Annotated in this window: 46 protein-coding genes, 1 tRNA gene, 2 rRNA genes and 1 pseudogene (1 of these 50 cut by a window edge); 40 read left to right on the forward strand and 10 right to left on the reverse strand. The window is 48.9% G+C overall.

Annotated elements, in window-relative coordinates; all coding sequences use genetic code 11:
- The 4 genes from FCN51_RS24160 to FCN51_RS24175 all read left to right on the forward strand — a co-directional run.
- Positions 1–2,672: ribosomal RNA gene (locus FCN51_RS24160) — 23S ribosomal RNA — on the forward strand (it extends 71 nt beyond the left edge of the window).
- Between the two features lie 108 nt (positions 2,673–2,780).
- A 5S ribosomal RNA gene (rrf, locus tag FCN51_RS24165) occupies positions 2,781–2,896 on the forward strand.
- Between the two features lie 55 nt (positions 2,897–2,951).
- Positions 2,952–3,028, forward strand: a tRNA-Met gene (locus FCN51_RS24170).
- A 214-nt stretch (positions 3,029–3,242) separates the two neighbouring features.
- The gene (locus FCN51_RS24175) at positions 3,243–3,554 is read left to right on the forward strand and encodes a hypothetical protein (RefSeq protein WP_310256253.1); all 312 of its coding nucleotides are present in this window, start codon (positions 3,243–3,245) and stop codon (positions 3,552–3,554) included.
- A 66-nt stretch (positions 3,555–3,620) separates the two neighbouring features.
- On the opposite strand, the pseudogene FCN51_RS24180 reads toward FCN51_RS24175, so the two are convergent.
- Both FCN51_RS24180 and FCN51_RS24185 read right to left on the reverse strand, forming a co-directional pair.
- Positions 3,621–4,967: pseudogene (locus FCN51_RS24180) on the reverse strand (recombinase family protein); the annotation flags it as partial.
- Positions 4,968–5,164: 197 nt separating this feature from the next.
- Positions 5,165–6,289 carry a hypothetical protein gene (locus FCN51_RS24185; protein WP_310256256.1) on the reverse strand — a complete coding sequence of 375 codons (1,125 nt, stop codon included), beginning with the start codon at positions 6,287–6,289 and terminating at the stop codon, positions 5,165–5,167.
- 2,114 nt (positions 6,290–8,403) lie between these two features.
- Here FCN51_RS24185 and FCN51_RS24190 point away from each other — a divergent pair.
- The 5 genes from FCN51_RS24190 to FCN51_RS24210 all read left to right on the forward strand — a co-directional run bounded on the left by FCN51_RS24190 (position 8,404) and on the right by FCN51_RS24210 (position 14,682).
- Positions 8,404–9,042 carry a hypothetical protein gene (locus tag FCN51_RS24190; RefSeq protein ID WP_310256258.1) on the forward strand — a complete coding sequence of 213 codons (639 nt, stop codon included), beginning with the start codon at positions 8,404–8,406 and terminating at the stop codon, positions 9,040–9,042.
- On the forward strand, positions 9,039–9,701 hold the full coding sequence (locus tag FCN51_RS24195) for a hypothetical protein (protein ID WP_124297849.1): 663 nt from the start codon (positions 9,039–9,041) through the stop codon (positions 9,699–9,701). The genes FCN51_RS24190 and FCN51_RS24195 overlap by 4 nt, the downstream gene beginning before the upstream one ends.
- A 305-nt stretch (positions 9,702–10,006) precedes the next feature.
- Positions 10,007–10,213, forward strand: a complete 207-nt coding sequence (locus FCN51_RS24200) for a hypothetical protein (RefSeq protein WP_236661281.1) — start codon at positions 10,007–10,009, stop codon at positions 10,211–10,213.
- 645 nt (positions 10,214–10,858) lie between these two features.
- Positions 10,859–14,122 (forward strand): endonuclease toxin domain-containing protein, encoded by a 3,264-nt coding sequence (locus FCN51_RS24205; RefSeq protein ID WP_236661282.1) that lies wholly within the window; start codon positions 10,859–10,861, stop codon positions 14,120–14,122.
- Positions 14,123–14,124: 2 nt separating this feature from the next.
- On the forward strand, positions 14,125–14,682 hold the full coding sequence (locus tag FCN51_RS24210; protein WP_160257063.1) for a contact-dependent growth inhibition system immunity protein: 558 nt from the start codon (positions 14,125–14,127) through the stop codon (positions 14,680–14,682).
- Positions 14,683–14,818: 136 nt separating this feature from the next.
- Here FCN51_RS24210 and FCN51_RS24215 read toward each other — a convergent pair whose 3' ends face one another.
- The gene (locus FCN51_RS24215; RefSeq protein ID WP_310256263.1) at positions 14,819–15,457 is read right to left on the reverse strand and encodes an SGNH hydrolase domain-containing protein; all 639 of its coding nucleotides are present in this window, start codon (positions 15,455–15,457) and stop codon (positions 14,819–14,821) included.
- A 3-nt stretch (positions 15,458–15,460) separates the two neighbouring features.
- Entirely contained in the window at positions 15,461–16,792 is a 1,332-nt protein-coding gene (locus FCN51_RS24220; RefSeq protein WP_236661284.1) for an acyltransferase family protein, read from the reverse strand.
- A 546-nt stretch (positions 16,793–17,338) separates the two neighbouring features.
- On the opposite strand from FCN51_RS24220, the gene FCN51_RS24225 reads away from it, so the two are divergent.
- Positions 17,339–18,169: a sulfotransferase family protein gene (locus FCN51_RS24225; protein WP_160257064.1), complete on the forward strand. Its 831-nt coding sequence runs from the start codon at positions 17,339–17,341 to the stop codon at positions 18,167–18,169.
- Here the strand turns inward: FCN51_RS24225 and FCN51_RS24230 are convergent.
- Positions 18,159–19,121, reverse strand: a complete 963-nt coding sequence (locus FCN51_RS24230; RefSeq protein WP_160257065.1) for a helix-turn-helix transcriptional regulator — start codon at positions 19,119–19,121, stop codon at positions 18,159–18,161. The two genes, FCN51_RS24225 and FCN51_RS24230, sit on opposite strands and share 11 nt — an antisense overlap.
- A 417-nt stretch (positions 19,122–19,538) precedes the next feature.
- On the opposite strand from FCN51_RS24230, the gene FCN51_RS24235 reads away from it, so the two are divergent.
- The 3 genes from FCN51_RS24235 (at position 19,539) to FCN51_RS24245 (ending at position 20,621) form a co-directional block, all read left to right on the forward strand.
- On the forward strand, positions 19,539–19,757 hold the full coding sequence (locus FCN51_RS24235; RefSeq protein ID WP_076027003.1) for a hypothetical protein: 219 nt from the start codon (positions 19,539–19,541) through the stop codon (positions 19,755–19,757).
- 110 nt (positions 19,758–19,867) lie between these two features.
- Positions 19,868–20,401, forward strand: a complete 534-nt coding sequence (locus FCN51_RS24240) for a hypothetical protein (protein WP_160257066.1) — start codon at positions 19,868–19,870, stop codon at positions 20,399–20,401.
- The gene (locus FCN51_RS24245) at positions 20,382–20,621 is read left to right on the forward strand and encodes a hypothetical protein (RefSeq protein ID WP_160257067.1); all 240 of its coding nucleotides are present in this window, start codon (positions 20,382–20,384) and stop codon (positions 20,619–20,621) included. The genes FCN51_RS24240 and FCN51_RS24245 overlap by 20 nt, the downstream gene beginning before the upstream one ends.
- 130 nt (positions 20,622–20,751) lie before the next feature.
- On the opposite strand, the gene FCN51_RS24250 is transcribed toward FCN51_RS24245, so the two are convergent.
- Both FCN51_RS24250 and FCN51_RS24255 read right to left on the reverse strand, forming a co-directional pair.
- The gene (locus tag FCN51_RS24250; RefSeq protein WP_003627225.1) at positions 20,752–20,988 is read right to left on the reverse strand and encodes an exodeoxyribonuclease VII small subunit; all 237 of its coding nucleotides are present in this window, start codon (positions 20,986–20,988) and stop codon (positions 20,752–20,754) included.
- Positions 20,989–20,990: 2 nt separating this feature from the next.
- Positions 20,991–22,916 (reverse strand): exodeoxyribonuclease VII large subunit, encoded by a 1,926-nt coding sequence (locus FCN51_RS24255; RefSeq protein ID WP_160257068.1) that lies wholly within the window; start codon positions 22,914–22,916, stop codon positions 20,991–20,993.
- A gap of 415 nt (positions 22,917–23,331) precedes the next feature.
- On the opposite strand from FCN51_RS24255, the gene FCN51_RS24260 reads away from it, so the two are divergent.
- From FCN51_RS24260 to tnpC, 4 genes are all read left to right on the forward strand, one after another.
- Positions 23,332–24,294 carry a nuclease-related domain-containing protein gene (locus tag FCN51_RS24260; RefSeq protein WP_236661285.1) on the forward strand — a complete coding sequence of 321 codons (963 nt, stop codon included), beginning with the start codon at positions 23,332–23,334 and terminating at the stop codon, positions 24,292–24,294.
- A gap of 377 nt (positions 24,295–24,671) precedes the next feature.
- Complete coding sequence (gene tnpA / locus FCN51_RS24265) at positions 24,672–25,031, forward strand: IS66-like element accessory protein TnpA (protein WP_012812356.1); 360 nt, start codon at positions 24,672–24,674, stop codon at positions 25,029–25,031.
- Positions 25,028–25,375, forward strand: a complete 348-nt coding sequence (tnpB, locus tag FCN51_RS24270; protein ID WP_012812355.1) for an IS66 family insertion sequence element accessory protein TnpB — start codon at positions 25,028–25,030, stop codon at positions 25,373–25,375. The genes tnpA and tnpB overlap by 4 nt, the downstream gene beginning before the upstream one ends.
- 63 nt (positions 25,376–25,438) lie before the next feature.
- On the forward strand, positions 25,439–27,049 hold the full coding sequence (gene tnpC / locus FCN51_RS24275; RefSeq protein ID WP_006115450.1) for an IS66 family transposase: 1,611 nt from the start codon (positions 25,439–25,441) through the stop codon (positions 27,047–27,049).
- A gap of 750 nt (positions 27,050–27,799) precedes the next feature.
- On the opposite strand, the gene FCN51_RS24280 is transcribed toward tnpC, so the two are convergent.
- Entirely contained in the window at positions 27,800–28,447 is a 648-nt protein-coding gene (locus FCN51_RS24280) for a LexA family transcriptional regulator (protein ID WP_201762576.1), read from the reverse strand.
- A gap of 185 nt (positions 28,448–28,632) precedes the next feature.
- Between FCN51_RS24280 and FCN51_RS24285 the strand changes: the two genes are divergently transcribed.
- The 8 genes from FCN51_RS24285 (at position 28,633) to FCN51_RS24320 (ending at position 33,073) form a co-directional block, all read left to right on the forward strand.
- Positions 28,633–28,869: a hypothetical protein gene (locus tag FCN51_RS24285; RefSeq protein WP_050920488.1), complete on the forward strand. Its 237-nt coding sequence runs from the start codon at positions 28,633–28,635 to the stop codon at positions 28,867–28,869.
- 23 nt (positions 28,870–28,892) lie between these two features.
- Complete coding sequence (locus tag FCN51_RS24290) at positions 28,893–29,039, forward strand: hypothetical protein (RefSeq protein WP_160257071.1); 147 nt, start codon at positions 28,893–28,895, stop codon at positions 29,037–29,039.
- Complete coding sequence (locus tag FCN51_RS24295; RefSeq protein ID WP_003627043.1) at positions 29,032–29,319, forward strand: hypothetical protein; 288 nt, start codon at positions 29,032–29,034, stop codon at positions 29,317–29,319. Before FCN51_RS24290 ends, FCN51_RS24295 begins: the two co-directional genes overlap by 8 nt.
- Positions 29,320–29,390: 71 nt before the next feature.
- Positions 29,391–29,897 (forward strand): hypothetical protein, encoded by a 507-nt coding sequence (locus FCN51_RS24300; RefSeq protein WP_160257072.1) that lies wholly within the window; start codon positions 29,391–29,393, stop codon positions 29,895–29,897.
- Positions 29,898–30,010: 113 nt separating this feature from the next.
- Complete coding sequence (locus FCN51_RS24305) at positions 30,011–30,757, forward strand: class I SAM-dependent methyltransferase (RefSeq protein WP_081273866.1); 747 nt, start codon at positions 30,011–30,013, stop codon at positions 30,755–30,757.
- 131 nt (positions 30,758–30,888) lie between these two features.
- Complete coding sequence (locus FCN51_RS24310; RefSeq protein ID WP_160257073.1) at positions 30,889–31,692, forward strand: hypothetical protein; 804 nt, start codon at positions 30,889–30,891, stop codon at positions 31,690–31,692.
- Positions 31,693–31,748: 56 nt separating this feature from the next.
- The gene (locus FCN51_RS24315; protein WP_160257074.1) at positions 31,749–32,663 is read left to right on the forward strand and encodes a hypothetical protein; all 915 of its coding nucleotides are present in this window, start codon (positions 31,749–31,751) and stop codon (positions 32,661–32,663) included.
- Positions 32,660–33,073 carry a hypothetical protein gene (locus FCN51_RS24320; protein ID WP_160257075.1) on the forward strand — a complete coding sequence of 138 codons (414 nt, stop codon included), beginning with the start codon at positions 32,660–32,662 and terminating at the stop codon, positions 33,071–33,073. Before FCN51_RS24315 ends, FCN51_RS24320 begins: the two co-directional genes overlap by 4 nt.
- Here FCN51_RS24320 and FCN51_RS24325 read toward each other — a convergent pair.
- A protein-coding gene (locus FCN51_RS24325) for an IS5 family transposase (protein ID WP_148425110.1) occupies positions 33,057–33,814 on the reverse strand; the annotation gives its coding sequence in 2 pieces (ribosomal slippage) (positions 33,057–33,493 and positions 33,493–33,814; 759 coding nt in all). The genes FCN51_RS24320 and FCN51_RS24325 overlap by 17 nt on opposite strands.
- Before the next feature lie 516 nt (positions 33,815–34,330).
- Between FCN51_RS24325 and FCN51_RS24330 the strand changes: the two genes are divergently transcribed.
- From FCN51_RS24330 to FCN51_RS24395, 14 genes are all read left to right on the forward strand, one after another.
- Positions 34,331–34,801: a hypothetical protein gene (locus tag FCN51_RS24330; protein WP_004449954.1), complete on the forward strand. Its 471-nt coding sequence runs from the start codon at positions 34,331–34,333 to the stop codon at positions 34,799–34,801.
- An 18-nt stretch (positions 34,802–34,819) separates the two neighbouring features.
- A complete protein-coding gene (locus FCN51_RS24335; RefSeq protein ID WP_160257076.1) occupies positions 34,820–36,055 on the forward strand; it encodes a TolC family protein in 1,236 nt (411 codons plus the stop codon).
- The gene (locus FCN51_RS24340; protein ID WP_039891523.1) at positions 36,052–37,206 is read left to right on the forward strand and encodes an efflux RND transporter periplasmic adaptor subunit; all 1,155 of its coding nucleotides are present in this window, start codon (positions 36,052–36,054) and stop codon (positions 37,204–37,206) included. Before FCN51_RS24335 ends, FCN51_RS24340 begins: the two co-directional genes overlap by 4 nt.
- Positions 37,206–40,280 (forward strand): efflux RND transporter permease subunit, encoded by a 3,075-nt coding sequence (locus FCN51_RS24345; protein ID WP_160257077.1) that lies wholly within the window; start codon positions 37,206–37,208, stop codon positions 40,278–40,280. The genes FCN51_RS24340 and FCN51_RS24345 overlap by 1 nt, the downstream gene beginning before the upstream one ends.
- Positions 40,280–40,951, forward strand: a complete 672-nt coding sequence (locus FCN51_RS24350) for a response regulator transcription factor (RefSeq protein WP_160257078.1) — start codon at positions 40,280–40,282, stop codon at positions 40,949–40,951. The genes FCN51_RS24345 and FCN51_RS24350 overlap by 1 nt, the downstream gene beginning before the upstream one ends.
- A complete protein-coding gene (locus FCN51_RS24355) occupies positions 40,948–42,300 on the forward strand; it encodes a sensor histidine kinase (RefSeq protein WP_006115456.1) in 1,353 nt (450 codons plus the stop codon). The genes FCN51_RS24350 and FCN51_RS24355 overlap by 4 nt, the downstream gene beginning before the upstream one ends.
- A 56-nt stretch (positions 42,301–42,356) precedes the next feature.
- Positions 42,357–43,061 (forward strand): VIT1/CCC1 transporter family protein, encoded by a 705-nt coding sequence (locus FCN51_RS24360; protein ID WP_160257079.1) that lies wholly within the window; start codon positions 42,357–42,359, stop codon positions 43,059–43,061.
- A 202-nt stretch (positions 43,062–43,263) separates the two neighbouring features.
- On the forward strand, positions 43,264–43,389 hold the full coding sequence (locus FCN51_RS24365; protein WP_003626145.1) for a hypothetical protein: 126 nt from the start codon (positions 43,264–43,266) through the stop codon (positions 43,387–43,389).
- Positions 43,390–43,885: 496 nt separating this feature from the next.
- Positions 43,886–44,395, forward strand: a complete 510-nt coding sequence (locus FCN51_RS24370; protein WP_236661286.1) for an RNA polymerase sigma factor — start codon at positions 43,886–43,888, stop codon at positions 44,393–44,395.
- A gap of 136 nt (positions 44,396–44,531) precedes the next feature.
- Positions 44,532–45,497: a FecR family protein gene (locus FCN51_RS24375; protein ID WP_160257080.1), complete on the forward strand. Its 966-nt coding sequence runs from the start codon at positions 44,532–44,534 to the stop codon at positions 45,495–45,497.
- Positions 45,498–46,008: 511 nt separating this feature from the next.
- On the forward strand, positions 46,009–48,537 hold the full coding sequence (locus tag FCN51_RS24380) for a TonB-dependent receptor (RefSeq protein WP_236661287.1): 2,529 nt from the start codon (positions 46,009–46,011) through the stop codon (positions 48,535–48,537).
- Between the two features lie 287 nt (positions 48,538–48,824).
- Positions 48,825–50,378, forward strand: coding sequence for a PepSY-associated TM helix domain-containing protein (locus FCN51_RS24385; protein WP_160257082.1), 1,554 nt, complete (start codon positions 48,825–48,827; stop codon positions 50,376–50,378).
- Entirely contained in the window at positions 50,375–50,725 is a 351-nt protein-coding gene (locus tag FCN51_RS24390; protein ID WP_160257083.1) for a DUF3325 family protein, read from the forward strand. Before FCN51_RS24385 ends, FCN51_RS24390 begins: the two co-directional genes overlap by 4 nt.
- A 298-nt stretch (positions 50,726–51,023) precedes the next feature.
- Positions 51,024–53,366: a TonB-dependent siderophore receptor gene (locus FCN51_RS24395; RefSeq protein ID WP_160257084.1), complete on the forward strand. Its 2,343-nt coding sequence runs from the start codon at positions 51,024–51,026 to the stop codon at positions 53,364–53,366.
- A 49-nt stretch (positions 53,367–53,415) separates the two neighbouring features.
- Here FCN51_RS24395 and FCN51_RS24400 read toward each other — a convergent pair whose 3' ends face one another.
- Entirely contained in the window at positions 53,416–54,348 is a 933-nt protein-coding gene (locus tag FCN51_RS24400) for a LysR family transcriptional regulator (RefSeq protein ID WP_236661288.1), read from the reverse strand.
- Positions 54,349–55,199: 851 nt separating this feature from the next.
- Between FCN51_RS24400 and FCN51_RS24405 the strand changes: the two genes are divergently transcribed.
- Complete coding sequence (locus FCN51_RS24405; protein WP_310256366.1) at positions 55,200–57,572, forward strand: Hint domain-containing protein; 2,373 nt, start codon at positions 55,200–55,202, stop codon at positions 57,570–57,572.
- The last annotated feature ends 99 nt before the right edge of the window (positions 57,573–57,671 follow it).

Genomic DNA, 57,671 nt, shown 5'->3' on the forward strand with positions numbered 1-57,671 from the left:
ATAAGCTGTGGGGAGCCGCGAGCAGGCATTGATCCGCAGATTTCCGAATGGGGCAACCCACCCAGCGATGGGTATCGTGATCTGAATACATAGGGTTACGAGGCGAACCCGGGGAACTGAAACATCTCAGTACCTGGAGGAAAAGACATCAATTGAGATTCTGCTAGTAGTGGCGAGCGAACGCGGAACAGGCCAGTCATTTTTGAAGAAGAAGCAGAACAGTCTGGAAAGGCTGACCATAGTGGGTGACAGTCCCGTATGTGTAGTGTCTTTGGAAATGCTTGAGTAGGGCGGGGCACGTGAAACCCTGTCTGAACATGGGGGGACCACCCTCCAAGCCTAAATACTCCCTAGTGACCGATAGCGAACAAGTACCGTGAGGGAAAGGTGAAAAGCACCCCGACGAGGGGAGTGAAAGAGACCTGAAACCGGATGCCTACAAGCAGTCGGAGCCTCTTATGGGGTGACGGCGTACCTTTTGTATAATGGGTCAGCGAGTTTCTGTTTGCAGCGAGCTTAAGCCGTTAGGTGTAGGCGTAGCGAAAGCGAGTCTGAATAGGGCGCATAGTTGCTGGCAGAAGACCCGAAACCGAGTGATCTAGCCATGGCCAGGCTGAAGGTGCGGTAACACGCACTGGAGGGCCGAACCCACGCCTGTTGAAAAAGTCGGGGATGAGCTGTGGCTAGGGGTGAAAGGCCAATCAAACTCGGAGATAGCTGGTTCTCCGCGAAATCTATTGAGGTAGACCGTCAGGTGGTTACCCCGGGGGGTAGAGCACTGGATGGGCTAGGGGGGCCCAAAGCCTTACCAAACCCAACCAAACTCCGAATACCCGGAAGTATAGCCTGGCAGACAGACAGTGGGTGCTAAGGTCCATTGTCGAGAGGGAAACAGCCCAGACCACCAGCTAAGGCCCCCAAATCGTGGCTAAGTGGGAAAGGATGTGGGGATTCCATAACAACCAGGAGGTTGGCTTAGAAGCAGCCATCCTTTAAAGAAAGCGTAATAGCTCACTGGTCTAATAGAAACCCTGCGCCGAAAATGTAACGGGGCTCAAGCCACGTGCCGAAGCTGTGGGTGCATATCTATGATATGCGCGGTAGCGGAGCGTTCCGTAAGTCAGTGAAGGAGACGGGGTGACCCTCTCTGGAGATATCGGAAGTGCGAATGCTGACATGAGTAGCGACAAACAGTGCGAGAAACACTGTCGCCGAAAGTCCAAGGGTTCCTGCGCAAGGTTAATCCACGCAGGGTTAGTCGGCCCCTAAGGCGAGGGCGAGAGCCGTAGTCGATGGGAAACAGGTGAATATTCCTGTACCTGCCAGAAGTGACGAATGCGATATGTTGTCAGGTCTTAACGGATTGATCTGGCTTTTGGAGCATTCCAGGAAATAGCTCTGGCGTATAGACCGTACCCGAAACCGACACAGGTGGACTGGTAGAGAATACCAAGGCGCTTGAGAGAACGATGCTGAAGGAACTAGGCAAATTGCTCGTGTAACTTCGGGATAAGCGAGACCCGTTGGTGGGCAACCATTGGCGGGTGGCACAGACCAGGGGGTAGCGACTGTTTATTAAAAACACAGGACTCTGCGAAGTCGAAAGACGACGTATAGGGTCTGACGCCTGCCCGGTGCCGGAAGGTTAAGAGGAGGTGTGAGAGCACTGAATTGAAGCCCCGGTAAACGGCGGCCGTAACTATAACGGTCCTAAGGTAGCGAAATTCCTTGTCGGGTAAGTTCCGACCTGCACGAATGGCGTAACGACTTCCCCGCTGTCTCCAGCATCGGCTCAGCGAAATTGAATTCCCCGTGAAGATGCGGGGTATCCGCGGTCAGACGGAAAGACCCTATGAACCTTTACTGCAGCTTTACAGTGGCATCAGAGACATTCTGTGTAGGATAGGTGGGAGGCTTTGAAGCAGGGGCGCCAGTTCCTGTGGAGCCATCCTTGAAATACCACCCTGAATTTTTCTGATGTCTAACCGTGGTCAGTTAGCCTGATCCGGGACCCTGTATGGTGGGCAGTTTGACTGGGGCGGTCGCCTCCCAAAGTGTAACGGAGGCGCGCGATGGTGGGCTCAGGCCGGTCGGAAACCGGCTGTTGAGTGCAATGGCATAAGCCCGCCTGACTGCGAGAGTGACAGCTCGAGCAGAGACGAAAGTCGGCCATAGTGATCCGGTGGTCCCGCGTGGAAGGGCCATCGCTCAACGGATAAAAGGTACTCTAGGGATAACAGGCTGATCTCCCCCAAGAGTCCACATCGACGGGGAGGTTTGGCACCTCGATGTCGGCTCATCACATCCTGGGGCTGGAGCAGGTCCCAAGGGTTCGGCTGTTCGCCGATTAAAGTGGTACGTGAGCTGGGTTTAGAACGTCGTGAGACAGTTCGGTCCCTATCTGCCGTGGATGTTGGAGACTTGAGAGGATTTGTCCCTAGTACGAGAGGACCGGGATGAACATACCTCTGGTGCACCGGTTGTCGCGCCAGCGGCACCGCCGGGTAGCTAAGTATGGAAGGGATAACCGCTGAAAGCATCTAAGCGGGAAACCCACCTCAAAACTAGGTCTCCCTGAGGGTCGTGGTAGACCACCACGTTAATAGGCCAGGTGTGAAAGCGCGGTAACGCGTGCAGCTAACTGGTCCTAATCACCCAATAGGCTCACTCTCTTACTGTCCCCTTAAAAGGACAGCCCGTGCACAGAAATCATCCATATATCGCCTACTTCTTCATAACCAACCGTCCTCCACACACCCCTTACAGGGTGGACTGGATGACCTGGTGGCCATGGCGGGGAGAGATCCACCCGATCCCATCCCGAACTCGGCCGTGAAAACCCCCAGCGCCTATGATACTGTGGCTTAAGCCACGGGAAAGTCGGTCGCCGCCAGGTCTTCCAATCCACCCTACCCAAATCTTACCCATACAAATTTCAACACACTTACAACCGCGGGGTGGAGCAGCCCGGTAGCTCGTCAGGCTCATAACCTGAAGGCCGCAGGTTCAAATCCTGCCCCCGCAACCATCTGAACTTGCGATCTTGGATCAAAGCGTGAATGCATACCAGCGTTCGCGCTTTTTTGCGTTCCAGACGCAATCGTTAGAATGCTGGCGAGATCGCCACGCACGTCAATTCGCATGCCATCATCAGACGGGGTGAGGATAATGGCTTCAATCAGCGAGCGCACAATCTCCGCAGCCTCCTGACGCTGGGTCTCCAGTTCAGAATTGAGAGCTTCATGCAGGCGGAAGATCTGCTCACGATAAACGCCGGCCATCTCCGGGTGAAGCAGGGGAGGCGGGGCTTTGGAACCGGCCAGAAGAGCCTCGAGTTCTGTCCTGCGGGTTTCAAGCTTCAGGCTCTGCTGAGCAAGGCTCTCCTTGCTCACCTGATCTTCCAGATACAGATCGAGAAGCTTCTCCTGTTTGTCCTTTACCTTCGAGAGTTCTGCCTGAACTGCCGTGATGTCGACAGCACCTTGCAGACGCTGGCGGTTCACCTCTTTGGTGAATTCGTCGCAGAACAGTCTGAAAAGTTCCGGGTTCAGTAGACGATGTCGCAGGGCATCCAGTACCCGATCTTCCAGAACATCGCGCCGGATGTTCTGAAGATTGGCGCAGATACCCTTGTTGCGGGCGTTCGAACAGCCAAGCAGGTGTTTCGAGATCATGCTGTAACCCCCCTGACAGCAGCCACACCTCAGCAAGCCCGAGAACAGATATTTTGGACGGCGTCTTGCGCGGAAATGGTCGTGACTGTGACCGGCTCTGATATCCGGGCTGGCTTCAAGGGTTTTCTGGCGGGCCTTGACTGCATCCCACAGATCCTGATCAATAATCCGCAGGTCCGGCACGTCCCGTATGACCCAGGCGGCTTCGGGGTTGAGGCGGGAGACGCGTTTGCCGGTCTTCGGATCCTTGAGGTAATGCAACCGGTTCCACACCAACCTACCGATATATATCTCGTTATTCAGAATACCGGTGCCGCGCGTTCGATTGCCGTTGATCGTGGAAAATCCCCATGCGCCACCGGTCGGGCAGGGGACATGATCCTCATTAAGGGACACGGCAATCTTTTTCGCGGATTTTCCGGCGGCATAGTCCTGAAAAATGCGGCGGACAATCACGGCCTGAGCGTCATTGATGACACGTGCGCCGCGCATGACATTGCCATGTCCGTCTGTTTCTGCGACCACATCATAACCATAGGCATTGCCGCCACCGGACTTGCCCTGTTCCACGCGTCCACGCACACCACGATGGGTCTTCTCCGCCAAATCCTTCAGGAACAGCGCGTTCATGGTGCCTTTGAGACCGATATGAAGAGGGGTGATTTCTCCCTCGGAAAGGGTAAAGACCCGCACACCCATGAACTGAAGGTTTTTAAACAGGGTGGCGACATCGGCCTGATCGCGTGAGAGACGGTCCAGAGCCTCGGTCAGAATGACTGTAAAGTGCCCCTGCTGCGCATCAGCGATCAGGGCCTGAATACCGGAGCGGAACAGAGAGGCGCCAGAGACGGCATGATCCGTATAACCCCGGACGATCGGCCAGCCCTGTTTTTCCGCGTAGGCGCGGCATATCCGGAGTTGATCCTCAATTGAGGCATCCCGCTGATTGTCTGAGGAATAACGGGCGTACAGGGCAACTTTCATCATGGACGGTCTCTCGGGTTCCTGTGAGAGACTGGCCGCAGATGGACTCCCCGAAAAGAGGCGTGTGGTTGCGCAGGCACCAGTCAGATAGCGGCATGTCATGTCAGGGAAAATGGTGAGGCGGCCAACAGATCGATCACTATAAGGGCCGCGTATGCGTGAGGGTCCCTGATGCTCTTTGTGTGAGCACTGCATTACACCGGTTGACTGTGCCCGATCCACAGCGTTGTGGGCAAGATAAATTTCAGACTTTCCGTTCTGATGCGGTTGCGTTCTGGAGTGCATTCGAAGGGAGGCTCGAGAGGACATGGGCGCGTGCAGCCTGCCGCGCCAGACGTGTGACAAGTTCCTGTAATGCCCGTGCCATTTTTTGTGCGGGCGGTGTCTGACATCCCTGTGTCTCCTCCAGGTCCTGAAACGATAGTCTGCTGCTCATGACATATCCCCTTGTGTGCCAATGAGCAGAAACTTTCAGATTCCGGGAAGAGGGTGGAGGCTTAAATGATTTAGCCTTCACCCGTTCCGGTTTCTGGTTTTTTGGTATTGGAATCCCGATAGCTTTGAAGCGCCTTGAGAAGGGGATCGGGCAGAGGTGCAAGAGGCAGGGCGAATGCCCCTGAGGCGCAGGAGCGAGACGCGGCACTTTCCTGCGTCTGATCCATTGTGGTGGGCATTGCTGTCACGGCGTACGCCTCAGGGACATCACTTTCGATCTCGGGTGTTGTCGCCGGATCAAGCAATCTGTTCTGCGCTTTGCGAGAGCCGTGCTGCAGTCCCCAGTTCCGAAACCAGCGGGTGTAAGACAGGGTTCGCCTGGCAATATCGAGATCTTCCGGAGTGTCCATGAAGCTATGTCCGGGACGGTAGTCCCGACCGCTCTGCTCATGTGAACCGGTCCATGCAGAAAGAGGATGAGAGGGAAGATAACGTCCACACCAGATCACGTCCATGGCTGCGAGAAGAGGAAGAACGGAAGCATAGGATGCTTTGAGCGTTTTGAATGTCGCCAGGCTGAGCGTGTGTTTTCGGGATTTTTTACCAGTGTTTTTCTGTGTTGATCCTTCCCGAAACTCACAGGGTGGCACAAGCAGATCTTCGGCGCCGTGCGTCTCGTTCAACGCGTGCAGACAACGTTGCAGCGAGAGGGGAAGCTCGGGATGATATATGTATTGTCGTGCCGCGATGTGGAGCGCCCGGCCCAGAATGCCACGCGGCGTACCGGTTATCAGGGTGCGATCTTGCACGTAATTGCAAAATTCATAGCGCGGTGTGGTCGAACCAGAACGTTCGTAAGCTTCGCGAATTTGACGCTGCAAGTTCCAAATCTGTTCTTCATGAAAAAAGACAGCCAGAGCCTGCGTCATGTCGCCAGAAACAGGTTTGGGCATGCGATCTGTCTGAAGAGAGGGATTTCGGGAGCCTGAGGCCAGAATGAGGTTTTGCAGTTCTGGGCTCAAGGCGTTGGAAAGGGCGTCGATAAAAGCGGCGAAGGTCGCAGTCTGGTGTCCGCGGGGTGGATTCTGGATACGCAAGCGTAACCTGTGCTCCAAAAACATGATCTGCAAGTCTGTCGGAGTGATTTCAGAGCGCGCGCCATGACTTTTTTCCGGATCACATTGATCAGGTGGCATTGCAGCTTGAGGTTAAGAGCCGGATCGTTTTGTTCAAATTCCAAGGTATTCAAGAGGTTTATCCATCATTTTACAAGTAAATATAAGAAGTACCTTGTGTAAAAATATCCAGACACGGAATACACCTGAAGAAATATATTTCTGATTTTATCAGAAAAAATCTTCTATACATGACGTTTACGATAAAACGCCAAAATCGCCAAATCCGAACGATATATGCACGAAGTGGACGAAAACAGGACAAAAACACGATAAATCGCAAAAAGTACCGTTTTTAGCGATTTAGGTGTCGAAATCGGGGTTTTGAGACAAAAAACGCGACAAAACTGCATACACGACATTTTGGTCGCATTTTCGGTCATTGAGTGCGGTAACGGGAGTTTTTGCACAAAAACCCCCGATTTCGACACTTTTGGCTATAGAAATCGGACACTTGCCACAAAATTGACACATTTCCTCGATTTCGACACTTATTGCACAAAAATCCCCGATTTCGACACTTTTTGACATAGAAATCGGGCAGATAGCGTCATACATGCAGAAAAGCGCCGAAAACACGACCAAAAGTGTCGATGCTCGATTTCGACACTTATTGCACAAAAATCCCCGATTTCGACACTTTTTGACATGGAAATCGGGCAGATAGCGTCATACATGGAGACAAAGTCCCGAAAACATGACCAAAAGTGTCGATGCTCGATTTCGACACTTATTGCACAAAAAACTCCGATTTCGACACTTTTTGACATGGAAATCGGGCAGATAGCGTCATACATGCAGAAAAGCGCCGAAAACACGACCAAAATGCAAGAGTTCAAAGGGGGTATGTCAGTGAGGCCATTTTTGCCCCCAAAACACCCCAAAATCGACCTCCAGAACACCCCCTCCAACACGACACTGGTAGAAAGAGAGAGAAGCACCACAAAACAAACATACCATAAAACCCATCAGGATCGCCGTAGAGACGTGGAAGCGCCATTTAAGCTAAGAGGAACCAGAAAAACGCCAAAACCCACTCAGGAGGCAATCCTGATGATTTTCTGTACAAGAGCCTTGCAAAAGAGACGCATATCATCATGAAAAGTGGAAAAAAATGCAGAAAAAAATAAAATTACAAAATAGAATGATGATATGTAATAAAATTTCAATGATTAAAAAAAGTGGCACGATACCGTGTTTTTGGTGCAAGCACCGAAAAACACTTCTACCGATTGCGCGCCTGACGGCACCCAATCGGATCGCGAGACACCCCGCTCGCAGCGCGAAAAGCATTACAAATGAATACCTTATCGCAAAATATGTCGGGCAAGCACTCATCCCAAACAACAAAAAAAACTGCCGAAACACCGAGAATGATCTGTCATAAAAAATGCCCTTCCACTGCACGCGTTGCAAAAACTCTCAAAAAATAATTATCGAAATCGGAATAGGGCCGAAATCGAAACGAAAAATTTTGCATGTCCGGTGATAGAGGGTCTTGTCGATGGCAGAGGCGGGATGTGCGTGTAAAATTAACATTTCCACGGATTTGAGAGAGGCTTCATTTTCGAAATATGCCAGATGACGCAACAACGCGTTCAAATGTGTCGCTGAGAAACATGTATATTCTGCACAACATATCCGGTAAATCTGGTTTTTCAGGACTTGATTTTTAGAAAAAGATCGCAGGACAGGTTTTTCCAAACGGTTGCGGTCGTCTGAATATCCCTTTCCGGGCCGGAAACAGCCGATAAGGTGCACTTTGAGAATTACTGCAAAGCACTTCGTCTATACTTGTGGGCGGGAAAACTTGCGCGTCTGTCTCAACTGTGTTTTTGCGCGTGTTGCGGCGAGCAGATGGCAGCGTAAACGTGCGCATCATGGTGTCAGATATCCAGATTTTCTGGTGGCTTGCTGGTTGCATCGCTCATTACGCACGGTACGTGGACTCTCAGAAGCCTGTGACGCCTGCTCAGGAGAGAGCGTTCCCACGGAACTGTTCTGTCTGAAGCCGCATGTTTTCATAAATGCATCGGGATTTGGAAGTTTACGAGGCTGCTCTGCCTGCCTCCCCAGAAAAGGAAGGCCCCTCAGGGGCCGGTTTCCTTCGTGAACTCCAATTCAGGATTATAGACATGGCGACGCTTTTGACAAAATTCCGTGCTCTCGGGTCAACTTTTTCCCCGTTTTACCCAACGGAGCATGATCTTCAGGTGTATAAACGTCTGACCGAAGAACTGGGGGCCCCACCCAATGCCCATATCTGCCGCTTTCTTGGGGCGGAAGGGCAACATCTTGTCTTTCTGGGAGATAGCGGTACGCGCGAATGGGCTCGCGTGCAGCGTCTTGCAGCGCAGCGCTGGCCCGGTCTGCCTCATCCCGGCCTTGTCGCCAGAGACGGGAAGACCATGGACTCCCTGCCTGAACGCATTGTCTATGACATGCTGCGGGGGCTTTTGCGCCGTCATATGAAGCTGGATGTGCATCAGCCCATCCTCCAGCAGGCTGGTGATTACCGTGCCGACATGACACTGAGAAAAGGCAAGGCCTCTCTCTTCATCGAGGTTGTCGGGTGCTGCGGATCTGATCGTATCACGCGCAACCAGAAGGAACAGGAATGGCTCCAGCGGTTTGATAAGCGCATGGCGTTTTACCGCGCACATGCGATTGCGCCCGTGTGTATCTGGCTGGATCAGTTTGCCCAACCCGGAACGCTGCGGAAGCTGTGCATCAATCTGGTGGATGCAATTGCGCTTGAGGGAGCCCGATCATGAACAACATGACACAGGCTTCCCAGAAGCTTCCGATCTGGAAACAGGGCACCATCCGGCTCATCGACATCGCACCGGGCGTGAGTGGGCGTTTTCGTCTCCGTCAGGGGCTGCCTGTCTCTCTGGCATGGTATGACATCCTCTTTCGTGAAGGACATATCCGCGTGGAAATCAATGGTCAGGTCTGTCACGGTCACCTCGAGGAGGTGCCGGGAGAGACGGGGGGATGCAGCCATGTCATCGATGACCGGCTGTTCAATGCGCTGTTCCCACACGGACAGACACTGCCTCTGTGTCTTGCAGGCTATAACATGGCGTTCCTGCACACCCTGCTCGGGGCGCCGTGGGATGAGCCGCCGTATCTGTTGTGTCTGTATAAAATGTCCCGCATGTTCGATTTGGGCAAAACGGGGGATTATACGCTGGCTGAAATCGCCGAGTATACGGATCCTGAAGTGCATGTTCCGTGGTATGAGAATGAAGCGCTGACACGCGTGGAACTCGGGCGCGTTGTGCTGCGCAAACTTCTTTCGATGTGCCGGCTGAACATGATGGTGGCGCTTTCTGGCGCCAAAGTGCCGCCTCCACCGACGTCAGAACCGTTTGGCAAGATCCGTGGGTGGCAGCAGATGGAAGGCGGGGTCTTTCGGGACTTCGAATAAACGCTCAGGCGAGCATCACGTCTGAGCGGTGAGGGGACTGCAAAGACATGCAGTCCCCTTTTATTTTTGAGACTTTACATGCAGGAGGCGTGAATACCAAAGAATACCCGGAGTATCGGGTTTTGTACCGTGAGGTACTATATTACTTCATGTCTTGAAGAAGCTTTCGAGGAGCATTGCCTCTCTCCCCATAAAAGGAAAAGCGTTGAACGCGTTTGTGTCATCGGGGCTCCCGTGTCACTGCGCGCGAGGCGTGTTTTCGTGTCTTTTGTGAGGATAACTTCTTTTCGAAGAGTATTTTCTCCATGTCAAATCAATTTCTCGTGAAACAGGACCCGCATCTCCTTGCTCATGAAGCTCTGCTGCAGATCCGCGATGCGCTGCTGCCAGCGCTGCAGGGCGTGCGCGATGGGAAAAACCACCATGTGGACGGGATCATCCTGCTGACGGAGCGTCTTGTAAAAGATCTTGATGCTGCCTGTGACGCGCTGGAGGCCGCATCGCGAAGCTGACACACTCCCGGTCTTCTGCCTGTTCTCAGGCAGAAGACTTTTCCGATTGGAGAAAAGGTTGTTATTTCGGAAAAGTTCGGGAAAGTAGTGGTTGTGGTTCTGCGTCATATTGATCTGCCGCAAAAGGCCGGCATTGAAAAGCTGACCGTTCTACTTGGACGGGCCGGATCGGCACGTGACGCCATCTATGCCATCGGAAGGGCAGTCGTTCGTAGTCTGGATTTACGTGACGATCAGTGCGGAGAGCAGAAGGTGACAGCCGCTCAGGTAATAAAATCACCTTCCTCGTGGTTCAATCGGGCCAGTCAGAAGCTTTCGACGCATGAAGCAACGGCACCCCAGTCAAATGGGCCAAAATCGCGAGGCCCACAGATTGGATAGAACACACTTTGCCTAATCAGTGCGATAACGGCGTATGATGCATTTTGCGTTATCTATCGCACGCTCCAGATCCTTATAATTTATGGGGGCAAACGTGGGCACTGGCTCCATGGGCCGGATGTCTACGTCCTCTTCTGGAGGATTGGTTTCCTGACTTTCGATTTTTCTCGGCCGTCCGCGTTTCCTGCCGGGTGTGGTCATTTTAAATGAGAGTGATATAAACCACAGTACTTTAAATTGAAATTGTGGGTTTGCGTTTAAAAGATGAATAACGATTATATTTCTCCGGATATCTTGAAGCATAATGATAATCAAGAGAGTTTTGATTTTTTAGGTGGGATTGGAAATACTCAAGAAAATCATCCTCATTTTCTTGGGAATTTGGATCAGGTCAGTGATACTGAAAAAAATGCATTCGTTGTCACACAGAAGATACTTGACAATGGATGGAACAAAATAGCTTCAACAATTGAGAAGTCGTTTGAGCATATTAACGGTCGTATTCAGGATGATGTGAATAAATACAGTAATTTGCATATTCATGACACTTCTTTAAATTTAGATAAAACGCATGATTTGCAATTCCTTTCGCCAGATAAAGCTCAATTTGTCGAACCCACTCCAACTATCAATCAAGAAGCCATCATGCCTCTGAATGCAATGGTAAGAAGCGTGGGGGGAAGCGGTTACGATGTGTATCAGCCAGCATATTCCAATCCTGCATGGGGAGTTGTTGGTGGGGCAATGGGAATTGCTGGTTTGTTTTTTGGGGGTTCCAACACACCGGGAAGTATTGCGCACAAAGCACGTGAACAATTTCATGATAAATCAGATTATGTTGGCGAACAAATATTAGGACGCCCGCTGACTGCGCAAGAAAGCAATCAATATGGTGATATTGTTTATGGTTGTGTGAAGCATGATACCCAGCATATGGGCCCCTACAATGGCCCCAAGCAGGGTTGGGATGATGCCATGCGACAGATTACGTTCGATTTGGCACATTCTCAGGAAACGACGAAACAATTAAATACAATTTATGAAAATACTTTAAATCAACCCATCAATAATACTGCGTTGCAGAATGATATTAACGCTCTTTCTGGTGAGCAGACATCATTAGCAGATATACGTAATGAGGTAGCCCATTCTCAAGTAGCTCAAAATTATATCCTGAGCGTTGTAAGCGGTGTTCAAGATAGGCAAGCTACAGTTAACACAGATTCTGGTTTTCTGACCTCGACCATGAATGACTTAGGAAATGGCACGAATACCATTACGAATGTACGAAATGGGTTGATTGGCTCTCAAGGGGAAGTAGGCGTTATCAACACGTATGAGCATGGTCTTTATAATGTTGATGCGGATCAGAATACAATCAACTGGGTCCGCGGTCAGCTTTACTCAGGAAAATCGATACAAGACGTACGCAATATCGATGCACATTCTAGCCGTGAGCAAGCGAATTTATTACAGATTGTTCATGACATTCAAGATCGGACAGGAAGTGTTAGTGGAGACGCGACTTATCTACAGCAAAATATGGATCGTTTAGGACAGAAGCAGGAAGTTGTCACAGATGTGCGAAATGGGTTGATTGGCTCTCAAGGGGAAGTGGGCGTTATCAACACATATGAGCATGGTCTTTATAATGTTGATGCAGATCAGAATACGATCAACTGGGTCCGTGGCCAGCTTTACTCAGGAAAATCGATACAAGATGTACGCAATATCGATGCACATTCTGGCCGTGAGCAAGAAACCCTGCTCCAGACACTACGGGATATTCAGTATCGTGCAGCTAGCGAAAGCACAGATGCGGGCTTTTTGACTACCAATATGAATGCGCTGGGGAGCGGGCAGACGACTCTGTCTGATATTCGTAATGGATTGATTTCTCTTCCAAACGAAGACTGGGCAATTAATTACAGTGAGCAGACACTTTTTGGTCATGATGCGGATCAGGCTACAAAGGACTGGGCACGTGCAGAGATGCGCAATGGAAAATCCATGCAGGATTTGCATCAGATAGAAGCACATTCTGACCGCGAGAAAGAAACCCTGCTCCAGACACTACGGGATATTCAGTATCGTGCAGCTAGTGAAAGCACCGATGCGAATTTTTTGACTACTAATATGAATGCGCTTGGGAACGGGCAGACGACTCTGTCTGATATTCGTAATGGATTGATTTCTCTTCCAAACGAAGACTGGGCAATTAATTACAGCGAGCAGACACTTTTTGGTCATGATGCGGATCAGGCCACAAAGGACTGGGCACGTGCAGAGATGCGCGATGGAAAATCCATGCAGGATTTGCATCAGATAGAAGCACACAATCAAGAATCCACAACAGAGCTGCAATCTGCTTATGCATTTGTGAATGGGCAGGCTATAGATAATGCGACTCTTGCTGGTTTTCAGAATGCCATGGGGAACGGTGAAAGCCGAGATGATGTTTTCAAACAAATCGTAAATTCTGCATCAGCTCAGTCTGTGATTGAGGATGTCTACGCTGATTGGGGACAACTCCCACCAGACAGCTCGGCACTCCAAACCGCGCGCACAGCGCTTTATAACCTCTCCTATGCATGGACCACGACCGTCCAGAACCAGACAGCAGCACAACTCGCTACAGAAGCCGCTGCCTATACTCCATCCACGTCTGTGTCATTTCAGGATATCGTTAACAACCTTGCAGCCTCACCAAATCAGGCCATCGGACTTGAAGCAAATCTGTTGACTAATCCGTATCTCGAATCAGGTGCTACTATTGATGAAACCCGCACCCTGATGATTGTTGGCGGAGTGAATTCCTTTGCTGCGTCAATTGATGAAGAGTCCGTTATTGTTGAGATCAAAGATTTACAACAAGATAACTCAAAAGTGTGCGACCCTGTTCAGTTTCGGAGCGCCAAATCAATTGTCACCAATATCAGCAACGCGAACGATATCAAGCCTGCCAATCAAACCTTTGATATTGTAAATGGTAAAAACTGGAGTCAATCTTATAAAGATAACGGAATTCAGTGGAAATCTGCCGGTGGCCGAAATGACGATCAGGGGCTTCCATACGAAGCTTGGGTGCAGAATCAGCTTAACCCGTCACATGATCCGAATGGCGTTGTTTGGCTTCAAGACGAAAAATCGAACTGGCGCACCTTTGATCATTGGGACGAAAAAGACGGTAATGCAATTAGTGATAAAACAATCGACCTGCAATTGCCATGGTATCAAAAAAACCCCACAGCAGTTGCTGCCCGTGTCATGGCGAGCGCTTATAAAATGGCAGGATATGATACAGACCAATCGAAAATTGGCTCCAATTCTTTCGTTTCTTTTCGCCAAAATCAAATTCAAATGTATACGCTCAAAATTGGTGTGCCCTATATTACTGACCCAGCAGAAATGACTCCAGAGCTGCAAAACGAATGGAAGGCCCTCTGCCGTGCCTATCACAGAGCTAACGACATCATTCCTAAACAAACAGGAAAGCCAATTTCAATCCAGATTGATACGGTGAGCTGATCATGACAGTGATAAGAGATAAAAGTTGTAGCATCCGTCGAACGGATAAATGGATTTCCATAGAGTCCGAAGAGGTATGGTATGGGATTTATTTTTCGCGGAGAGGTCATGTCATTCATGCGCCAAGAGACGTCACGCCTGAATGGATCGGACAGAATGTTCGTCTCGCTCTTCAAACCAGTGAGAGTTTCACTCCCATCGATGGAGGTTCTGTTAATGGGGACGCACTGATCGCCATGAAAGCAGCATCCAACGAACGTCGGCTAGCTTTCTGGGATGAAATTACAGCATCGTATGGTTACAAAAGCCGTGACGTGGCTTGGAAAAAATTTGATCTCGTATTTGGATCGTGGTGTTTTGATTTGACAAACGATATCACTTTGAAAAGTTCAAAAAGTTCCCGTGGTGGCGGACACTCGGCGTGGCCTACAAACCGAAATGAGGGTCGTGTTTTTTCTGTTCCGATCGATGCTCCTGACAAGGACATTGGAGAGGCAGTATTGAAAGCCTTTGCCAAGTGTGAAGGGCCAGGAAAATCTACTGAGCCACTGTTTCCTTGATCTCTGCCAAACCAAAATTTCCCAAGCTACAGGCAACTTTGATTGCGTGAGGTTTCCGAGGAATCTTGAGAGTTGTTTCAAACTCCTTGTCTTTCGCAATCAGATCAAACTGTTGGACATTATGAAATTGTGACTGTCAGGGTTTCGAGATGTTTTTCAGGAAACCGGAAAAGTTTTTATAAAGAATTTCAGAACCGTAAACATTCAGATGATCCTTGTCGCGATACAAGGGAATTCCATTTCTGACGGGGGAACAAGAGGTTAATTCTTCCGGACATATTTCTGAGAATGCATCAAACACATAAAGATTTTTGTGGTTTTCCTGAACATCTATCATAGCGTGCATGATGTCATTCAGGGGTTTTGCTTCGTCCTTTCGTTTGATGTCGCACGTCGTATTATTCGATTGGGATGGAGCGCAGTTATATAATGAATCAAATCTGAACATCGGGATGGGAGACATAATGATAACGGAGACATTTTTGGCCTCCAGATATGATGCGATCTTTCCGACTTGCTGCAGCCAGTTCTCGATATCCGGCAAAGGTTTGATCTCGCCGTCTCGGGTTAGAAAAATTCGTCCCAGAACAACGAAATCGCCACTTTTCATGCGTGCAAGAGCTGCATTCCAAAGCTTTTGACGCTCTGGAGAAGAAATACCACCTGAGGCTGGGAAGGGCTCACCAACCGTTTCAACAAGATGAATGCCGTAACCAGACTTCTGTTGCAGTTGGGAAAGTAGTCCCATCAAATGACCTGCGTGACTATCTCCCATGACTCAAAGAGTGGGAAGGTTTTTATTCGCCGGTGGAATTGTACATTTCTCCATCGTGTTACTATGTAGAGGGCGTTTGGGGAGTTCTACAGTACAGTAAAAAAAGTTGGTATGTTTTACAGGAAAATTCTCATATGAATCAGGAAGATAACGAAACCCATTTATAGCAAGAGGATGGGGATTATGAGATTTGTGTAATGTAAATACATACAAAGACGAGAATAAAATGAGAGGCAATGATAATAAATATGAAAATACATTTCCTTTATTTTGTAAAAATGTCTTCAGGCGCTTTTCCAGAATGAAATATGACGATATGGACGTAAAAAATGTCAATAAAAGGAAGTTATAAAGATACGACGTGTTAGATTTCATATACAGATTGAGTAAAGAGAGAATGGGCCAATGCCATAAGTATAACGAATACGATATTTTCCCTAAAAACTGTAATATGTTGCCACTCAGGAAAAGACGTGCCTTGTTTGTATGAGGTAGAAACAGGATCAGTACAGCTGTTGCCGGGGCTGCCAGAAAGCTCCACAGCACATTCTGATATTGCGGTAGAACGGCAGAAAGAATAACGCATAGAAAAGACAGGTAACAAATAACGCTTTTAATATTTTTCTGATCACGATTTTCGAAATGAAGGGACAAGAGGCATGCAATACATCCGATGCCAAACTCCCAAAAACGACCAAAAGGAAGCAGGTAGGCAGCGCCTCCCGTTGTATGTCCTGGCAGGATCATCAAAACGATGGCCGAGACTATTGAAAGTGCGCATATAGCGGTCAATGGGAAAAGTCTGGAAGTCTTTTCGTTAAAAAATCCGGTTATTTTCAAGAGACATGGGTAGAGCAGGTATATCTGCTCTTCTACGCCTAACGACCAGGTATGGGTAAAGGCATTCAGTTTTGTAGAGGGAGAAAAATAATCCTGAGATATTTTCCATAAGTAAAAATTGGAGAAACCGAATAGCGCGAGAAAACCGGTTTGAAGTGAAATCTGTGGCTGGGGATCAATTATCCAGACTGCAGCACTGCAAATGACAATATTCGTTAGCAGTGCTGGTGTGATGCGACGTAGTCGTTTGGCGTAAAAATCATATAGGAGAGAGGGTAAACCTTTCCCGTGCCCATAATTAAATAAGCTTCCGGTAATCACAAATCCTGATATGACGAAGAATATATCTACACCCAGATATCCACCTGGAAGCCATTTGCTGTTCAGATGATTGATGATGACCATGAGGATGGCGATAGCCCGTATCCCATCAATGTCTTTTCTATACGAGAATTTTTTCACGGTTTCTGAAAAAGGTACGCTACAAATATTCATTATTTCTACATGTTAAAATTAAAATATAATAGTTTCGTCCAACTCTTATAAGGGGCGTGTGTCTTAAAACAAGTCTATCTCTCGTAAATATTTAATATATAATCCATTTATTATTGATTGTTGTTCATAATTTACTAAAATATTTTTTATATATAGGGAAATGTTATCTATTTTATGAGTCTATAGTTTATATTTGAATGCTTTTGCAGATCATGAAAATAAATAAAGACTGATATTTGATTGTCCATCTTTCAGTTTAATAAACACGTTCCATAAGCCAAAAAACAAAAATTTCGCAGGCATCTGGTAAAGGAAAAGGCTCGGACTGCCTCGCAGTCAGCACTGACTACTATGCTTATATATTCATTATATTCTTTCATGATCACATAAATGCAAACTTTAATGAACTTCAACGTGTCAAAGTCATGGTTAATGAGACAATAGTCTTTTAAAAATCTTGAATCTTTATTGAGGTTAAATTTTCAGGGGTAATAAAATCCTCCTTTCGGGGAGACTTACACAGACATATTCATCCATTTAAGCGGTATGTCTGATTTGTCATATTCTGTTCACGTCATTTCAGGTCTTCCTAGATCTGGATCGACCCTCTTAGCAGCACTGCTGCGGCAAAATCCTCAGATCATTGCGGCATCTCACAATACGCCCGTAATGCCGATGCTCATCCGGATAATGTCTCTTATGAGTGAAGGAGAATACCGGACAGAATTCAAGAATGGCCAATGGCAGCGGTTGATGCGGGGCATTCTTCAATCTTATCTGAATCCCGATGCCCAGAAACATGTCATGCTAGACATTAATCGGGAGTGGTGTGCGCATGCCGGATTGCTAGGTCATCTTTATCCGAAGGCAAAGATTATCTGCTGTGTGCGTGATCCTGTCTGGATACTTAACTCGTTTGAGCATCTTATCATACGGGATCCTTTGTTGGGATCACGGCTGGTGCCGATTACGCATCGAGGAACGCAGCATGATCGTATTGACTACCTTGCATCGCGTGAAGGGGCCTTCGGTTATGCTTGGCGCTTACTGACTGAAGTATTCTTCGGTCCATTTGCTGATAAAGTTATTATTATAGACTATGACAAGCTAGTCAGGGAACCTGTATTTGTCATGGAACGCCTTACTCAACTTCTGAATATTCAGCCCTTTGCCTACAATTTTGAGCACATTGAAACACCGGATGTCGATGCATTTGATGCTGCACTTGGCACTCCTGGATTGCATTACCTGCGCCAAAGTGTAGCGGCTAGTCGAAAACGATTGATTTTACCGCCTCACATCGTGGAGCGCATGGCACACCAGATGTTTTGGCGAAAACCCGATTTAAATTCCGGTGGCGCCGTGGTTATCGCCTAAGACGAGGTATTCGTCGGAGTTCGGATGGGTTTATACCGAATTGCTTGCGAAATGCTGCCGAAAAATGTCCAGGATTTGCATAACCCATGCGTGTTGCAATGGTCAGTATGGATTCATCATCTTTAACAAGCTGGCGGTAAGCTTCATGCATGCGTTCTTTTTGAAAAAGTGCGTAAATGGTACTACCAAACAGCATTCGAAAATGTCGTTGCAAACGTGAGACGCTCATTCCTGCGTGACGGGCAAGCTGATCCAGACGGGGTGGCGATGCAAGATCTGCAAGCAACATATCACGGGTATCGTTTAATCTGCGTATTTCGCGCTCCGATAACGAGACGTTGGGAGGCGCAATATGACAGACTTGCTCAATGAGCGAGCCCATAAATGACAGACTTTGTCCGAGCATCTGTAACTGGCAGCCTGGTCGTTTAGGGCTTGTGCCCACGCTTCGTAATGCATTTGCAAAAGAGAGAAGTTGCCGTCCACCACGAACCTGATTAAAATAATGACCAGAGCGCAATTTCTGATCAAGACACGTTGCATCCTCAGCTGACAGACTGGCCAGAGTTGTGGGGCTGAGTGTGATTGTTACGCCAGCGCCTGCTCCAGCTGTTTTTGTGAAATCAATACGACATCCAGGACGATATGCAACATAGGCATCATCTGGTTTGCTGAGAGTATCGTAAGTTGTCAGCCCATCCCAACACCGGGTTTCCATATGAGAATTTCCGCCTGTGTAAGCTCCAAAATAGATCAGATCATCATCATGGTAGGCTGAATAACTGAAATTGTGTTTGGTCCGCGCATCCCAATACAGGATATGCAGACCGGTCTGAAGGGCAATCAAGCGCGTATAGGCGTTGAGTCTTATCATAGAAGACTGTGTTGTGTCTGTTTGGCGACTTTCCGGTACATCTGATGAGGCAACGGTTTGCGTGCTTTTTTCTGCCATCGTGATGGCGCCTTCTTTGATGTAGAGATGATAGCTTTATGCTGATAAAAAATATCGTTCACTAACTCAACCAAGTATTCAAATTTAGAGGAAAAATGACAGAAGTTCAGAGTATATCTTGAGAATGGATAGATGACACGTCTCTAGATGTTATCTTGTCCCTTTAGCTACGATGTGGCTTCATTTTTTTACTGCAACATGCAATTTGGCGATGGGTACAGATGACGAAAGCTAGCCCGACCTCAATGTGCGGACAACTTAGTGGCTGCTTTTTATCGCGACCGTGGATATCTATATTTCTTTTATTAAATTTAAATGGCATGCGTTACGTATTTCCCTGCATTGCAATGTATTTATATCTATAGATATTAAAATGCCCAAGTACAAATACTATATCAATTTATGAAGGAGATCATTATGTCGAAATCTGTTTACGTAGAAGCTCGTCCTCGCGGACGTGATGGTGAGCCAATCTCTTATTATGTAGTTGAGGATCAAGCAAGTAGCGTTTTACATTCTACTAACACTCAAGCTGCGGGAATTCAGTGGGCGAAAGCATGTGGCTATGTGCCTCACGTAGCACGTGTACGTCATTTGGATGATAAGAGAAAACCGGATCATTGGCGTAAAGTTTAATCGCAAAAAAAGCCCGTTTATCTAACGGGCCTTTTTTCTTAATATTTCTGTGGATATCACCGGAATATCCCGATACTGATTACGTGCGCGCCTGAATATAAGCGAGCCGTTTGGCATCGCGGACAAAGGGTATCTGCCGCTTTCTTGGGGCGGAAGGGCAACATCTTGTCTTTCTGGGAGATAGCGGTACGCGCGAATGGGCTCGCGTGCAGCGTCTTGCAGCGCAGCGCTGGCCCGGTCTGCCTCATCCCGGTCTTGTCGCCAGAGACGGGAAGACCATGGACTCCCTGCCTGAACGCATTGTCTATGACATGCTGCAGAAGCTTTTGCGCCGTCATATGAAGCTGGATGTGCATCAGCCCATCCTCCAGCAGGCTGGTGATTACCGTGCCGACATGACACTGAGAAAAGGCCAGGCCTCTCTCTTCATCGAGGTTGTCGGGTGCTGCGGATCTGATCGTATTACGCGCAACCAGAAGGAACAGGAATGGCTCCAGCGGTTTGATAAGCGCATGGCGTTTTACCGCGCACATGCGATTGCGCCCGTGTGTATCTGGCTGGATCAGTTTGCCCAACCCGGAACGCTGCGGAAGCTGTGCATCAATCTGGTGGATACAATTGCGCTTGAAGGAGCCCGATCATGAACAACATGACACAGGCTTCCCAGAAGCTTCCGATCTGGAAACAGGGCACCATCCGGCTCATGAAGATCTGTTGCAGATCCGCGATGCGCTTTTGCCAGCACGGCAGGGCATGCGCGATGGAAAAAACCACCATGTGGACGGGATCATCCTGCTGACGGAGCGTCTTGTAAAAGATCTTGACGCTGCCTGTGACGCGCTGGATGCGGCATCGCGAAGCTGACACACTCCCGGTCTTCTGCCTGTTCTCAGGCAGAAGACTTTCTCTGATCTGAATAAGCTCTTTGAATTGCCCGAAGTTTCTTATGAAGTAGGACAGTTTTTAAGTTAGACCCGGACAATCCATTTCAGTCTCAGCCATGTTCTTGTTGTTCATCAACCAATTTTCTGACAGCATCAATGCGATCCTGACAGTATTTTGCGAGGATATTGGCGCGCTTCACAAGCGGTTCAATCGCATCAACGTCAGGGATTTTACCCTGTTCCGGCTTGAGGGCAGCTGCGATCCGCTGCAATTCTGCATAAGCGTCTGCAAATTTTGTTGGCGGTTCGTTTCCAGTGCTAATCGGGCTTTGTTGCATCTGATTCATTTTTATATCTTCTTTGCTTGGAGTGGTTGAAGGGTGATAGATCCGTCTCGAAGATCGGCGCTCACAATCTTTGCATTGGCAACGTCTTGTACATGCGTCATCGGACAACCATCTTCGTTTCGGAGTATCGCGTAACCGGCGGCCACTACAGTACGAGGATCTAGAGCCGCGGCAATAGTTTGTGCCGCAGTAATCCTGCCTTTGAGTTGCTCAATATATTGTAGGGCATTTTCGAGAATTTTATATTTTATTTCTCGCACTAATGGCGGGACACATGTGATTGCTGTTGTGAGGTGTTCTTGCGTGTTGTTTCGATTCACATGGAGATGCCATTCGGCCATTTTTGCTGAAGTGCGAACAGAGTCTGTAATGCTGCTTGTGGTGTTCTCCAGCGCAACAGCTATTTGGCTGATTTCTGCAGCAGGAGCTGAATAAATAGAGCTTAGCTGGGTTTGCATATCTCTTTCGACGGTTACAAGTGCATGCATTGCTGTGCCACGGACTGTTTCTCCAATCTGTGCAAGTAAGGACTCTGCTTGGCTGAGAGTTCCTGCTGGCAAGCGGGTTATGTTTCCCTTGAGAGAGAGTATAGCTTCGCCCGTGAGGCGCATCTGGTCGTATGTCGCACCCTGAATATAGCGGGTCATGCGGTCGAGGCTTGTGGTCGCTTCGCCAATAATCCGTAAAGGTGCTGTTAGAGCGAGTTCGATACATTGGCGAAGACCACGGTCTGCATGATGGATCTGTGTTCCTGCGTCAGATGTAATTCGCGCAACTGCGGCGAGAATGTCTTTACTGGCCTTGTTTTGTGTTGCTTCGGCATTCAGAGCAATCTGGCGACTGATCTTAGCCACTTCCTGTCCTGACATCTCTGTTAACATCCGTACTGCTCGCGCATGATAATCAGAGATTTTACGAAGTTTTTCGTCTACAACGCGCGCGGTTTCACGGACATCTATCAAGGCTTGGGTTTGAAGCTCTGAAATATTAGTCGCATGTTTCTCGGCAATAGAAGATGTATTGAAGATGATATCCCGGTAAGAGCGATCAGCAATTAGCCCTGCGTTGCAGACTGTCGTACGAATATACTCAGCGACTTTGGATGGTGTATCGCAGGGGATGCAGGCAACCTCATCTAGTAAGGTGCGATCTCGTTGATGTCCGATACCCGTCATGATGGGTACTGGCATGTGACAAAGTGCGCGGGTCAGATTGTAATCAACCAGCCATGCCAGATCGCTTGACGCGCCTCCACCTCGGATGAGGGCAACTGCGCAATATTTCCCAGCTTTTGCGAGGGGAAATATCTTCCGGAGTACGGAAATAATGCCATCTGGCGCATTGGCCGTCTGAAAAGATGTTTCGTAATAGTCAAAGGTGACAAGATTGACGCGCGCGAGGATATCGGCGGAAGCTCTAAAATCACCTTGCCCAGCGGCTCCGGGAGGGGAGATGACTGCAACACGTTCAAAATCAGTTGGACGTGAGACTGAGCGGTTTTTATCCCACAGTTTCTCTTGCACGAGGCGCTGGCGAATTGCGTCCATACGTGTCTTCAAATCGCCGAGTGTATAGCTCGGATCAATATCGACAACTTGTACCTGAAAACCATAGGCGGCTTGGAGATCAGCGCGCAGACGGACTAAAACCTTAATTCCTGTGGTAACGGAGAGCCCACTTTTAGCAAAGCTTTGTTGAATCTTTTCGTAAACCGCAGGAAAGCAACCCCCTTGTGCTTTTGCGATTTGTCTACCCTGAGCGTCATGCTCAATGAATTCCATGCGAACAAATTTTGCACTGGGCGTAAGGCCATGCAGTTCGCAGCGAACCCAAGCATCTGGCTGAGTCCGTAAGAGTGCCTGAAGGTCATTAAGGTATGTTTTGAGTGAGACGCCATCATTGCGGACGTTCTCATGAATAACTGTCATCCTGTTTTCATTACCAAAAATTTTCAGGCTGCATGTAATTTACCAGCATTTTTTACGATCGTTAAGAAGCAATGTAGTGCAATTCAATTATCAATTAAGGTTTCGAAATTAGAATATTTTTCTAGAAAATAGCCCAGAAATTTATGGTGACAAATGATTTTTGATGAGGATAGACACATAATGTAAAGAACACATGGAAAGAGTAAAATATTTATAGGGTTTCTAAAATCACATATGTTTGAGGTAAGTGAACCACAAGATCATGGTCGTTGAAATTTTGAGAAAAATGCATAATGTCACGGCCCTCAAGCTATATTATAATTAATTCTATTTTTAATTGAGGTGACGAAATTCGCGGAAATTGTATTGAAAAATATAGAATATTTTTTATTTTCCGTAAGTTATGGAGAAAGCGATGTTAAGATTTTTTCTTGCCATAGTGGCAATATATATATTATTTAAAGTATCAATAATTATTTTCTATTTTATTTTGGCGCACTGGATAATTTGTCTAGCATTGGCTGTTTTGGTAGCCGTTGCAATTGAGGCCGCCAGTAGAGATACCGAAAAAGTATCGGATCAGAAACAGGATTCTTCAAAGGAAAAGTCATCTGAAGGAGATAATTCTTATACATTTGAATCATCAACATACCAAAGGCCTGCTTCCAAATATGAATTCAGACCGTCAATAGCCCAGAGCACTGTCTTTCATGGCAGGACACCTACGCCTGAGATAATAGATGTTGAGGATGAGCAATCTTTTGAGGAGGACTTGTCTGCTCCTGAGAAATCGTATGCTGAAAGGAAAGGGTTTGCAGGAGAATGTATTGTTAATAAATATATAAAAGAGGTAAGAAACAACAGGGGTATATTAAATAATATATATATAGAATATAATTCCCCTACAGGCAAAAAAGTGACGCAGATTGATCATGTCGTGAAAGTTCCATGGGGAATATTTATTATAGAAACAAAATACTATAGTGGATATATTTCTCATGATCCAAAAGATGTCTATAGTTGGGTTCGGCAACCAGATGGTCCAGAATCAAAGCAAAGATATAAATTTTATAGTCCTCTCCAACAGAATCAGATGCATGCTGATGCTGTAAGATCAGTAACGGGTTTGGAAGAAAAGAATATTCTTCCTCTCGTTGTTCTTGCAGGAAAAACAAGATGTGACAGTTATATTGAAAATAGAATTGTCAGGCCGTCCAGATTAAAGGAATGTTTGGGTAATGATTGTAGACCTCCATTATCAGTGGTGCCTTATATAGATTATAATAAAATTGAAGAGGCATGGTCTGTTTTGTTGGGGTTTCTGAAAAAACAGTCAGAACTACAAGAGAAGCATAAAAAACAATTAAATTACCATTAGCATTGATAACTGTTATGATTTGGTAATTTCTGAATACGAATATCCAGTAATTGTCTTTCAATGAGTTCTCTTAGGGGTATGACTTGAGTAGTTTGCCTCCAGTGAGGTGCTGGATGCGTCACTGGAGGATTAACGCATTATATCGGCCTTTTGCCTGCTTTCAGGCAGAAGGCTTTTCCGACTAGAAAATATGATAATCTTTTAGAAAAGTTTGCAGAGGTAGACGTATTCTTTTGCGAGAAAACGATAGTTTGGTACGTGTGCACCTCGTGAGTGCATGGTAAGCGGCCGCTTGAGACCGCCTTATGAGTGAGGATTGTGCCTGGTAAGTTACCGTCGTTAACGACGTCGTTATTGACGTTGTTTGGGAGGTAGCTATGGCTCAAGAAATCCTGATTGGCGTTGAACGCCGTCGCCGCTGGTCGGATGAACGCAAGCTTGCGATACTGGCTGAAGTTGGTGTGGACGGGGCAAGTGTATCGGATGTGGCCCGTCGGCATGACCTGACCCGTCAACATCTTTACCAATGGCGGACGTCTTTCCGCCAAAGACTGTCTTCCCCGGATCAGTCTGTGGCGTTTGTTCCTGTCGCTGCAGTGAAGACACCTGCTCTGGTCTCTGGCGATGATAATGAAGGGCTGGCCATTATGCTGCGTAATGGCCGCAGTATCAGGGTGAGTGGACATCCTGCAGAAGAGTTTCTGGCGAAGATCATCCGGATTGCCGAGACAGCATGATTGGCGTGGGCAACGGTGTGCGCGTCTATCTGGCCTGCGGGGTTACGGATATGCGCAAGGGGATATCGGGTCTGGCTGCACTGGCACAGGACGTGCTGCGTCAGAACCCGACATCAGGGGCGCTCTTTGCCTTTCGTGGTCGCCGTGGGGACAGGATCAAGCTTCTGATGTGGGACGGTCAGGGGTTCTGTCTTTATTACAAGGTTCTTGAGAAGGGACGTTTTCCATGGCCCTCGCCGGCAGAGGGCGTTGCACGCCTGACAGCCGCACAGATGGCCATGCTGTGGGAAGGCATGGAGTGGAGACGACCTTCCTGGTCTGCGCCACCGTCTCGCGTGGCCTGATTTTTATGGCGTGATCGTGCAGAACCTTTTGTCTTTTATTGGGTTTTCTGCTATTTTTTCATAATGACGCATGCGCCCGCGGTCCTGCCTGATGATCCGGATATCCTGAGGGAAATGATTGTTTCCCTGCAGACCGAAGTGGCTCGGCTTTCCGCTTCAGCCCGTGCGTATGAAGCTCTTGTCCAGTCTCTCAAAATCCGGATCGCGCGTCTTCAGAAACAGAAATTCGGGGCCAGTTCAGAAAAGATAGACCGTGAGATTGAACAGCTCGAACTGCTTCTTGAAGATGTGAAAATCGCCATCGCGGCAGCCGATCCTTCTCCTGACATCAGGGAGCACGATGACAGCGATGGTGTGGTCTCTTCCCCCAGACGGCGCGGCAAACCAAAGGTTTCCGACACGACACCACGGGAGCGTATTGTTCTCGACCCGGGCGAGGCCTGTCCCGCCTGTGGCGGTCCCCTACGCCTCGTTGGCGAAGATGTCACCGAAATACTGGACTTTATTGCGGCAAAACTGAAAGTTGTCGAAACGGCACGGCTGAAGAAATCCTGCCGTCATTGCGAAACAATGGTACAGCCTGAAGCACCGTCGCGCCCTGTCCCACGGGGCATGGCTGGCCCCGGGCTGCTGGCCCATATCCTGGTCTCAAAATTCGATGATCACATTCCGCTTTATCGTCAGAATGAGATCTTTTCCCGTCAGGGTGTGGACATTCCCCGTTCAACCCTGATCGACTGGTGTGGTCAGGCCGTTGCCGTTCTGCGTCCTCTCACAGATCTGATCCGTCAGGATGTCGTAAAGGCAGACCTGCTGCATGCCGATGATACACCCATCCAGGTTCTTGATCCTCGCCTGCGTCAGGCTGGGAAACCACGTGGTGTGAAGGAAGGGCGGATCTGGACCTATCTGCGCGATCCCCGCCCCTGGGGCGGGAGTGATCCGCCCGCCGTGGCCTACTGGTTCTCTCCCGATCGCAAGGGGATCAATCCCCAGACCCATCTGGCACAGTTCCGGGGCATTCTGCAGGCTGACGCCTACGCGGGGTTCAGGGATCTGTATAAACCCGATGCAACGGGAACCGTGCATGTGCGCGAAGCGGCCTGCTGGGCTCATCTCCGCCGGGCCTTCCATGATGTCTGGAAGGGCAGTGATTCGACAATCGCAAGGGAAGCACTTGAACAGATCGGAGAGCTCTACGATATCGAGCGCCAGATCACCGGACACCCGGCCCCGTATCGTCTGGCTGTCCGACAGGAACAAAGCCGCCCCCGTGTCACAGCATTCCACGCATGGTGCGAAACACAGCTTGCCCGTATCCCTGGAAAGGGGGAACTGGCAAAAGCGATCCGTTATGCGCTCAACCGGTGGAAGGCCTTTACCCTGTTCCTCGAAGATGGTCGTGTCGCCATCGACAACAATCCTGCCGAACGGGCCATACGGCCCGTATGCGTGGGGCGAAAAAATTATCTCTTTGCCGGATCCGACACCGGGGGCGACAACATCGCTGATGCCATGACGCTTATCGAAAGCGCAAAACTCTCCCGGCTTAATCCGCACGATTACCTCGCCGACGTCCTGGCCCGTATCAACGAGCACAAGATCAACCGGCTCCACGAACTGTTGCCATGGAACTGGAAACCCGTGAATACACTGCACAGGCAGGCCGCATAATCAAGGCGGCCCAGAGCGGCCGGTTACAGTGCATGCACATCACTGGCGATCAGAAGTATTTCGAGTGCCAGTCAGTATCTTTTCTCTTTTGGACGTTCCATGAGAATGCAGTGAGGGTAGAGGTGAGGGGAATTCGTGCATAAAAATGCTTCCAGAATCCTGTAGTCTTTTGTGCCGACATCCAGTTTCATAAGGGTGACGGCGCGTAATTCCACGTTCTGAACAATCTGTTTCAGCGTAAGGGAAGAGGATGTCCTTCCGATCGACTAGCGGCGGAAATTGGACTTTGGTTTCTGATTTTCTCATGATGGCACGAGTGTTGGGTATCCCGTGGGTATAGACGTATGCGATAGCCAAAGAGTGTCGTGTCAATCGGGGATCGCGATCCTGAGAGTAGAATATGTCAGGCATCGCAGCGGCGACCAATACCCCGCATTCTTTACATGTCAGAACGTGCCCCAGATGCTGACGCAATGTCATGGGATACGCACCGAACGGGGCTGGCGGTTGCCGGACTGGCTCGGCGAGGTGCTGCAGATGGAAAGGTCATGGGCATATCAGTGAAACCGAAAACCATAACCTTCTTGGGAGTGGCGGCGGAAAGACGGAAAGTACGTAGATCCATGCCTCCTGAGACAACGGCCCGATTGAACGGGTGATGTGTCTCAAAAATTCATACGGTATAAATAATTTAATAAAAAGCGGAAAACCGCCCATAAAATTGAATATGCGTATCTTTCGTGTAAGGGTCTATCCGCGTGGACTGCCTCCGCTCCAGACAATTTCGCCAATGACATTGATCTGCGAAGCCTCTTCCGCACTCAGTTCCTGAGCGGGGTAGCGTTCATTATCTGCCAGCGCACGCAGCCCCCCGCCCAAACGGCGCTCCAGGCGCCGGATCAGGATTGCGTCTTCAATTGCCAGAGCATAGAGGCCTCCACCCTGAACATGTTGGTGGGAGGTGTCGACAATGAGTAAATCATCTTCGCGCAGTGTTGGGGACATGGCATCTCCTGTAACAGTCAAAAGCCGGAGAGATGTGCCATCCTGCTGGAATGTCTTTTCCAGCCATGTTCTGCTGATCCGCAGCCCTTCATCACGGTTATCCAGCCAGGGAATAACGGCCTGATGTCCACCGCGTGCCGGGGCGTCGGAGCCAAAGGGGCTGGATGATGCGGGGGGAGTTCCAACGCCGTAGGCCAGCCAGTCCAGAGAAACGCCACAGACATGCGCAAGAGCTGCAACGGACGAGAACTTCATTTCTCCGCCGTTCATGTAATCACGCAAAGTTGTATAGGGCACGCCGGCGGCCTTTGCTGCGTGGGTAATTCCTATAGTGCGAGCAGCCTGACGCAGCCGTTCACCGCGCTCGCGCATGAGTTGAATCTGGTTATCCATCAGAGGACGCTTTCGGTGTCGATGTCGGGGCATTGGAACTCCAATAGGAAGGGAGCTCCAAAAATATGCAGAAAGCCACTTGTTCGTATAGTGCGTTTATCGTACAAATCATCAGTGATGTGCGGGCCGTCGTTGTTTGATCGGTGATCTTCGCATGAAAGCTATGTTTTGTCGAAGGGATTATCATGTCTGCGTCAGATGACTCATTGCCGGATCATCGTCTGGAGGAACTGCATGCGGGTCTGCACGATGTATTTCGGCTTGTGGAACTGGAGCACGACTTGCTGCGCAGCCGGTTGGATGATCTGCGCAGTGGAAGCGATGGTGCACGTCTTTTGGAGGGCCTGATCGTTTTGGGTGGGGTATTGCACCAGCGCCTGTCGCATCTGTTGGTACTTTGCCGCGATATTGGTCATTTGTAAGTCAGGTTGGAGAGGATGAAAGCATGACATTCATTCTGACCTTTTTCGGTGTTGTGGCCGCTGTTCTGGTTCTGGGATTTGTGGCTCTGACTTGTGCAACCGACATCATGCTTCCGGTGACCCTGATGCTTGTTGTAGCTGCACTTGTTCATGAGGTGTTTCATGGCTGAGGAATGGCGCACCAATGAACCGCCTCACGACAGGCAGGCAGAGCGATATGCAGCTTATGCCGCCGAGTTTGGCGGGATCGAAAAGAAACATAAGGATGATTACAGAAATACCCAGTATGCCAGCATTGTTGGGCAGGTTGGATGTGGTGTCGCCATCGGATTGTGGTGGCATCCTTTCGTAGCATTTCTACTGGGGCTCGGGTTTTGGGGTGCCGTTCGGGAAGAGCGTAAAAAATGTGATGCGGATGCAGCCCGGCGCAGACTTTACGGGATTGAATAGAGATAGCGCTCAGTCTGCCAGCGGAGTGTGATCCGCAGAGTAATATCTGACTGATTTAGGGAATGGAAAACATGAAACATGTGGTCTTTGGCCTCATGACGGGGTTTTGCGCCATCAGCGCGACAGTTACGCCTGTGCAGGCACAGAATTATGCTCAGGAAGTGACACATAGTGAGAGTTATATGGGAGAGGATCTACCTCCTGCGTCTGCAGGTGACGAGGCTATTCTCAAGCATATACCGGATCTGAAGAAAACGGCTCGTGGTTATCAGAATAGTTGCGGGACGCGGACGGATCCACGTCTTCGCATGCTTGATCTGGGAGGTACGCTGCATGATGCAAAAGTGGTGTACGACCCGGATTCAGGCTGTTGGGGCGCAGCGGGTGGTCAATTGACCATTCTCGATGGAGCAAACAGGGTTGTGTACAGTGAAAGTGTCGGCGCAATCCTTGTATTGTCCAGCCGTCATGACGGAGTGCGTGATCTTTCATTTGGTGTTCCGGGGATGAGTCAGCCTATCTGGATATGGGATGCCGCCCATCATCAATACAAATTTCTCAAATCCATTGAAGAATAAAAGAAGAGATTCCCTTTGGGACTATTCTTTCTTGCAGGCAGGCAACAGGCATATGTCCTGATTGCCTGATGCGCGAAACAAGATGAAAAGCGAGAAGGGGCCGGGCTCCAGTGATGCGCACTGTTTCAGAGCATCCTGTTATCAGTTGTCCAATTTGCCAGTTTGCGTGTTTTCCGCGGATGGAAAAGGATACGTACAGGATTGTCCAATGTTCAAACTGTGATTTTCTGTTTGTAAATCCGATGCCGACATCTCAGGTTATTGCGGCATATTATGCCTCAACCTATCGCGGTGCGCATGCAAACTTTTATCCCAAAGACAGGTCACGTCGGTGGCGAGCCTTCTGGCGCAGTCTGGCGTTCATACCCTATCTCTACAACCGCGATGTGGTGGATCTTGGATGCGGTGGGGGGCATATGCTGGCGGCTCTATGTCGTTTTGCGCGCAGTGGAACCGGTGTAGATCTCAGTCACAACAGTATTGCATTTGCCAAAAGACATTTTCCAAATCAGACGTTTTTTGCAGAAGATATTTTGTCTTTTTCCAAAAGAAAACGTTGCTTTGATTTTGTATTCTCCTCCGAATTGCTTGAGCATCTTCGCAGTCCCGATGACTTTATGACAACACTTCGGGCGATTACGCGCCCAAATGCTCTTGTCTACCTGTCGGCTCCCGATGCGGGCCATCGTGCAACGCCTTCTGATCTGGCGACATGGTCTGACATCTGCCCGCCCGAGCATCTTCAATGGTTCAATGAAACCAATCTCGCGATGCTGTTCGATCAGAACGGGTTTGTGCCGTTCAAAAGGCATCGCACCAAAACTCCGGCACATTCTGTGTTTTTTAGGCGTGTTTTCTGAATGTGCATCGTATTTCTTTTTAGAGAAATACTTAAAAAATATTGATTATATCAAGAAAAGTTTACAATTCTTCTGAATTGTTTGGAGAAACTTTTTCTTCTGTATTGGTTCCAGATCGAAAGATACCCAGAATGAAAGAAAATCCTCTGATTTATGCCGCGTGCGATAAAAAATATTTCCAGACGCATGCATATGCGTTTATCAAATCGGCCTTTCAGGTGCATCATGATGTGCATATCATTGTGTCACCAGAGCCTGGAGAGAAGCTGGAAGAGCGTAAGAAATTACTGCAAGAATATCTGGATATCTTTGCCAGAAAATTTGATACGTCGATAAATACATTGACAATCGAAGCTGTGGCGGATCCTCGTGCGTGTGCAAAAATAAGCAATAGAAAAGAACGTATTGTTTTTTACCAGTCTTTAAGGTTCTTTTATATAAATAAGATTTTGAGGAATAATGACAGGCCTGTCTATATGATGGATATAGACAGTCTTGTCAGAAAACCACTTCCGTCAATCCATAAAGGGAATCTAGGTATCTATCTGCGGTTGGATAATAAAACAGGTAAAAACCGAGAGGAAGTTTTGGGCATGAAGGTTCTTGCGGCGATGATCTATTGTACACAGCCTTCAGCAGAATTTTTTAAGAAAGTTGTAGAGTATATAGACACGCATCCTCGTAAATATTTTCTGGATCAGAGGGCCATATATGAAGTGTATCTTGAAGATAAGAGTGTAGCGGTTTTTGATCTGGCGAAAGAAAATATACTGGATTGGTCATTCGATAATAAAAGCAGTGTCTGGACTGCAAAAGGGAAAAGGCGCCGTCGCGATCCCGTTTATATTCATGAGCGGCTTCAATACGAAAATCGAAGTGCGATCGCCAGAAAAGCCATACAGATTCTGTATCGTATCGGGATGATACGGAAATAGTTTTTTGGAAATTCCTTTGAATATACAATTATTTCTTACAATGCAGGAAACCTCTTATGACCCGGTTTTCATTTCAGAATCTTTCAGAACGCATTCTTGCCTTTATCAGGCGTGCGCCTCGTCGCCATGTCGCTGCTGCTGGCGTGCTGTTATTACCTGCTGTGTGGTGGTGGCATGAGAGCAGTTTGCCTGCACAACTGATGAAAGCAGAGAGGCAGCAATATCCAAAAGGAGCACGTGAGTGTCTGATGTTGGGTTCGAATACAGGTATTAATTTTCGGATACCTGAAAGTATGGCTGCTTGGTTTGAACGTACGGATATTACGGATCCGACAGCACATCCCTTTGTATTTTATGCTGGCTCATTACAAAATGTGTCAGATTTGGTCGTTGATCTGGAACGACGTGGATTGCTTGTCCGACATGACATGACAATGACTGTGGATCAGACGTCCAGCACGATTGGTCCGCAGTCAAGAACAACGGGAGGCGCTTACTATCATCCTGAAAGTTATCATAATACATTTCGTCATATACCAGTTGTTATATATACGACCAGACGCAATGATGAGCGTTTTCAGTATGAACTTAAAGTAAAAGACAATCTCTTTTGGGGGCGTCCGATTTTACCTGTCAGAACATATGACACGCCTCTGCCGGAAGCAGGTCATTATACAATTCCTCTTACTTCTCCTTATATGGTGAGTATTGCAACATCAGCCTGTATGCGAATGAAAATTCAGACCATTACAAACATTAGGCCACGAACCGATTTGCGTACAGGCAATCAACTTTACGATGCCAAAGTGACGTTCAAGGTTAATAAATTACCAGATTGGATGGATACGCCAATCTTCCGGCGGACTGTCGGGTTTCCAGACAGGCTTGCAACTGGCAGCAAGGTAGAACGCGCCACGGTCTTTCAACTCTACCATGGGAAACCGGTCTTTCAGGTGGATTTTGCACGATGAACACGGATTTTGCGAAAAATGCGGCGCGCAAATTAGTTGCAGTCGTGCGTCATTCACCACGTATTGTGGCTGTGATCGGCGTAGGTATTGGCTGTGCCTGGTTGTTCACACCACGACCGGACGTTAGTCGTCAGGCGGCAGAAGAGGTTTTGGCTGCCGTGCGTGCATGGCCGGAAGATCGAGGGAATATCAATGCGGCTTCCAGTCGCCGAGCCTGTAAACGGCTGAAAGACGGAATATTTGTATCGGGGTTGGGAATGATCAACAATGTGGATCGATCCCGTATGGCCTTACCGGTATCAGGTTATAATCTGGGAACCGTTGGGACTTATTTTGGGGGTGGGCCTTCGGGTATTCAGCCGGGAGAATTTATTCAGGCATTAGGCTCAGGACTCATAGCCAGAAGATGACGGTTGCGGCGAGGCAGATGGCGGAGAAGAAGACGGTGGGGCATCTGTCATAGCGGGTTGCGACCCGCCGCCAGTCCTTGAGCCTTCCGAACATAATCTCGATGCGGTTGCGTCTTTTGTATTTTCGCTTGTCGTATTTGACTGGCTTTCCGCGGGATCTCCGTCCCGGAATACAGGGCCTGATCCCTTTTTCCTCCAAGGCATCCCGGAACCAGTCAGCATCATAACCCCGGTCCGCCAGCATCCACTGTGCCATAGGAAGGCTGTCCAGCAGAGCAGCGGCACCGGTGTAATCACTGACCTGTCCCGCCGTCATGAAGAAGCTCAGCGGTCGTCCGTTCTGATCCGTGACCGCATGCAGCTTCGTATTCATACCACCTTTTGTCCGTCCGATCAGACGCCCTGGATCCCCTTTTTTAGCCGCAGGCTTGAAGCCGTGCGATGTGCTTTGAGATAGGTTGCATCAATCATAATGGTCTGAGGCTCTGCTTTTTCGGCAGACAGGCCATCCATCATCCGCATGAAAATGCCCATGTCGCCCCAACGTTTCCAACGGTTGTAGAGCGTCTTGTGTGGGCCGTATTCCCGGGGCGCATCCCGCCAGCGCAGACCATTGCGGTTCACGAAAATGATGCCGCTCAGCACGCGGCGGTCATCAACACGAGGTTTGCCGTGGCTCTTGGGAAAAAACGGTCGCAGGCGCTCCATCTGATCGTCCGTCAGCCAAAACAGGTCGCTCATCTTCAGTCTCCTTGCAGAGCCTGAATCAAAATTCCCTACAAAAATCAATGGGTCCTGAGCCTAAGCACTTTGTGAATAGCTCATGCGGCTTCTTCCTTCGACGTGAAGAATGAAACAATAGACTGTTTTTCCTTCGTGAACCGGCGTTCGATCGGAACTTCACCAATGTCCAGTTTTGCGAATTTTTAGCCATCCGCAAATGTCCGACATGAAGGCGTAAGCGGAATGTCTGAATCTGTTTGCATGTTTGCCGGAGTTTCTGCTGGAGTGATAGATTTATTATAAAAAACGAAACATCTTTGAACAGTTCTTGGCCAGATTGAAGTAGTTCAGAGGCATAACTTTACACATCATGTTCTATGTCAGGCCTGTGATCTGACGAGGTATTTCTTTCTACGTAGAAATCATTGTCTGGTGGCCATTCAGGTTCACGTCATCTTTGCGCGTTATAGGGGCAAAGATGCCAACGCAACAACGGCGTGCTGTGGATCGTATTAGGAAGGCCAGATACAGGTTATGCAACGGGTGATACGTTACGGATTGTCAATTCTGATAACACTCAGCCTGTGCGGATGTGTCTCTTATACCGAAACAGAAAGTATCTGTAAGGGAACGGAAGAAGGTATTCTTCTGCATATAGATGGCTCATATGCAGGCTATCCACATTCTGTTTTACGGCATGCAGTCTTGCAGAGTGTTGCCTGTCCTGTAGGAGAAACAGAACTCCAGGCATTTCATACCATTGCTGTGCCACCACCACATATGCGGGTATCTATTAAGCGTCCGGCCGGGCAGGGGCGGTTGGGATCGCTTTCCGTCACATTATTTTCGCAAGGGCGTTTTGTGATTGGTGAACGCATGGCCCTGACGTCTTTTTCACGCACTCAATCACCTTCATCCATAAAAGGCGACATCAACTTGGCAACGGTCAATCTATGGAATGACCTTGCCTCCCGAATTACGCATAACAAGCCGATTATTCCGTAGGAGGCTGCGTGTAACCTCATGCGTGAAATCCTGCTGTTAAGTATTGTGACGTTTTCATTTTGCATATTTTCCGCAAATGCCCAGAATATGCCAGAAAAAATAGATTTTCATAGAGCCGTTAATATGGCCTGGTTGGTTGATCCTGTGCGTACGGAATTGCAGGTTGGCCATCATTCTGCAAATGCGCGCAGCAGTGCGGCAGGATCATGGTTTGCTGGCGGCCCAACTCTGTCCGGTGAATATATGGATGATCATGCAATCGGGAGTAATGAAGGGTACACCACTTATCAGGGAGGGGTGTCCGTACCGCTCTGGTTACCAGGGCAGGGAAGCGCCACACGTCAGGTTGCAAGTGCTGAAGCCGCATCTCTGGATGAGCAGCTAAATGTTGAATACCTGTCGCTTTCCATAAGGATATTGGATGGGGCGGCCAAAGCACAGATTGCTCAGGAACGTTTAAAGGCGGCACATCAACTGTATGAGTATGCAAGCAGGATAAACAGTTTGATTGCTCATTCTGCGCATGTGGGTGAATCTTCATCTTCGGAAAGCCAGATAGCACAGTCAGAAATGGAAAATGCCCGTAATGAACAGGCATTGGCGCAAGAATATCTGGAAAATTCTCAGGCTGAACTGGAAGTTTTATTTGCCCAGCCAGTTGAGGTTGATCTTTCTCATGGTGCAGATATGGCACATGTGCGGTTTGTGGAACCGCGTGATATGGAAGACAATGATCCGCGCGTAAAAGCCGCACACAAAAATGTAGAAGCTGCACAAGCTAATATGAAGCTTGCCCGCCGCTCTTTTATGCCCAATCCAGAACTGGGTATCGATGTGATTCATGAAAAACAGTATGGCAGCCCATGGGATGACCGGGTTGGTGTCAACTTCAGCATCCCACTACCAAGCGAGGCCCGGAATACACCGATTATGTCTGAGGCCAGCAACAGGCTTGCTTCTGCCAATAGTCAGGAAATACAGGCCCGGCGCATGGTACATCTGGAAATATCCCGTGTGCGGGCTCGGCTGATGGCCGCCACAGCTGCCCGGCAGACCACCCGTATAGCCGCGGCAAATATGCAAAAGCGTGCAGCGGCAGAAGAGCATGCCTGGCGGGTGGGAGAGGCAACGCTCGAAACTGTCATGCAGGCAGAACAGGCTGCCTGCAATGCGCAATTTGCCAACGCTCGAGCAGAGGTGGAGTGGCATGTCGCAACGCTGCGTATGATGATTGCCATGGGGATTACACCATGAAAGGACGCATCCTTGCGTATTTCGCTGTGTGTTTTTGTATGTCACCTCTCGCCAATGCGGAAGATCAGATACTCCCTTCGGTTGTCGCGCTAGATATGGCAGCGATAAAAAATGAAGGTATTACAGTGACCTTTGCCAAATCCGGTAAGGTTTCTCGCATTCTGCCAGTTATCAGCCGGGTTATGCCCGATACCACGCGGCTTGTGTATATTCATCCAGCCGGAAGCGGCAAAGTGCTGGACGTTTTGGTGCAGCCAGGTGCTTCGGTCCGTAAAGGACAGGTCCTGTTGCGCTATCAGGATCATTCTCTCCATGGTGCACGGCTTCAAGCCATTCAGATGCGTGCCGCGTTAACAGCTGCCATTGCCAGTAGAAATGATGCCGCAGCCGCAGTGCAGCGCGCAAAACAACTGGTTGGTCAAACTCTTTCATTGGCAGAGCTGCGCCGCAGGCAGGATATTCTGGCGCAGGCAGATGCAACCATGCGTGCCCGACAGGCAGATGTGGATACATTGGGTCATCGGTTTAATGAGGAGTTCAATTCATCTTCTGAACAAAGCAGCCGAAAACAGCAGGATGAGGTATCAACCCTGATCTCTCCGGTTGATGGTGTGGTGCAAACGCTGGGCACATCTGTCGCCGCAGACCTAACGCCAACTACAAACGTGGCAAGCGTAGCGGATCTGTCTGACGTGTGGATTGTTTCGGATATTACGCCGGAACAAGCAGCATGTCTTCAACCTGGAGGCCTACAGACCACAGAGACCAACGATGGTGCCATCACATCCCGGATTGATACAGTGGATGGCATGGCCAACCCGCAAACAGGGTTGGTGCGTGTTATCAGCCGTGTTTCCAACCCAACTGGTGTGTTGGTTCCAGGCATGGTGCTGGATGCCAGCCTGACGGAGCGTGACAGTGTAACGGGAATGGTCGTGCCGTCAGATGCCATTCAGAAAATTGATGTCCATAACGTCGTATTTGTGCAGATAGATAAAACGCATTACCGGCCTGTGGTGGTGGATGTGGTCTTGGATAATGGCATGCATGCGGTTGTAAGCTCAGGCTTGAAAGAGGGTGAGGCAGTGGTCAGCCACGGCAGTTTTGCCCTGAAATCAATCATCGGGCTGGCCGGAATGGACGCAGACTGATGGCCCGTAAATACCTGGAAGCTTTGCTGCGGGCCCGCATGCTGGTGCTGGGTGGATTGGCTCTGATATTGGCGGCAGGTATGATGGCAGTGCTGGAACTGCCAGTGGAGGCTGTGCCTGATATTTCCCCAAAACAGGTTCTTGTATCCGTTGTGGCTCCAGGCCTTGCGACCGAGGAAGTGGAAAAACTGATCACCTTTCCGGTTGAAGCCAGTATGACCGGTATTCCCGGTCTCACAGATCTGCGCTCTGTTTCCCGTGGTGGGGTTTCGGTTGTTTATGTGCAGTTTGCTGATGACACGGATATCAATCTTGACCGCACGCGTGTGAATGAGCGCATCCAGCAGGCGCGGGGTTCCATATCTGTGCCGGGTATCACCGTAAGCATGGGGCCGCTTGCAACGGGCATGGGTGAAATCATGCAGTTCCAGATCAAGGGAGCAGGGCGCTCACTTATGGAACTCAACCGGATCATGAACTGGACGGTAGTCCCGCAGATGCGGCTTGTGCCGGGTGTTGTGGATGTAAACGTCAATGGTGGCGCGGAAGAAACCTATGAGGTTGCACTGGATCCTGCCCGGCTGATTGCCAGCAACCTTTCAGTGAGTGAGGTTTATCGCGCAGTGGATGCAAACAATGCGGCATCAGGCGGTGGGTGGATCACCCATCATGCCGAACAGCAAAGTGTTGTCGGGCGTGGGTTGATCAGCAGCCTTGCGGATTTTGGCAACATTGCCGTACGCGCCAATGCCGATGGCTCCATCATACGTTTGCGAGATCTTGGGCACATTACAACTGGCGCACGCACACGCCTTGGCGCTGTTACCCGTGATGGGCAGGGTGAAATTGTAATTGGCGTGGTGATGATGGAAAGTGGCGCAAGTTCCAACGCCACATTGGCTGCCATCAATCGTGCCTTGCCAAGCATAAGGCAATCCTTACCAACGGGTGTTACGCTGGAGCCCTATTACACCCGCGCCACATTAACCGGGCAAACAATCGCGACCGTGCGCGATAACCTGCTGATGGGTGCCGTGCTGGTGATAGCGGTGCTTGTGGTTGTGATGGGAAGCTGGCAGGCCGCTCTGGTGATTGCCTCCGTTATTCCAGTAGCTCTTGTCTGCGCCATGGCCGGCATGCGGTATTTTGGCATTTCAGCCAATTTGCTTAGCCTTGGCGCAATTGATTTTGGCATGATTGTTGATGGCTCATTGGTAGTTATTGAGCATATTCTTTCAAGGCGGGAGGAGGAGCCGGAAGCCGCGTTTATGCCGCTGGTTGTCTCATCCGTTCAGCAGGTCATGCGGCCTGTGGGCTTCGCCATACTGGTCATTATTATGGTCTATCTGCCTATTCTGACCCTGCAGGGCATTGAAGGGCATATGTTCCGGCCTATGGCGCAAACGGTTATCATGGCGCTTCTAGCTTCGCTGGCTTACTGCTTCATCTGTATTCCCGTAATTGCGGCTCTGGCTTTGGCACGTGTGCGGCCAAAAGGAGATACATGGCTGATTGCTCGCCTGCGTGCTCCATATGTACATCTGACAGAGTGGGGAGAAGCACATCCGCAGCTTCTGTTTGGGGGCACGCTGGTTGTTCTAGTGTTATCGGCAGGTCTTGCAACACGTCTGGGTGGGGAGTTCATTCCCCAGCTTGATGAAGGGGCTTTGGCTGTTACCACCACACGTCTGCCCTCAGCATCTCTGGAGACTGTACTTGCATCGGTGACAAGACAGGAACAGATTCTGCGGGGTTTTCCTGAAGTCAAAACGGTTGTCAGCAATACAGGCACATCCGCCATTCCCACAGACCCGATGGGTGTGAATGAGACTGACAGCTTCATTCTTCTCAATCCGCCATCAACATGGAAAACCGCGCGCACGCAGGCCGGACTGGTGGCTGCAATGGATGAGACACTGCGGCGAGAATTGCCAGATGCGCTGTATTCCTGGAGCCAGCCGGTGCAGATGCGCATGGATGATCTGCTCTCTGGCGTAAGAACACAGATTGCGGTTTCGATTTTTGGTGATGATCTGGCAACACTCGCTGCTCTGGGAGACAAGGTTGTAGCTGCTATTGCAAGTGTAAAGGGTGCCGCAGATGTGGCAGCGGCGGGTGATGGCAGTGTGCCGCTGGTTGTGGTGGACATTGATCGCGCACAGGCTGCCAGCCGCAACGTGGCAGTACAGGATATTCTGGATACGGTGGAAGCCATAGGCGGACATATTGGTGCGCGGCCTGTTATTGTTGGCAATGCCATTATCAGCACGCAGGTGCGCCTGAACGGCCGCCATGTGGCTTCAGCAGCAGCTATTGCTGCTTTGCCTGTTCGGCGTATGGATGGGCAGGGGAATGTCATGCTTTCACAAGTGGCGCATGTACATGAAGTTGATGGTACACCACGTATCAGTCGTGATGGCGTACGCCGCCGCATGGTGGTGCAGGCCAATGTGCGAGGGCGGGATCTTGCCTCCTTTGTGGCTGAAGCGCAGCAGCGTGTGGCGCATGATGTGCATCTGCCATCGGGCTACACCATGCAATGGGATGGGCAGTTCCGTAACCTGCACTCAGCTGTGCAACGTCTGGAAATTGTTCTGCCTGTTGCTCTTGGTCTGATATTTGCATTGCTGGTTGTAACCTTTGGCGCAATCCGGCCCGCACTCTTGGTTTTTATCAATCTGCCTGTGGCTGCAACCGGCGGCATTATTATGCTGACATTACGTGGAATGCCCTTCAGTATTTCAGCAGGTATTGGATTTATTGCCCTGTTTGGGGTGGCTATTCTGAATGGCGTTGTGCTGGTGAGCGAAATAGCCGCATTGCGCGCGCGAGGTATGGCCGTGGCGCAGGCGGCTTTTGCGGGCGCAAAAGCCCGCTTCAGACCGGTTATGGCTACGGCGTTGGTGGCCAGCCTTGGCTTCTTTCCCATGGCGTTTTCTGAAAGTGCCGGGGCGGAAGTGGAAAGACCTTTGGCCAGTGTGGTGATTGGCGGACTGGTGACATCCACACTGCTCACTCTGCTGGTGCTGCCATCCCTGTATGCTCGTGTCATGCGAGAGGAGGTTCAGAACTGATGCGTATCCTCATTGTGGAAGACGAGCACGATCTTGGGGCAGCCGTGCAGGAGCGTGTGCGGCAGGATGGACATGCTGTGGATTGGTTCATGACTCTGGAAGATGCGCGCGCAGCTGTAGCCACCGTGGATTATGACTTCATGCTGCTGGATCTTGGGCTGCCAGATGGCAATGGGCGCGATCTGCTGCGCGAGATCCGCCGCACGTCCTTTGATACCGCCATTCTGATCACAACGGCAGAAGATCAGATCAGTGACAGGATCGCAGGTTTGTCCGATGGAGCGGATGATTACATCGTCAAACCCTATGACCTGAATGAACTTGTGGCGCGGATTGCGGCAGTCGCGCGCCGGTATGTCGCGCCACGCAGGCAGGCCTGCTACCAGATGGGCGAGATTGTTATTGACCGGGAAAATCGTTCCGTAATGCGTAATGAGATGGAACTTGAGTTAACAGCACGGGAATGGGCGATTATGGAACTGCTGTCTCGCAGGCCCGGACGCATTTATTCTCGCCATCAGATTGATACAGCCTTGTATGCGCTGGATCAGGATGTTGGCAGCAATACAGTTGAGGTTTTTATTAGCCGCCTGCGTAAAAAGGTTGGCAATACGGTTATCAAAACTGTTCGTGGCCGGGGCTATTGCCTGGCCGATAGAGCAGACGCATGAAAAACTGGAGCCTTGCGACCCGGATTGTCAGTGGTGTTCTGTGTGTGGTCACGCTGAGCCTTCTTGCCCTCAGTATCGCCGTTGCTGGTTTTACGCGTTACGAAATCACAGAACGTCTGGACAATTCCTTGCAGGAAGTATCCGAACGTTTGCAGACTATCATCACCATACAGCCGCATAGAGCCCAGTCAGACAACGTGGCATGGGTGCCTGATGTGGGGCCACGAACACTCGCGTATCAGGTTGTTGACCAATCTGGCCATGTTGTTCTGCGTTCTCAAAATGCACCGGTTGAACCTTTTGTGTCTGATATTCATACAGGTTTTGCCAATACCCCTTTGTTCAGGGTTTATATTGCGGCACCTACGGCCACGGCTTATCGCGTGCTTGTTGGTGAGCCCACGTTGCATCGGCGAGGGGCCACATGGCGTGCTACGGCCATAGCGGTCTTGCCGATACTGATTTTTCTGCCCGTAATTTGGGTGCTGGTGCGCCTGATCGTGCGTCGTGCCTTGCGACCTTTGAACCGTTTGCATGATGAAATGCAATCTCGTGGCAGTGGCAATTTAAGCCCTATTTCATCACTTGATTTGCCGGTTGAACTGGTTTCCATCCAGCATGCCGTAAACACGCTTCTATCCCGCCTGAAAACAGCACTTTCTACTGAACGCGCTTTTGCAGCAAGTGCAGCGCATGAATTGCGTAACCCACTTGGGGCCCTTCTTGCGCAGGTGCAGATGCTGGGGCGTATGCTGCCTGAAGGATCTTCGGCTAATAAGCGGGTGGAAATTATAGCAGATCGTACCCAGAGATTGGCCCGAACGGTTGAAAAACTTCTACAGTTTTCACGTGCATCTTCTGGCGTTGCTTTTCGGCGAGATCGTTTTGATCTGCTGGCCGTATTATATGTGCTGGTTGATGATCTGGGGCATCTACCACGTGATGGCCGGAGTATTGATTTAAAAGCCAAGGGTATTGGACATATTTTTGTTTATGGAGATATGGACGCAACCGGTATTCTGTTGCGCAATCTGCTTGAAAATGCCCTCTTGCATGGCACTTCCGATATGCCAGTAAAGGTTGAGGTAAAACCTGAGGGCTGTATTGACGTTATTAATGATTGTCCTGCCTTGGCCCCGGATACATTGGCCCAACTGACAAGCCCATTTGTGCGTGGCGGCAGTTCCAGCAATGGCAGCGGCCTTGGTTTAGCAATCGCCAGTAATATTGCCAGGCAGATGGATGCGCGCTTGCAATTACAATCACCTCTTACTGGTTCTGCGCGGGGATTAAGTGTTTCCCTATGTTTCCCTAACCCAGAAATCATATTGCTGTCTGAAGAAACCTGACAGTAACGCGTTCAGGTTTGCGTCATGTTGGTGGTGTATTGTGTTCTTGATGAAATATGGAAAATAATATCTTGAACAGCCAGAAAGAAACTCATGCAACATCCCGTTTGGGATGGCTTCGGGCTGCTGTGTTGGGCGCGAATGATGGTATTCTGTCAACATCCAGCCTTATTATGGGTGTTGCCAGCGCACATGCTAGTCGGGAAAATATTTTGCTGGCTGGAATATCAAGCCTGGTGGCCGGAGCCATGTCTATGGCTGCAGGAGAGTATGTTTCTGTCAGTTCGCAGGCAGATTCAGAAAAAGCTGATCTTGCTCGTGAAAAGCAGGAGCTCGGTAGCAGTTGGGATACCGAAGTTGGCGAACTGGCTGATATATATCGCCAGCGTGGGCTGGATGATGCTCTGGCCTGCACGGTTGCACAGCAGCTCATGCAACATGACGCATTGGGGGCACATGCCCGTGATGAATTGGGTATTTCCGATGCAACATCTGCACGACCAATACAAGCAGCCTGTGCATCGGCTGGGGCATTTTCATCTGGCGCAATACTTCCGGTTCTGGCTGCATTACTCTCATCTTTATCTATTGTATCATGGGTTGTGTCTGCAGTCTCACTCATAAGCTTGGCGTTACTTGGAGTTGTGGGAGCCCGTGCAGGTGGTGCTGCACCTTTGCGTCCTACCTTGCGTGTTATATTTTGGGGTATTGTCGCTATGGCGGGAACAACTTTTGTTGGGAAAATGTTTGGTGGCCCATAAAAGAAATCATTATTATATAATACTATATTGTTACCTATGAATATTATTTTTTTTGAAATATAATTGTAGAAATACAATGTTCATTATGTGATTTTTTTCATCAATTATCAACCATATAATTTATTTTTTGTCTTTAATGGCGGAATTTTTCTTAATTAATATATATCGGAACAGGTTTGAGTTCTGAGAATATTTTAAGATCATGGGGCTGTCGGAAGACCTGATCCGAATTTTCTCGGGGCAGATCTGGGGCTGGGGGCGCAAGCTGGACGATGATGTCCTGAATGATATTGGCACTGACCAGTCCAACCCCAGCGCATCTGCCTGACACTGACCCGGCACGTTGCCAGATCGGGATGTTTCGTGATGACGCATGGCCAGCTGGATGAACTGGGTGAGATTGTCGAGGTACTACTGCCCGTCCCGAGAGCATCAGAAGCGCAAGAGTAACGTAAATCGTGAATGCATGCGCCGTCCAGTCTCACTTCCTTCCGAGCGTGCTATCAAGGCTTTGCCAGAATAGATCAGATGTCTGTATTCTTTTCGTTCTACAATAGCACAAGAATTGCTTACAATAATTTTCCAGAGGGCTAACTGTAATCTAGCCTTATCGGATCAAGTGGTACCATATTTACTATCCATTGACCTGCATTATGCTGTCATCGAGATAAATATATACCCATTTTAGGTGACGGATTTTCCGCAGAAGGTATCTATGTCACTTGAACCCCGTTGCAGTACAGGACAACTTATGGCATCGGATTAAGAAGTAATCTCAATTCCGCATTTAGCGAAAGTGATTGGAGCCTCTGGGGGGCCTCGCGTTGGACGGGAAGCGCACATCGCTGGAACTCTATCAGACTCATCGGGCTACCCTTTTATCTTATGCAACACGTCTTTCAGGAGACAAGACTGTTGCCGAAGACATTGTTCAGGATGTCTGGCTACTGTTCAGCCGGCAGCGGGTTGAGACAATCGCCGCCCCTCTGAACTATCTCCGGACGATAGTTCGTAATCTCGTGATAACCCGAGTGCGCAAAGAGGGGGTTGAAAATACTGCTGGCTCAGACTTTGAAGCAGTTACTGCGGAAATAGCTGATGACCAAGTGTCGCCGGAAGAAAACGTGGCGTCACGTGAAGCTATGAAGCGCATTGTGGATGCGATAGCCGCCATGCCAGACCCGCGTCAGCGTCAGGCGATCCGTATGTATCATTTTGAAGGACTGAAACTCCGGGAGATCGCCGTCCACCTGGATCTGTCCCTGACGCGTGTCCATGGCCTCATTGAAGATGGCATGGCGATCTGTGACCGCGTCCGCAAGGAAGGGCAGTAGCGTCACGTGTATTTTCGAATTCGACGGAAAAAATACTTTCACGCCACATCTGTGAAAATAGATGGCTCTTCGGTTTCTGCTCCATGCGTAAGGTAAGAGCGGCTGTCGTTTTGCGCACCGGGAGGCTTCGCTTGCCATGACTGAACGGAAAACGCCGGCGCAGGCCGCTGCGGGCTGGTATCTTTATCTCCGGGAGGATCCGGATGACGAAGGCCTGAAAAACCGGTTTAAGGAATGGCTTGAGAGCGATCCCGCGCACAAGCAGGCATGGGCGGACATGAATACAACCGCTTCCGTCATGGCTGAAATTCCATCATTCCTGCATACGTCAACCTCCATAGCGCCTGCTTTCGTTCCACAGAAGCCGGAGCGCGGTCTTCGGCGCAGACTTTTGTCCGGATGTGGGCTGGCACTTATGGCTGCTTGTGCCGCTATGATTTTTGTGGCGCCAGATATGTTGGTGCGTCTCAAGGCTGATCATTATGCGCCAGTTGCCGAAACACGTGATGTCAGGCTGGCGGATGGCAGCGAAATTATACTTGCTCCGCAGGCCGCTATTTCGATCACGATGAATGCTTCGGAACGAAGTATTCATCTGCTTCAGGGGGAGGCGTTGTTCAACGTCCATCACGATCCGAAGAGGCTGTTTCGTGTGACCACAGAGAATGCGGTGATTACGGATATCGGGACAATTTTCGATGTCAGAATGGAGGGGGCCGCTACCGTAGTTGCCGTGCGGGAAGGGAGCGTTCGTGTCATCGCGCGCCGCTCTCCTGTTGCCGGTCGGGATCTGCGTGCTGGGGAATGGGAACGCGTATCTGGTGCAGACTCCGCCTCTGGAGTAGTGCCTGTTGCGACGATTGGTGCCTGGCGAGACGGGTTACTTGTTGCCCGCAATGAGACCGTTGGGGATATGATTGGGGCGCTCCGTCCGTGGACCTCCACCAAGATTATCCTGACTGATCGCAAATTGTCCGATAAGCGGCTTACTGGAACCTACAACCTGCATCAGCCAGAAGCCGCATTGCGTCAGATTGTGGATACCTACGGAGGGCATGTGTCGTCCTGGACATCGTGGGTCGATATTGTCAGCGCTCGTTGAAGCGCTTGGTATTCGGATGTCGTTCCGCCACTGGATCACAATGTCTTTATAAAAAATTCTATTCTGCATTGCTCTATATCAGGTGGCCTGTGAGCACTTAGAGCAGATACTGAAGATACGTGGCTGCTTCCATGAAAAAGAAAGTAAATGCTGCGTTACGCCAAGAGCAGTGTGTCGTAAGCACGCTGATTAGGTAAGTAATGGTAACACTTGCCAAAAAATATTCCTATTAAATCAATTAAAATCAAATGCTTGTCGAGATTCAACGGCGGCATCAGAAAAAAATCACTGGAAGAGGGAAAAATTGCGTCGCCGCCGCATCTGTCTAAGTGAAAGACACGAATGCGAATGAATTGCAATTCATGAAAAGGGCGGCAGGGTAAGGATGGCACATACTACGGCAGCAGGGTTCTCTGGCGCGCAGGCTAGATCGTCTTATAACGGGAAGAGCGTCTGCCAATGTTACGAAAAAAAAGCCTCTCAAGGAAGATATCCGACGGGAAGAGCTTACATGTCTCTGCTCGCTGTTGCGTGGTCTTTACACGGAGTTCAGGGCCGCGGCAGGGCTATGGCGCTTCTCGCGCTTGCAACGAGCACGGCGTTTTCTTCATTGGAATCAGGTCGCGCTCTTGCACAGACGGTAGTTTCGAGCGCATCGCAGAGTGCCAGTCTCGGACCCAATGTCCAAACGACCGAGCCTGTAAGGTCATTTAATATTCCTCATGGTTCTCTTTCTGACGCACTGGTGGCTTTCAGTGCGCAGGCTCATGCTCCCCTGACGTCGCAGGCTCCAATGCTTTCAGGCAAGGTGAGTAGTGGCCTCCAGGGGACTTTTACATCATCTGAAGCACTTTCCCGGCTTTTGCAGGGTACAGGACTTACGTTTCTTCAGACCGGTCTTCATGTTTACAAAATTGTTCCAGTATCGTCTGCAATCATGCTTGGTCCAGTGCGTGTTGGTGGAACTATCCGTGATGCGGTTCCTGCTACGGCTATGATCGGTAATCTTCCGCCGGTCCTTCCGGGGGGAGAGGTAGCACGTGGGGGACAACTTGGAATGCTGGGGAACCGGGATGTCATGGACACACCGTTTAATCAGACAAGCTATACTGAAGAATTTATCGAGAAACGTCAAATCAGAAGTATACGCGACGCATTGAAAGACGACCCGTCCGTGCGAGCAGGATTTGCGACCGGAAGTTCGGGGGTGGAAAGGCTGCAAATCCGCGGCTTCAATATCGATAACGTCGATATATCTTACGGTGGTCTTTACGGCATGATGCCTTTTGGTGGCATTACGTCCGAACTGGCTGAACGGGTGGAAGTTCTTCGTGGTCCGGCTGCATTGCTCAATGGAATGTCGCCAGGTGGTGCGGTCGGAGGTGTCGTCAACATCGTGCCTAAAAGAGCACACGATAAACCCCTTTCGAAAATTGAAGCTGACTACACATCCAATGCTCAGTTTGGCGGCCGTGCCGACGTCGGCAGGCGCTTCGGCAAAAAAAAGCAACTCGGTGTGCGTCTAAATGGGATGATCCGCTCTGGTCCCACGGCAATTCCTCACAATGATATGAAAACTGCATTGGTCGGAGCTGGCGTAGATCTTCGTCTGCATCGTGTGCGGCTCTCGACCGATTTTGGTTATCAGTATCGCGACATTGAAGGTGTGGTGCCGTTTTTTCAGCTTGCTTCAGGCATTCCGGTTCCAAATGCTGAGCGTGCAAAACGAAATTTCAATCTGCCTGGCACCTATGTACACGGAGAAGATTTCTTCGGTGTTTTTCGGGGAGAAGTTGATCTTTTTCGCAATTTTACCGCCTACGGAAGTGTGGGCGCTCATGATTACACCTTAAGAAGCGCGTATTTCCAGCAGGTCGTTGTGAATGATGCGGCAGGTAACTCACGAGGCGCTACGCCTGTCGGTGTTGCGCAGCATGGACGTTATCTGACAGCCGAGGTTGGTGTGCGTGGCAAGGTCGATAGCGGCCCCGTTACGCAGGAGCTGGCGTTTTCTGCCAATCGCCTGCATCTTGATTTTGGCCGTGCATTCGGGACAAATACAGGTATTCCGGCTTATAATCTCAACATTTATAATGGAGCGGATGCATTTTCATATGGGCACGACATCTCCGTTCCAAAGAGCGCTGGCAGAACGAGTTACTCAACATTATCCAGTCTTGCATTCGTTGACACGATTTCCGCTTTAAATAAGCGGATTCAGGTAACGGCAGGCCTGCGTGTGCAGCGGGTTCAAAGCGCCAATACTGGTTCAGACCATGTAGGAACAAAAACCGGTGTTTATGATAAAACAGCGATTAGCCCTTCTGTACTTGCTGTTTTTAAACCTCTTAAGAATGTTTCAATTTACGGTAACTGGATTCAGGGACTGCAGCAGGGAACGATTGTTTCTTCGAGCTATAGTAATTCCGGCGAGATTTTTGCACCTTACAAAACGACCCAGTATGAAGTTGGTGTGAAAGCAGATATGAAAAAATTCATTGTGAGTTTTGATGTTTTTCAGATATCTCAACCCAGTACGGTCACTGATGTCAACACCAATACAATGTCCCTTAACGGCACGCAGCGCAACCGTGGGCTCGAACTCAATATCGCTGGTGAAATCACGCATGGACTGCGGGCAACCGGAGGGGTGATGCTACTGGACCCGATCCTCACGCATACACAAGGTGGTGCTAATGACGGCCAGCGTGCGGCCAACACATCCCCCGTCAATTTCAATATGGGGCTCGATTACGATCTGCCTTTCGTCAAAGGTTTGTCCGTGACTGCTGACGTTATGTACACGCATTCTGAATATATCGAAAACGGTGCTCATCGACGGAGTATACCAGGATGGGTAAGGCTCGACATGGGCGCACGTTATGCGATCAAAAATCCGGCGTCGAAAGACGGAAAGCTTTCCTTCCTTCTTAATGTCGATAATGTAACAAATGAACGGTACTGGAATTCGGGTGGGTATAATTATCTCTCGCTGAGTGCGCCACGGACAGTTCGTTTTGCGGTGATGGCGGACTTCTGATGCGCGCCTCGTCATTTCAGGTGGCAGCTAGAACCGTAATCGCTGTGGGCGGAGGATATCTTGCCTCATCCTCGGCTATGGCGATTTTCTGTCTTCTCCTTGTGAGTGCCGGTTTTACGCGTGCAGACGCTGTCACTCTGGGCATCCTGCTTGTGTTTGTGTTGTACCTCTGCCTGGTTCTCTGGGTTTTTGCGGTATCCACATTGTGGCGGCCCATTACTGTGTTTTCTCTGCTCATTGTCTGCAATTACGGGCTCGCTTCCTTCATTGGCCATGGAGGATAAGCAGTGAAGCAGGATTTCCGTCGCTCCATGGGCTGGCTTCATACCTGGGCAGGGGTGGTGCTGGGCAGCATTCTTTTCGCAATCTTCTGGATGGGAACGCTTTCGGTTTTCGACAGTGAGATCGATCAATGGATGAAACCGGCTACGCGTATAGCCCCTGCCCATAATATATTGCCGCTTGAGAGTTTTCGTTCATCGCTTGATGAAGCGATCGCAGCTAAAGCCTCGTTCTGGAACGTGACGCTTCCCAGTGATCGCGACGCCGTGTTTCACACGCGCTACGGCACCAGAAAAAAAATGATCAGTCGTGATATCGATCCGGTGACGGGGCGTGCGTTGCCTGATTCCGGAACATTGGGAGCAACCGGGTTTATTTTCCCATTTCATTACACTCTCAATATTGAACTGATGAATCTTGGTGAATGGATCGTGGGGTTGGCTTCCATGGCCATGCTCGCCCTGTGTGTTACAGGCGTTATTATTCATCGCAAGATATTCGCGGAATTTTTCACTTTCAGGCCACGCGCAAAGCCTCGACGGATGTTGCTGGATCTCCATAATCTTTCCGGGGTGCTCGGTTTACCCTTCCACATCTTTCTAACGTTTTCTGGGTTGGTCATTTTGGGAGCAACCTATTTTCCAGCCGGTGTAAACTCGATTTACCCGAATACGCGCGTTTATTTTTTTGAGTCTAATGGTCTGTCGTTCCTCTCCGTAAAACACGGCAAACCCGGGGCACCAGTTATTTCTCTGGATGAGACAGCCACGCGGGCACGCTTGTTATGGGGCGGAGAAACACCTCATCTAGTTCTGGTGGCCAATCCCGGTATGACGACCAGCAGGATTGCATTTTTTCGGGGGAATGAAAAACAGGTCGTCATTGATCGAGACGTCATAGCGTTTAACGGTTCCACAGGTGAATTTCTTTCTCGATCTTCACATCTGACCCCAATCATGCGTTCGCAGCGTTTTCTGAATGGTTTGCATCTCATTGAGTTTCATCACTGGGTATTGCGATGGATTTATTTCCTACTTGGGTTAGGAAGTTGCGTGTTGATTGCGACCGGTTTCCTGTTCTGGATGGAATCACGTCGAAAGAAGCAGGAAAAGCAGATCGGCTTCCGTCTGGTAGAGGCAATAGCGTCAGGCTCCATAACCGGGATCATCCTTGCAACTTTGGGGTTCTTCATAGCCAATCGTCTGTTACCATCTGACGCGCACCTTCTCGGTCTGGAGAGAAGCGCGCTGGAGGTTCAAGTTTTTTACTTCGTCTGGCTCGCAACTTTCCTGCATGGTTGGGTGCGGCCCCGGCAAGTGTGGTTCGGACAGAGCGTTGCAATTGCACTTCTTGCGTTCACGGCGGTGATACTGAACTGGATAACAACGGGAGATCATCCGTTAAGAACATTAACCCATCGATATCTCTGGCCGGTGGCTGGAATGGACATCGTACTGCTCGCTGGTGGGGCTTTGGGGCTACTAACGGCAGTTTTTCTGTTCCGTCGCGCGCGTAATGGAGTGGTGGCTATGCGCTCAGCAGGGGAGCGTAGGGCATGAGGACTGTTTTCCTGCTTTATCCGGCGCTGGGATTGCTGCTGTTTTTCGCTTTTGCGCTTCTGGCGCTGACGCAGTTTCCACATCGTCGCGCTATCGGTCTGACTGATCTGGCATCTCAACAGACGATCTGGACGAGGGTGGTGGCGGGATTACTTGTAATTCTGGCTCTTGTTCTAGCCGTCCTGAGTGAAGGTGGAGGGTTTGGAATTTTGCTCTGGGCTGGTTTGTTATCGTTAACTTCTTGCATTGTGGCATTGATTCTGAGCTGGAGGCCCTCATTTCTTGCTCCATTGGCACAGTTCATATCGAGCGACCGGTTTCCTATTTTTTTCAGAAAATCTCCTTGAATATTTGAAGGCATCAATATCGTTTTAGACCTTGCTAGAGCCTCAATAATATTGAAGTGAAGAGGAATATCTGACGAGTATTTGGCTGCTGATTGAAGTCAGTCATTGTTTCGTTAATCCGCCTGAAGTGTCCGGCCGCGAAAACATTCATACCCGACCAGCCCGCCACCGCGTTCGCTTCCGGCCAGAAAGCAGCCGTGACACTTTCATTAGAGCGCATAGATTGCTTGGGAACGTCGCCGCGTTTCATGCAGGAAGTTAATAACTCTTCCCGATATCACGCTTCCGTGATATGAGAATGATTCTCATTAACGAATATGGGTTTGCAAATGCGATGATGACCGAACGGGTGCAGGCGAAATCTGGCGGAGCAATACAGGCGTTGTACCGTTGTAGTGTCCTTCTATGGACTGTAGGGGCAGGGGTTCCAGTCAGCACTGTTCTTGCAGCTGAGACGGATGACACGAAAACTGCCCAGCATCATCAGTCCAAGGACCGTCATAAACACGCAGGTGACGACAAAATCCATCATCAGGATCAGAAAGTATCGTCTGAAAACGAAATACCCAGTAGCGTGGAAAGTCTCGTTGTGTGGGGTGAAGGAAAGAAAAACGCAACGACGGATGGCACCGGGAGTTATGTCGTCAAAGCGGTTTCTATGGGCAAAATGCTCATGCGTCTGAATGAAATCCCGCAGTCTGTTTCTGTGCTCAGCCGTCAGCAGATGCGCGATCAGAACCTCAATACTGTTGATGACGCGCTCAAGCAGGTTCCGGGGGTGAATGTCAATTTTTACGGAGACGGCACGGCAGGCATGACGGCCAGAGGTTATAACCTGACGCCTCAATTTGATGGTGTGCCGTCTACGGGTGGGCTGCAAATGGCTCAGCAGTTCGATCTTGCCATTTATGATCGTCTTGAGGTGCTGCGCGGGCCTAATGGCACGTTTCAAGGGTCTGCGCCGCCTGGAGGAAGTGTGAACTTCGTTCGCAAACGGCCTTTGGATCATTTCAAGGCTCAGGGGTCATTTAGCGGTGGATCATGGGATAATTTTCATGCTGACGCGGACATAACCGGACCGTTGACACATTCAAAGCGTGTGACGGGCCGCTTTGTCGTCGCAGGGACGGACCGGGATTTTTTCTATCAGCAAGCACACGATCGCCGCTGGACAGCTTATGCCGATATTGACGTGCATATAACCGATCATACGACGCTCTCGATGAGCGCGGCAGGACAGAAGAACAACACAACACGCTTCATGGGGCTTCCTCGTGCCGCCGATGGCAGTGATCTGCACCTGAGCCGCAACAGTTTCGTTGGGGCTGACTGGGGACGTACGAGTTCGCCCATGTATGAACTGGGAGGAGAGCTGGAGCATCGTTTTGGAGGAGGATGGCGTGCACGTCTGACAGGCCGCCATCGTGTCACGGACACAAGCATGCACTATACCTATCTCAATAGTGCGGTTACAGCGCAGAAAACTGCAAATTTTGTAGTCGCGAATTCGCTTATTCACGATCAGTATGACGGTGTCGATCTGTATTTTACAGGTCCAATCCACGCCTTTGGTCGGAAGCATGATCTGGTGATTGGTGGGAATTATGATTCCGATGTGATGACAGACGGAGGCGCGTCACAGAACTCACGTGTGAATACGGGATTGGCGGGGCTGGATATCTTTTCGCCAGTTATTTCAAGCACGATTCAGCCTGATATCACCACGATGTATCGTGAACCGACACGGCAGGAAGGTGTTTATGGGTCCTTGCGGATTGAACTGTTGAAGTCCCTACATCTGCTTATGGGGGGACGGATCAGCTTTTATGAATATAAATACAAGAATATTTCCACAAATACGCCATATGTTATTAGCCTGAAGAATAACGCAGTCCCGACACCCTATCTGGGGTTGGTATGGAATATCGTATCTAATATTTCCGCTTATGTTAGTTTTACGGATACCTTCACGCCGCAGTCAGGTTACACACCGACCGGGCGCTTGAAGCCGGATTTGGGGCAGCAAATAGAAGGCGGCCTGAAAGGTGACTTCTTCCATCATAATCTGAACGTAACACTGGCCGGTTATCGGGTCATTGAACGAAACAAGGCCATGGTTGACAGTGATCTGGCCCCCACGTGTGGGCGGAACGGAACCAGTGACTGTTACCGTGCGGCAGGCAAGGTGCGGAGTCAGGGAGCGGAAGTTGAAATGATCGGGCGCATCCTGCCTGGCTGGGATATTAATGTCAGCTATACTTACAACGACAATGTTATTCTGAAAGACAGTAATGCTGCTCTGGAAGGGCTGGCCTACGCTCCCAATTCGCCCAAGCACCTTTTCAAGCTCTGGAGCCATTACCGTTTTGCTCATGCGGAGCAGACAAAGAAAGTATGGAGTGTAGGCGGTGGTCTGACAGCACAAAGCAGTACGTTTGGCACGACACGAACTGTCCGGCAGGGAGCTTATGTTGTGGCAAATGCTCAGGTCGGGTATCAGTTTAATCCTAAGTTGAATGTTGCTGTTAACGTCAACAATATCTCGAATACGCGCTACTATCAGCGTCTTGGTAACGTTTATTATTATAATTATTACGGAGAGCCACGAAACTTTATGGCAACGCTCCAAAGCATATTTTGAGCTCTTTGGATAAGGTGGGGTTTTAGAAAAATATTGTAAAAATCACATATTATAATTCAATATTTTTGTTTATTTTATTCACAATTAATTGCCTTACATATTTTGCTGCAGCGCTAAGTTCCGTGTCATTTAACCACACAATGCCATTTTCAAGCTGCATCTCAGGTAAGAAGCGTAAAGAAACGTCTGAGCTATCAATTGGCCATCCTAAATTTCTTATCATTGTAAGAGGTAGCAAGGTATATGCATCAGTAAGGGCAATTATTTGCTCTCCACCTATTGGAGAATTCATCTCAATAAGGCGTGATGGAAGTGCTAACCCTCTAGCTGCTAATGCAGATTCAAAGCGATCTCTCATAGCTAGTCCGGCAACAGGTAAAACCCATATAAATGAAGAAAATTCATGCCATTTTTCTAATACATCTGGAATAGAAAAAATTTTTTTCATTGTGGCTACAATATATTGTTCTGTTCCGAGAGATAGTGTCTTGAATCTTGAATATGCTTTAATATTAGTAAGGTTTACGAAAATAAAATCATAAAAGTTTGCTTCCAGACCAGCCAGAAGCTCAGGTCGCGCTGCGTAATTGAGTGTCAAATTCAAGTTTGGGTGCATTTTTTTTATTTCTGAAACACCTCTTATAATAAAATCTTGCAACATAGGTGTTTGAAAACCAATTTTGACTCTGCCGTAAAAGCCTTCTTCATGTGTGCCAAGATCTGTCATCAAGTGTTTGAGTTCAGCATTTATTCTTCTGCCTGCAATGATAAAACGTTCACAAATTTTATTTGGAACCAAACTTCCATATTTTCTGATAAAAAGTTTTGTTTTAAGAATATTTTCAATTTCCAAACATGATTTTGAGACAGCTCCTGGTGTGATATTTAATCGATCAGCTGTACGACGAATGTTTTTGGTTTCTGCTAAAACTTCAATAAGCCTAAAGTGTCTTAATTTTAAATTCTTACGAATATTTTCCATTTTAAATATATCCACGAGATTATATATTTTCATGCAAGAAATAAGTGCATATTTTCATATTATTACAGAATAATGCATCATTATGATCTCATTCCTAGATATATATTTAGTAGATAGCTCTAACAGCTTTCCTCTTGCTTTCTGGTAAGGGGTTAACTCATTGCAAATTCCTATTGGTAGGAAAGTCAGAATTAGATTTTCAGACTCTCTAGGTTAAATTTCATCATTGCTCACATAATCAACTAAACAGAAAAATTTGAAAAATCCAAACAGTTTTAATTCATCAACTTTTTTTCGTTTTTTTTATCTTAATCAAGATGATATATAAATAACTTAGGAGTTTACATACTTTTTTTACTTTACTATATATCGAATTGGTAAGTTAAATGAATTTTGTTTCTTGTAAATTTCTTAATAAATCTGAATGCCATCATAAATTAAATCCAATTTTTTATAATATTTACGAATTAATTGAAAATTTTTATTACGAATTAACTGCCAGAAATAATAGCCTTCAGCTTGGTGTGTGTACGATTACCAATGATGGAATAGCAATCCTCTACAAGGATAGACTTATTAATAGCGCAGATGGCTTGGGGGTCGGGTGCATCGTTAGCATGGTTTTAAAGTTCACACATCCAACAAAAGAATTCGAAACGCCTGGCCGCGCCGTCAACCCGCATGCCTACAACTTTATGCTGGAACGATCCCGAAGGGCATTTCGATCACCACGGTTTCTGTGGTGGCCAAAGCACAAAAACACCAATCCGGTAGTTTGAGTGCGCAAGACTGATCACCGCAGAATTGGTGATTGAAAAATCAATTTTGTGTTTCCAATAAGGGGAAAACAAATGGCTACTGATGTGATTTCGGGAACGGTTGTTTCCAAAACGTATTCGCAAAATACGAATATCACTGTACTTTCGGGGGGTATTTTATCTTCTGCCACAATAGGTAGTAGTGGGGGAAGTATTCATGTTTTGTCTGGTGGGTTAGTTCAAGAAACGACAGTGGGCACATATCAAGAAGTGCTAAGTGCTGGAGCTTCAGGATACCTTCAAACTGTTTCGGGTACTGGCGAAATAGTTGTTGAAAGCGGTGCTGTCCTAACAGAACAAACTTCAGATTATCAAAATCACAGTATTTATAGTGGAGGGCAAGTCTATCTTGCTAGCGGAGGAACTCTGGTAGGGGGGGCTGTTCAATCAGGCGGCATTTTAACTGCTGTTAGTGGATCTCTTATATCAGGATCTTTTGTCGTAGATAATGAAGGGCTTCTTTCCGGTAACGGATTGGTGGAGCAGAAGCTTTATGTCTTAGATGGCGGTAACGTCGATGGTACCGTACTGGCGTCTAGTGCTTCTGAAAGTATTTATTCCGGAGGTAACGTATCGGGGCAGACCATTAATGGTTCCGCAAATGTGGCCGGCACACTTTCTGGCGCAAACATTGCAAACGGGGGGCAGGTATCTGTTCTAAGTGGAGGTGTTACTAGTGGTGATACTATTACATCTGGTGGAAAGGAAACGGTCTTCGATGGCGGTGTTGCCAGTGGTGCTGTGCTTTCAAACACAGGGATGCTCATTGTTAATGTCAATGGCTCAGCTAATGGGACCATTGCCTCAAGCCTAGGATACATGGGTGTGCTGGGCACTGCCACCAACACGACAATAGGCAATGGTGCTATAGTAGATGTTGAGCAGGGAGGTTCAGTAACAGGAAACACCATTAATAATGGGGGTTCACTGTTTGGAGAACCAGGAAGTGTCATCGGCGCCACAACCATCTCGAGCGGTGGAGCATTAACGGCTTCCAGTGGCGCTACTCTTTCTGGTGATATAATCCTTCAGAATGGAGGATCTGCGACGATCTGGAACAATGTGGGCGGCACAATCAGTCTTCCGGGTGATAGCAATGGCGGCCTGACTATTTCTGGCCTGGAAAACGGCGGTACTGTTAGCACTATTATTGATAACTGGAGCGGTAATGGGCCCGGTGATTCTGATAGTATTGATCTAGCCGGTGTTTCCGCTGCTGGCGCGTCTTACTCTCTCACACAGGATCAGGTTGTGATTACCTTGGCCAATGGTAATACAATCACTCTCAATATCCCTAATGTTCTAGATCACGGTTTTGCCCTTGTAGACGACGGTCATGGTGGCGCCACCGCTGAAGTATGCTTTCTTGCTGGCAGCATGATTCAGACACCGGAAGGCGATGTTCCGGTCGAAAATATCCGTATGGGTGACATGGTTCTTGCCTATGTGCAGGGCGTTGCTCAGCCTACAACTGTTACCTGGACAGGTAAGGCACACGTTGTTGTTCGCCCTCATCTGCAAGATGACGAAGCTGGTTATCCGGTGCGTATTCTCAAAGATGCCATTTCGGAAGGTGTTCCTTACAAGGACATGCTGATTACTTCTGAGCATTGCCTGTTCTTTGATGGCAAGTTTGTACCTGTGCGTATGCTGGTGAATGGTTTTTCGATTTTCTACGATAAATCCATCACTTCTTATGATTATTATCATGTGGAAACAGAGCAGCATTTCGTTATTCAGGTAGATGGTATGCTGACCGAAAGTTATTTGGATACAGGGAACCGCCGTTCCTTCCGCCAGGAAGGTAGCGTTGCGACACTGGCAAGCAAGTTTCTGACTTGGGAACATGATGCAGGTGCACCGCTTTGTGTAGATCGTTCTTTTGTGGAACCTCTCTTTCACAAGCTGAAGTCTCGGGAAAACGCGGTTGTTGGCTGTCATATTCCAACAGTCTCTACAGAACAGACAAATGATCCGGGCCTGCATCTGCTCACACATACAGGTGCAGTTATTCGCCCAATGCGAAACAACGGCCAGCAATACAGCTTCATGTTGCCGCCCGGTACAAAATCTGTCCGCATCGTTTCACGTGCCAGCCGTCCGGCAGATGTTATTGGGCCTTTTGTAGATGATCGCCGTTATCTAGGCGTGGCTGTTACAAACATACATTTGCTATCGGCTAAAAATCAGTATGACATCACAGCACATCTTCAGGCTGAAAAGCCCGAAGGCTGGTACGCTACTGATTGGACTGATTGCGCATGGACCAATGGCAATGCAGAGTTACCCCTTGGTGAGTATATGCTTGACTGCAAAATGGGCATTCTTTCCATAACTGTGCGTGCGGCTGGTCCTTATTTGGTTCATGCTGAAGAAATGACTAATCTAGACAAAGTTTCAGCTTGAGAAACTAACATATAGTCATTTTTCAAAAGGCCCTACCTTGTTCGGTAGGGCCTACATTTTTCTAAGTCTTATTGGTAACCCACCGGTCTTGAGCGAGCA

Source organism: Acetobacter pasteurianus, from assembly GCF_009914215.2.
GTDB classification, from domain to species: Bacteria; Pseudomonadota; Alphaproteobacteria; order Acetobacterales; family Acetobacteraceae; genus Acetobacter; species Acetobacter pasteurianus.

Excerpts from the sequence above, each read along its gene's own strand:
- FCN51_RS24175 (WP_310256253.1), top strand. The coding sequence starts at position 3,243 with ATGCAGGCGGAAGATCTGCTCACGATAAACGCCGGCCATCTCCGGGTG.
- FCN51_RS24185 (WP_310256256.1), bottom strand. The coding sequence starts at position 6,289 with ATGCCACCTGATCAATGTGATCCGGAAAAAAGTCATGGCGCGCGCTCT.
- FCN51_RS24190 (WP_310256258.1), top strand. The coding sequence starts at position 8,404 with ATGGCGACGCTTTTGACAAAATTCCGTGCTCTCGGGTCAACTTTTTCC.
- FCN51_RS24195 (WP_124297849.1), top strand. The coding sequence starts at position 9,039 with ATGAACAACATGACACAGGCTTCCCAGAAGCTTCCGATCTGGAAACAG.
- FCN51_RS24200 (WP_236661281.1), top strand. The coding sequence starts at position 10,007 with ATGTCAAATCAATTTCTCGTGAAACAGGACCCGCATCTCCTTGCTCAT.
- FCN51_RS24205 (WP_236661282.1), top strand. The coding sequence starts at position 10,859 with ATGAATAACGATTATATTTCTCCGGATATCTTGAAGCATAATGATAAT.
- FCN51_RS24210 (WP_160257063.1), top strand. The coding sequence starts at position 14,125 with ATGACAGTGATAAGAGATAAAAGTTGTAGCATCCGTCGAACGGATAAA.
- FCN51_RS24215 (WP_310256263.1), bottom strand. The coding sequence starts at position 15,457 with ATGGGAGATAGTCACGCAGGTCATTTGATGGGACTACTTTCCCAACTG.
- FCN51_RS24220 (WP_236661284.1), bottom strand. The coding sequence starts at position 16,792 with ATGAATATTTGTAGCGTACCTTTTTCAGAAACCGTGAAAAAATTCTCG.
- FCN51_RS24225 (WP_160257064.1), top strand. The coding sequence starts at position 17,339 with ATGTCTGATTTGTCATATTCTGTTCACGTCATTTCAGGTCTTCCTAGA.
- FCN51_RS24230 (WP_160257065.1), bottom strand. The coding sequence starts at position 19,121 with ATGGCAGAAAAAAGCACGCAAACCGTTGCCTCATCAGATGTACCGGAA.
- FCN51_RS24235 (WP_076027003.1), top strand. The coding sequence starts at position 19,539 with ATGTCGAAATCTGTTTACGTAGAAGCTCGTCCTCGCGGACGTGATGGT.
- FCN51_RS24250 (WP_003627225.1), bottom strand. The coding sequence starts at position 20,988 with ATGAATCAGATGCAACAAAGCCCGATTAGCACTGGAAACGAACCGCCA.
- FCN51_RS24255 (WP_160257068.1), bottom strand. The coding sequence starts at position 22,916 with ATGACAGTTATTCATGAGAACGTCCGCAATGATGGCGTCTCACTCAAA.
- FCN51_RS24260 (WP_236661285.1), top strand. The coding sequence starts at position 23,332 with ATGTTAAGATTTTTTCTTGCCATAGTGGCAATATATATATTATTTAAA.
- tnpA (WP_012812356.1), top strand. The coding sequence starts at position 24,672 with ATGGCTCAAGAAATCCTGATTGGCGTTGAACGCCGTCGCCGCTGGTCG.
- tnpB (WP_012812355.1), top strand. The coding sequence starts at position 25,028 with ATGATTGGCGTGGGCAACGGTGTGCGCGTCTATCTGGCCTGCGGGGTT.
- tnpC (WP_006115450.1), top strand. The coding sequence starts at position 25,439 with ATGACGCATGCGCCCGCGGTCCTGCCTGATGATCCGGATATCCTGAGG.
- FCN51_RS24280 (WP_201762576.1), bottom strand. The coding sequence starts at position 28,447 with ATGGATAACCAGATTCAACTCATGCGCGAGCGCGGTGAACGGCTGCGT.
- FCN51_RS24285 (WP_050920488.1), top strand. The coding sequence starts at position 28,633 with ATGTCTGCGTCAGATGACTCATTGCCGGATCATCGTCTGGAGGAACTG.
- FCN51_RS24290 (WP_160257071.1), top strand. The coding sequence starts at position 28,893 with ATGACATTCATTCTGACCTTTTTCGGTGTTGTGGCCGCTGTTCTGGTT.
- FCN51_RS24295 (WP_003627043.1), top strand. The coding sequence starts at position 29,032 with ATGGCTGAGGAATGGCGCACCAATGAACCGCCTCACGACAGGCAGGCA.
- FCN51_RS24300 (WP_160257072.1), top strand. The coding sequence starts at position 29,391 with ATGAAACATGTGGTCTTTGGCCTCATGACGGGGTTTTGCGCCATCAGC.
- FCN51_RS24305 (WP_081273866.1), top strand. The coding sequence starts at position 30,011 with ATGCGCACTGTTTCAGAGCATCCTGTTATCAGTTGTCCAATTTGCCAG.
- FCN51_RS24310 (WP_160257073.1), top strand. The coding sequence starts at position 30,889 with ATGAAAGAAAATCCTCTGATTTATGCCGCGTGCGATAAAAAATATTTC.
- FCN51_RS24315 (WP_160257074.1), top strand. The coding sequence starts at position 31,749 with ATGACCCGGTTTTCATTTCAGAATCTTTCAGAACGCATTCTTGCCTTT.
- FCN51_RS24320 (WP_160257075.1), top strand. The coding sequence starts at position 32,660 with ATGAACACGGATTTTGCGAAAAATGCGGCGCGCAAATTAGTTGCAGTC.
- FCN51_RS24330 (WP_004449954.1), top strand. The coding sequence starts at position 34,331 with ATGCAACGGGTGATACGTTACGGATTGTCAATTCTGATAACACTCAGC.
- FCN51_RS24335 (WP_160257076.1), top strand. The coding sequence starts at position 34,820 with ATGCGTGAAATCCTGCTGTTAAGTATTGTGACGTTTTCATTTTGCATA.
- FCN51_RS24340 (WP_039891523.1), top strand. The coding sequence starts at position 36,052 with ATGAAAGGACGCATCCTTGCGTATTTCGCTGTGTGTTTTTGTATGTCA.
- FCN51_RS24345 (WP_160257077.1), top strand. The coding sequence starts at position 37,206 with ATGGCCCGTAAATACCTGGAAGCTTTGCTGCGGGCCCGCATGCTGGTG.
- FCN51_RS24350 (WP_160257078.1), top strand. The coding sequence starts at position 40,280 with ATGCGTATCCTCATTGTGGAAGACGAGCACGATCTTGGGGCAGCCGTG.
- FCN51_RS24355 (WP_006115456.1), top strand. The coding sequence starts at position 40,948 with ATGAAAAACTGGAGCCTTGCGACCCGGATTGTCAGTGGTGTTCTGTGT.
- FCN51_RS24360 (WP_160257079.1), top strand. The coding sequence starts at position 42,357 with ATGGAAAATAATATCTTGAACAGCCAGAAAGAAACTCATGCAACATCC.
- FCN51_RS24365 (WP_003626145.1), top strand. The coding sequence starts at position 43,264 with ATGGGGCTGTCGGAAGACCTGATCCGAATTTTCTCGGGGCAGATCTGG.
- FCN51_RS24375 (WP_160257080.1), top strand. The coding sequence starts at position 44,532 with ATGACTGAACGGAAAACGCCGGCGCAGGCCGCTGCGGGCTGGTATCTT.
- FCN51_RS24380 (WP_236661287.1), top strand. The coding sequence starts at position 46,009 with ATGTCTCTGCTCGCTGTTGCGTGGTCTTTACACGGAGTTCAGGGCCGC.
- FCN51_RS24390 (WP_160257083.1), top strand. The coding sequence starts at position 50,375 with ATGAGGACTGTTTTCCTGCTTTATCCGGCGCTGGGATTGCTGCTGTTT.
- FCN51_RS24395 (WP_160257084.1), top strand. The coding sequence starts at position 51,024 with ATGATTCTCATTAACGAATATGGGTTTGCAAATGCGATGATGACCGAA.
- FCN51_RS24400 (WP_236661288.1), bottom strand. The coding sequence starts at position 54,348 with ATGGAAAATATTCGTAAGAATTTAAAATTAAGACACTTTAGGCTTATT.
- FCN51_RS24405 (WP_310256366.1), top strand. The coding sequence starts at position 55,200 with ATGGCTACTGATGTGATTTCGGGAACGGTTGTTTCCAAAACGTATTCG.